A 56,234-nucleotide genomic window follows, 5' to 3' on the forward strand; every position below is an offset into this window, starting at 1 on the left:
CGGTGCCCATCAGGCGCGGGATGGCCCAGGCGTGCGGATCGCCCTCTTTGAGGTGATACAGCGAGCGGTGCACGAAGTATTCGCACATCTGCTGCCACGTCCCGGTGTCACGCAGGTAGTACGACGGGCCGGTGCCGTCGACGGGTTCGATCGAAATCGCTTCCATCTCAGCCGCGGCCGTCTGCTCGGGTTCGATCGGCCCGACGTCGCGGCGCACACCGGCCAAGAACACGCGCTCCAGCTCGGCGCGCAGCGCCAGCAGCGCCGGGTTCCACTCCCACGCGGGGTCGACACCGGCGAAACCGCGGTAGTGCAGCTCGTAGCAGACGGACAGCGCCAGCTGCAGATCCAGACCGTACGGGTCGGAATCGCGCACGGATGCGCCGATGCGCGCGAAATGGTCAACCGACGGCGGGCCCGCCAGCGCGCAACGAACGGCTGTCGACAGGGGCCCGTGTGCCTCGGGCAGGACGGGTTCAGTCATGGTCGATGAGCGGGTCACGCCGGTGACTACCCGTAACCGGGGCCCGGCAAACGGCGCCGCAACACTTTTCGACGCCCACTAGCCGGATTCAGCCGGCAGTCTGAAGGTGATGTCGAGGGTGGTGCCGGTGGCCGCGGTGTCGAGCTGCGTCGCATCGCTGAGCGCCCTGATCAGGGGCAAGCCGCGCCCACCGTTGACCGGGTTGGCGGCCGGCGCCTTCCACGAACCGTAATCGGTGATCCGGGTGCGCACTTCGCCGTCGCCGAGGCTGGCCTCGACCACCATCGTCCCCGCGACGAATCCGCGGTAGGCGTGTTCGACGCAATTGGTGCAGGCCTCGTTGACCACCAGCACGATGTCGGCGGCCAGGTCCCCCGTGATGTGAGCGGCGCGCAGCCAGTCCGCGAGGCGGTGCCGGATGCGAACCAATTGGTCTGCGGTGGCGTCCCTTTCGATGCGTAGCGGCGTCTGGTGGTGGCGGTAGATCACCATCGCGACGTCGTCGTCATAGCCGCCCGCCGGCGCCAGTTCACGAAGCATCTCGTCGGCGACGGTGTCCAGCGGTAGTGTCATCGTCTGCGCCAGAACGTCTGCCGCGCGGGCGATTCCGTCGTCGATCGACTCGTGTTTGCGTTCCACCAGCCCGTCGGTGAACAACATCAGGGTCGAGCCGGGCGGCAGCACCCGGGTGGCCTGCGGGCGCGGTTCATCGCGGCGGACCGCGAGCGGCACCGAAGCGGCGTCGGTCAACAGGGTCGTCGTGCCCGGCTCGGGGCCGATGAGCACGGCTGGCATGTGCCCGGCGTTGCTGTATTGCAACAGCCCGGTTTCGGTGTCCAGGATCGCGAGAAACACGGTGGTGCAGTAGGCGTTCGGGATGAGCGACGCCGCCGAGTCCAGCTGATCGAGCAGCACCGCCGGCTCGGCGCCGTTGATCAACAACGCTCGCGCGGAACTGCGCAGCTGGCCCATGATGGCGGCGGCGGGCAGGCCGCGTCCCACGCAGTCGCCGACGACGATGCCGATGCGGTGCTCGCCGATCGGCAGCACGTCGTACCAGTCACCGCCGATCTCCAAGGGCAGCACCGCGGGTTCGTAGCGCACCGTGAAACCCGGCGGGGGCTGGATGGGCGGGAGCATGGCACGCTGCAGCGTCAGCGACGTCTCGCGGGCGCTCTCGAACTGACGAACGTGCTGCATCGCCAGACTGAGGTGGCTGATCAGCACGGTGACCAGCAGGCGGTCTTCGCCACTGACCCAGCGGGGTGTGCGCAGCTCCAGCCACAACGCCAGGTCCCCGGTGCCGGAGAGCACCGCGACCAATCCCTGGGCCTTACCGGGATGATCAGGTGACTCAACGGTTTTCGCGGTCAGCGGTAGTTGCTGGCGCGCGTCGGAGAAGGTGTGACGCAACCACGGATCCAGCTTGCGCCACGACGTCGCCGCGGGCTCGCCCGCGGTGTGGACGGTCGGGTCGCCCTCGCCGCTGGGCCACATGACCGCGACCACCCGCTGCACGTCGATCGCCGCGCGGCACTCGTCGAGTGTGATCGACAGCAACTCGTCCACGCTCCTGGCCACCGCCACCGCCGTGGCCAGGCGCAACACCGCGCTCTCCCGCGCCGCGAATGCGCGTTCCGCGGTGATATCTCGAACGGTCCCGACGTAGGCGTCGCGATCGCTGCCGGATTCCTTGACCGCGTTGATGCTCACCTTCACCCAGGCGAGATGCCCGTCGCCGTGGCGGATCGGCGTTTCGTAGTCGGCCCTGCCGTGGTTCAGCACCAGGCCGATCTGCTCGGCCGCCGTCTTGGTGTCGACCAGCCACGGGTGCGGCCACCGATAGGGCAAACCCTCGCTGGGAAAGCCGATGATGTCGATGAAGGCGCTGTTCATCTCGATCACGGAGCCCTCGTGGTCGGCGACGAAGAACCCCTCCTGCAGCGAATTCACCAGCGCGTTGCGGAATTTGTCGCGATCTGCCAGCCAATCCGCGCGATCCCGCTGTTCCGCGTAGCGCCTGTTGCCGTCGATGAAGCCGCGCATGGCCACGTCGAGGGGAGCCAGCAGTTGCAGCAGGAACTCCAGCGCGATCGGCCCGTCGATGCGCACGTCCTTCGCGATCTCGAAAACCAGGCGGACGTGGTTCTCGACGATTTCGAGCAGGCTGATCTGATTCTGTAGGGCCGTGCGGCCGAGCTCATTTCCGATCGACAAGTTGGCGTCATCGGGTGAGTCCAGATAGTTGCGCAACGCGGCGGCGTAGCGATCGTGGAAGTCTTCGTTGCCGCTCATGTCGAGGTCCCCCTGTGCCGCGCCGTCAGCACCATCGCGTCATCGGTTTCCTTGGCGCCCTTACCGAGAATCTCTTCCGCGATGGCGACAGCGTGCGCCGAGAAGTCGACGTGACCCAGGTAATCTTCCCCGATCCCGTCGGTGCTCATCACGAGAAGATCACCGGGGCGGATCGAAATAGCCTGTGCCGGACGGATTTCCGGTATCCGGTAGCCGACGATGCCCCCGGTGAGACGGGCACTGGACCGGACATGGACACCGCTGGGCGCTTTGGCCACCAGATCGGCGGTGACGTTGCCGACTCCCGTCCACGTCAGCGTGTTCGCGGCGAAATCCACCCGCGCCAACGTCATTGCCACCCCTCTGGTTCCGGTGAGCAGCCGGTGGCAAAGCTGGATCAGGACTTCGAGCCGCTCGGAACTGTTGTTCTTGACCGCATCGATCGCGCGCAGCGCAGCCTCCGCGGCGGCCGGCCCGTGACCGAGGCCATCCACCAGACCGAACAGCGCGGCCTCGCCGCCGATGGCGACCGAGATGCCCCGGTCGCCGGAGGTGTACTCGCTGGGCAAGGGCCGGCCCGCCCTGGCCCATTCGATGGGTCCGAACCGGCCGCTTTCATGCACGGGGCGGGACCCATTTCCACATCTCGATGACGGTCCCCTGACCGACCGTGGACTCGACGACCAACCGGTCCATCAGGCGGCGCGCGCCCGGCAATCCCATCCCGAGCCCGCGGCCGGTCGAATATCCGTCTTCCATCGCGCGTTCGATGTCGGCGATCCCGGGCCCCTGATCCTCCGCGCGCACCACCAGGGCCTTGCGCCCCTCCCGGTCGGCCACCCCGACCCGGACGGAGCCGCGGCCGGCGTAGCTGGTGATGTTGCGCGCGATTTCGGAGATCGCCGTCGCGATCATGGTGACGTCCGTCAGCGAGAATCCCAGATCGAGGGCGAGCTGGTGTCCCGCCTTGCGGGCGTCGACGATGTCGTCGGGATGGTCGATGGCGACGACGATATCAGCCGCCACCATCGCGCCCGATCGTCGGTTTCCGCTGCGCCAGTTGACGATTCAGAAGGGACAGGCCCTCTTCCAGGTCCAGCGCGGTGTTCATGTCGTCGAACGCCAGGCCAAGCTGGACCATCGCGAACGCCACCTCGGGCTGCAGGCCGACGATCACCGTGTCCGCGCCACGCAGCCGGGTCATGTGCGCGATCGTGCGCAGCGAGCGGGCCGCGAAGGAATCCATGACGTCGATGGCGGTGACGTCGACGATGATGCCCTGCGCGCGGAACCGGCTGACGCGCTCCATGAGGTCGTAGCGCAGCCGTTCGGCGTCGGAGTCTGAGAGCGCGGCCTGCACCGAGGCGATGAGGATCGAACCCTGTTTCAGGATCGGTACTGGCATGCGGCGCTCGCGTTCCTAACCGTCACCCGGTCTGCTCGCCGGTGCGAGTCACCTCGTAACCCAGCAGCCGCTCGGCTTCCTCGATGCCGCCCTGCAGGTCGCCGACCGCGTTCATCTTCGACAGGTCCAGGCCGATCGTCACCAGCGTCAGCGCGATCTCCGAGGACAGGCCGGTGATGATCACGCTGGCACCCATCAGCCCCGACGCGTCGACGGTCTGCACCAGGTGGTTGGCCACGGTCGAGTCGATGGTCGGCACACCGGTGATGTCGATGACCACCACTTTCGCGCGGTTGGCCCGGATGGCACGCAAGAGCTGCTCGGTGACCTGGCGGGCGCGCTGGCTGTCCAGCACACCGATGATCGGCAGGATCAGCAACTGCTCACGCACCTGCAGCACCGGCGTCGAGAGCTCCCGGATCGCCTCCTGCTGCTGGCGGATGATGCGCTCACGTTCCTGGACGAAGCTGACCGCCACGGTGTTGGCGATCCGGTTGGCCGCCGGCTCGTAGGCGTCCAGCACCCGGTTGAGCATCTCGAACTCGGTCTGGTACTTCTCGAACAGCGAGCGGGCCAGCACGTCGCGGAGCAGCAGGACGATGCCGACGACCTCGTCGGTTTCCACGCCCCGTGGAATGATGCGTTCGGACAGGTCGCGGGCGTAGGCCTGCAGCGCCTCGACGCTACCGGTCTCGAGCACCTCGACATAGTTGTCGTAGACGGCCGTGGCCTCGGAGAAGAGCTCTTCGGGCGTCATCGCGGTGAGCAGCTCGGCCTCGGTGATGCGGCGGGCCCATTCCTCCCGCAAAACGGTCCGATTCTGCCGCAGGTGCTGAACGAGCTGAGGCAACAGCCCCTCGCTGGAAATGCCGACGACTTGCGCTGCGGTGCCGGTACTGGTGAAATCCGACGTCGAATCTGACATATGGCCTCCCCAGGCCTCCCGAGTACACGTCACGCACTGCGGTCTGCAGTTCCTTTTTGCGAGACTAGCCTGGGTTGTCGCGGGCCACGTGTAGAGGGCATATTCTTCTCGCAGTTCATAACGCAGGCTAGGGTTGAACCACGCTCGAGGCATTCAAGGCCCAGGACAAAGGATTGCCATTGTCAGCTCCTGATTCGATTACCACGTTGGTTGAGGACCACGACGGCGTTTCCGTGGTCAGTGTCAGCGGCGAAATCGATTTGGTCACGGCTCCTGCCCTGGAACAGGCCATCGGCGCGGTCGTCGCGGAGAGTCCCACCGCACTGGTCATCGATCTCTCGGCGGTGGAGTTCCTGGGCTCGGTGGGGCTGAAGATCCTGGCCGCGACGTACGAGAAGCTGGGCAAGGACACCGGGTTCGGCGTGGTCGCGCGCGGCCCGGCCACCAGGCGGCCGATTCATCTGACCGGTCTGGACAAGACCTTCCCGCTGTATCCGACGCTCGACGACGCGCTGACCGCGGTGCGGGACGGCAAACTCAACGGCTAGCAACCGGGGCGCCGGCAGCCATGGGTGTCGATCATCCGGAAGACGACCAGCAATGGGACCGCAGCCAGCGCGGTGAAACCGAAATCGAACGGCTGGACCGCAATTGGAACAGCCTGCTGCAGGAGTTGCGCGTGGTGCAGACCGGCGTGCAGCTGCTCACCGGGTTCTTGTTGACGCTGCCGTTCCAGCAGCGCTTCGACGTGCTCAGCGGACCGATGCGGATCGTGTACCTGGTGACGGTGGGGTGTTCGGTGGGCGCAACCGTGCTGCTGATCGCCCCGGTCGCCATTCACCGGCTGCTGTTCCGGCGGCACCGCCTCCAGGCGCTGGTGTCGGCCGCGCACCGGTGTGCCTACGCCGGGCTGGCGTTGCTGGGCACGGCGCTGACCGGGGTCACGGCAATCGTCTTTGTCGCGGTGGCCGGGGCGACGGTGGGGTTCATCGCCGGAGCCTGCGCCCTGGCGCTGTTTGCCATCTTCTGGTGGGCGTTACCCCTGACGCTGCGCACGCACGGAATGTAGTCAGCGGCCGGGCGACAACTCCGCGATCCGGGTGGTTTCCAGATGGTCGAGCAGGTCCTGCGGATCGGCGAAGATCGGGGCGGCCCCGGCCTCCTGCAACTCCGCGCGGGAGATGCCGCCGCTGAGCAGCCCGATGCAGGGCACTCCCGCGGCCGCCGCGGCGTGCGCGTCCCAGACGGCGTCCCCGACGAAGACGGCGTGCCGGGCATCCACCCGGGCCCGGTCCAGCGCCACGTGCACGATGCCCGGTTCGGGTTTGGCGGTGTCGACGTCACGGGACGAGGTCGTCTCGGAGATGACGTCATCGCAATCGAGCACCTTGCGCAAGATCGCCAATTCGTCCTCGGGCGCCGAGCTGGCGAGCACGACCTGCAGTCCCAGGTCCGCGACGCGGCGCAGCAGGGCGCGGGCCCCGGGCAGCGGTTCTGACAACGCGGTGATCTCGCGGTAGTAGTGGCTGTGCTTGTCGCTGAGCCGCTCCTGCACGTCGTCGGGCGCGTCGTCGGACAGCGTCCGCACCAGCGTTGAGCCGTCCATGCCGATGCGGCGGTGGATCTGCCACGACGCCACCACGATGCCTTCGGCGTCGAACGCGCGCCGCCACGCGTGGACGTGCAGGTAGTTGGAATCCACCAGGGTGCCGTCGACGTCGAACAGGACGGCGGGGGCGCCCGCATCGGGTCGCAACGTCATGTGGTGGGCATACCCACGCCGGGCCGGGCTGACACCGGCCGGCGGCTGAGCGGCGTGGCGGCGGCGACCCGAGCCGCCGCTCCGTTGCGAATAACGCTGGCATTCAACGGATCTCGCGAGCGACCGCGTTGGGTTGCCCCGGCGGCGTCCGGTCGGCGACGCCGGGACGCCGGGGGGACCCGCTGGCGCGTAAGCGGATGCGTGCGGCGGCCGAAATTCTTGCCCCAGATCGGTGTAGGGCGCGCGTGAACGGGGTACTGCCTGCGCCACGGGTGAGTACAGCAAAGTGCGTCAGCCCGTCTGAGAGCAGGGAGGAACTCCGATGGCGACCACCACTGACTACGACGCACGCCGTGTATCCGACAACGACACCCAGGACAAGTCCTCGCTGCGCGAGCTGGCACCGACCCTGCGCGGGGCCGGCACCACCGTGGCCGACGAGGATCCCAACGATGTCCACTTCTTCGAGCTGCCCGGCGCCGACCTGTCCGGGGAGGAGCTGACGGTGACCGTGATCCCCCAGCGGGCCGACGAGTTCACCTGCTCGAGTTGCTTTTTGGTGCAGCACCGCAGCCGGTTGCGTCGCTCCAGCTCCGGCCTGCCGGTCTGCGCCGACTGCGCGTAACGCGCCGATAGCGCCCCGGCCGCGGCGTGGCGCCGTCTCGCGCCTGCGCCGAAATGTCACAGGCTTGAACTAGGTTCATCGGACAAGTCTGCGTCGGCGCGAACGGCACGTTGAGGAGTCATGGAGAAGGTTCTCGGGTTGCTCCTCCTGCTGGGGTTAGCTCTCCCTTGGTATTTCACGCAGCAGGCCACCGGCAGCCCGCCGGCGGGGTTTTTGGCCGGCCTCGGCGGGCTCGCGCTCGCGGTCGCCGTGCTGTGGTGGCTTTCGGTGCAGCGGGACCGCCGTCAGGCCGACGCCCACCGCCGCCGCGACCTCAAACACGCGAAATCCCGGCTGCGGGCCATCGACCGCATGTCCGGTACCGAATTCGAGGAATTCGTCGCCGCCCAGCTGCGCGTCGCGGGTTACACCGTCACGCCGACCGCGAGCACCGGCGACTACGGGGTGGACCTCATCGCCAAAAGGGGCGGCGTCCGCATGGCGGTGCAGTGCAAAAGGCTGGCCAAGGCCGTCGGCGTCGCCGCGGTGCAACAGGTCGTTTCCGGGTCGCGCCACCACGGCTGCAATCGGGCGGTCGTGGTGACCAACCAGACGTTCACGAAGGCGGCCCGCCAATTGGCCGGCACCCATCAATGCCGGCTGGTCGGGCGCACCCAGCTGCAGAACTGGACGCGGGTGGCGCCCCTTCCCGTGCGGGGGAACTAACGGCCGCGAGATGCCCTGGGCCGCAGCGCGTTCGGACGGCGCGCCTCAGCGCCGGGTGGTGTCCTCGATGACCCGGCGCGCGATCTCGCGCAGCGGGGTGTTCGTGCTCTGCGACAGTTTGATCAGCGTGTTGAACGCCGTGTGGTCATCGAGGTCGTAGCGCTCCATCAGAATGCCTTTGGCCTGCCCGATGGTGTCGCGGGTGCTCAGGGCCTCCCTGAACTGTTGGGTGCGGACGACGTTGCTCCACGCCAGGGCGCCCAGCGCGGCGAAGACGGCGGCCACCCGGCGGGAATCGTCGGAAAAGGCGTGCGGGCGTTCGGCATAGAAGTTCAGCGCCCCCATGCTGAGCTCGTCGGCGTACATCGGCAGTGACAGGACGCTGCGCACCGGCGTGTACGCGAGGGCGTCGGCCTGATACTTCGGCCAGCGCGAGTCGCTCCCGAGGTCGTCGATGACGACGACTTTCCGGGTCCACGCGGCGTGCACGCACGGCCCCTCGAGGTGGCGTTGCTGGAACTCGTCGAGCAACCTGGCGCAGTCGTCGGTGACCGAGGGGGTGCTGACCTCGTTCTGCCGGCTGGTGACCGTGATCCCCGCCTCCTGCGCCCCGGGCACCCAGCGCGCCGCCGCCCTGGTCAGCTCGTCCAGCACCCGAGGGAAGTCGGCCGCGTCCGCCGAATAGATGGCCCGCAGAACGTCGGTGAGCAGGGTGAGATCGTCGAAATTGGTCACTGAATGTCGCCTTCGTGCGTCGAGACCGGTTCCAGGCAAAACCCGCGCCGTTTTCTCCCAGCCTGCGGTCTCGCGAGGCGATCATTTGTCAGTTATGACGGCGACGAATGTCAATGCTGTCTGCTCAGCATTACGGTGAGATCCACTATATCGGCCGGGTTTTGGGTGATTGCGACCGACACCGGACGAGCAAAACCTAAGTGGTCGGGGTGGCGGGATTCGAACCCACGGCCTCTTCGTCCCGAACGAAGCGCGCTACCAAGCTGCGCCACACCCCGCCTGAAGCTCCGACAGCCTATCGCACCGGGCCAGCGGCTCGCCAAACCGCGGTGCGCCACGTCACTCCCACGAGCAAGAACGCTCGAACTCGACCAGCGCCCGGGCCGGGCCCGTTGGGTCCAGTCCCTGCGCCGCGACCCACTCGTCGCTGAAGTAGGTGTCGCGGTAGCGGTCGCCGCTGTCGGCGAGCAGCGTCACCACCGAACCGCTGCGGCCTTCGGCGACCATCTCGGCGAGCAGGCCGAACGCGCCCCACACGTTGGTGCCCGTGGACGGTCCCACCCGGCGCCCCAACACGGCGCTGACGTGGCGCGCGGCGGCGATCGACGCCGCGTCCGGGACGGCCACCATGCGGTCGACCACGCCGGGGAGAAACGACGGCTCCACCCGCGGGCGGCCGATGCCCTCGATGCGCGACGAGGTGGGCATCAGAACGTCGTCGCGGTCCTCGGCGTAGGCGGGAAAGAAGGCGGAGTTCTCCGGGTCGACGACGCACAACCGGGTGGCGTGGCGGCGATAGCGGATGTAGCGCCCGATCGTGGCGCTGGTCCCGCCGGTGCCGGCGCCGACCACGATCCATTCCGGGACGGGGAAGCGCTCCTCGCGCATCTGCTCGAAGATCGACTCGGCGATGTTGTTGTTGCCCCGCCAGTCGGTGGCGCGTTCGGCGTTGGTGAACTGGTCCAGGTAGTGCCCGCCGGTTTCGCGGGCGACGCGCTCGGCTTCGGCATACACCTCGCTGGAACTCTGCACGAAATGGCAACGGCCGCCGTGGGCTTCGATCAGCGCGACCTTCGATGCGCTCGTCGCCGCCGGCATCACCGCGACGAACGGTAGCCCCAGCAGGGCCGCGAAATAGGCCTCCGACACCGCCGTCGAACCCGACGACGCCTCGACCACCGTGGTGCCCTCGTCGATCCAGCCGTTGCACAGGGCGTAGAGGAACAACGAGCGGGCCAGCCGGTGCTTGAGGCTGCCGGTGATGTGGGTGGTCTCGTCCTTGAGGTACAGCGCGACGTCGACGTCGGTGCTCCACGCCGACGGCAGCGGATAGCGCAGCAGGTGGGTGTCGGCGCTGCGGCGGGCGTCGGCGTGGATCAACCGGATCGCGTTGTCGGTCCAGCACCGTGAGCGGCTGCGGACCGCGATCCGGGTCCGGTCGGTCAACGCACCGAAGCTGTTGGCTGCGAACGGCTCAGGTCGCTGGCCGCGTCGCGGTCGCCCATCGGGGTGGAGATCAGCGTCAGCATGGTCGCCTCGGGCCGGCAGCAGAATCGCACCGGCGCGAACGGCGAGGTGCCCATCCCCGCGGAGACGTGCAACTGCATGTGCGCGCCCCACCGCGACGGCCCCTTCGCGCGCGAGCGGTCCAGGCCGCAGTTGGTCACCAGGGCGCCGTAGAACGGCAGGCAGACCTGTCCGCCGTGGGTGTGCCCGGCCATCACCAGTTGATAGCCGTCGGCGGCGAAGCGGTCCAGCACCCTGGGCTCCGGGGAGTGGGTCAGTCCCAGCCGCAGGTTCGCCGCGGGGCTGGCCGGGCCCGCGATGGTGTCGTAGCGGTCCCGGTCGAGGTGCGGGTCGTCCACGCCCGCGGCGGCGACGTGCAGACCCGCCACCTCGAACTCGCGCCGGGTGTGGGTGAGGTCGAGCCAGCCGCGCTCGGTGAACGCCGCCCGCAGGTCCTGCCAGGGCAGCGGCTCGCCGCGGACCCGGTGCGACGGGTTGGTCACGTAGTTCAGCGGGTTCTTCAGGCGCGGCCCGAAGTAGTCGTTGCTGCCGAACACGAAGACACCCGGCCGCGACAGCAGGTCGCCCAGGGCCTGGACGACCGCCGGGACGGCCTTCGGGTGGGCCAGGTTGTCGCCGGTGTTGACCACCAGGTCCGGCTCCCAGCCGGCCAGCTCCCGCAGCCACGCCTGCTTGCGCCGCTGGCCGGGCGTCATGTGGAGATCGCTGATGTGGAGCACGCGCAACGGTGTGGAACCCGGGCTCAACACGGGCATGGTGATCTCGCGCAGGACGAAGGCGTTGCGCTCGATGATCGCGGCATAGCCGAGGCCGGCGACGCTCGAACCGAGCGCCGCGGCACCGGCACGTATCAGGACGGGCATAACGTTCGCCATGATGGCAGCCTACTGCCGGTCGCGGACGGGCAGCGTATCTCGTGCGTCACGACGCAATCAGATTTACGGGGGCGGCGCACCGGGCGGGGCCGGCGGTGGCGGCGCCATCAACGGGATGGTGATCGGCGGCAGCCCCGGAATCTCGACGACCTGCGAGCCGACCGGCACCGGCGCCCCTTCGGGCGGCGGCGGCGGGGCGGGCGGGATGCCGTTGCTGACCTGAATGGTGATGATCGAGCCCGGAATCGTCGCGCCGCTCGGTGTCGTGCCGACCACCTCGCCCTGCTTCGCGCTGCTGTTGACGAAGTTGTTCTGGTCGGCGACCTGGAAGCCGGCCTCCTTGATGCGCGCGCGTGCCGCGTCGATGTCCAGGCCCGCCACGCTCGGCACCCGCGACCCGGGGGAGCCGTCGACGTAGCGCGGGTCGGTGGGCGGCAGTTGCACCGGGCCGAAGTTGGTGGCGATCGGTTTCATCGCGGTGAACCACGTGCGCGCGGGCTCGTTACCGCCGTAGAGGTCGCCCTCGCCGCAGTGCCGCAACGGGGACGAACACAAGTCCGTGGGGTTGGTGGAGTCATCGTAGATGTAGTTGGCCGCCGCGTAGTGGTTGGTGAATCCGACGAAGCCCGAGGAGCGGTGGGCTTCGGTGGTGCCCGTCTTACCGGACATCGGCAGGTCCCAGCCCGCCGCGCCGGCCGAACCGGACGCCGTGCCGCCGCCCAACGCGTCCTTGCTCATCGCGTTGGCCAGTGTGTTGGCCAGCCCCTCGGGGACCACCTGATCGCAGGTCTCGGTCGTCACCGCGACTTCGTTGCCCTTGCGGTCGACCACCTTGTCGATCGGGTTCGGCGGGCACCAGGTGCCCCCCGAGGCGAGCGTGGCCGCGACGTTGGACAGCTCCAGCGCGTTCACCTCGATCGGGCCCAGGGTGAACGATCCGATGTTCTGCCGTTTGACGAAGTCGGCGAGGCTCTCGTTGCTGTCGGGGTTGTAGTCGCGGGCGGTGCCGGGGTCGGCGTAGGACCGCAGCCCGAGTTTGATCGCCATGTCCACCGTGCGCGTCACCCCGACCTGCTGGATCAGCTTGGCGAACGCGGTGTTGGGTGAGGTGGCCAACGCGTCGGTCACGTTCATCGACCCGCGGTAGTTACCGGCGTTGACCACGCACCAGTTGTCCTTCGGGCAGCCCTTGGCCCCGCCGCTACCCATGCCCTTGGCCTGGAACCGGCCGGGCACCTCGAGGGTGGCGTTGATGCCCATCCCCATGTCCAGGGCCGCGGCCGTGGTGAAGATCTTGAAGACGGATCCCGCGCCGTCGCCGACCAGGGAGAAGGGTTGCGGGCGCATGGTCTGACCGGCGTCGACGTCCAGCCCGTAGGTGCGGTTGCTGGCCATCGCCATCACCTTGTGCGACGTCTTGCCGGGCTGGATCACGCTCATCACGCTCGAGATGCCCGGCAGCGTCGGGCTGGCGAACTTGTCGATCGCCGCCTTGACCGGCAGCTGCACGTCCGGGTCCAACGTCGTCTTGATCAGGTAGCCGCCCCGGGCCACCTGTTCCTTGCTGATCCCGGCCCGGGAGAGGTACTCCTGCACGTAGTCGCAGAAGAACGCCCGATCGCCCGCCGCGATGCAGCCGCGGGGCAACTCGTTGGGCTGCGGCAGGATGCCCAGCGGCGCGGCCTTGGCGGCCTGCAGCGCCTCGGCCTCCTGCGGGATGTTCTCGATCATGGTGTCCAGCACCAGGTTCCGCCGCGCGAGAGCGCCCTCGGGGTTGGTGTACGGGTTGAGCGCGCTGGTCGATTGCACCATGCCCGCCAGCAGCGCCGCCTGCTGCCAGTTCAGGTCGGAGGCGTTGATGCCGAAGTAGGTCTGGGCGGCGTCCTGCACGCCGAACGAGTTGTTGCCGAACGAGACCAGGTTCAAATACCGCGTCAGGATCTCGGGCTTGGTGAAGGTCTTGTCCAGCGTCAGCGCCATCCGGATCTCGCGCAGCTTGCGCGCCGGGGTGGTTTCCACCGCCGCGCGCTTCTCCGCGTCGGTCTTCGCGGTGACCAGCAGCTGGTAGTTCTTGATGTACTGCTGCTCGATGGTCGACCCGCCGCGCGTGTCCACGTCACCGCGCGCGTAGCCCGCCAGCCCGGTCAGGGTGCCCTTCCAGTCCACCCCGTTGTGGTCGGCGAACCGCTTGTCCTCGATGGAGACGATCGCCAGCTTCATCGTGTTGGCGATCTTGTCGCTGGGCACCTCGAACCGGCGTTGCGAATACAGCCACGCGATGGTGTTGCCCTTGGCGTCGACCATCGTCGTCACCGCCGGCACCTCGCCCTCGAGCAGCTGCGCGGAGCCGTTGGCGACCACTTCGGAGGCCCGATTGGACACCAGCCCTATGCCGCCGGCGACGGGAAACAGGAGTGCGGTGGCGACGACGCTGGCCAACAAACAGAACCCCGCGAGCTTCAAGATCGTGAGCGCGGCCGGGGGGCGGTCTGACATGGCTACTACAGTAGCGGCCCCCAGTCACGCCGCCACGCTGCAACTTCGCCCAAAAATTTCGGCGCCCGGGCCCCTCGGGTGCGCACCCAGAATTTGCGATTGCGTCACAGGTCAGACGGGTAGCCCAGTGTGCAAGATCACTTTCCCGCCGGATTTTTTGGACGAGACGGCACGCTCGTCCCAAAAAAAGCGTTATCGGACTGTTGCGCAATTGGCACCTGACCACCTAACTTAGACACACGGTGAGATTCAGGTAACACCGATGTACATGGTGAGGCGTAGATCGCAGGGTTGGATCTGCACCCAAGGAGGGCGGCCGTGACGGGCGGCCGGTAGGGAAAGGGAACGATTCGTGTCACCAATACGGCCGGCGGCGCGTAGGACAAACATCGCAGCCGCACAAGGTGTACTCCGCAGCGTCGATGCTGAAGAACGGATCGCTTGGGTCTCGAAGGCGCTCTGCCGCACGACCGATCCCGACGAACTGTTTGTCCGTGGCGCGGCCCAGCGCAAGGCGGCAGTGATCTGCCGGCACTGCCCGGTGATGCAGGAATGCGCGGCAGACGCGCTGGACAACAAGGTCGAGTTCGGGGTGTGGGGCGGCATGACCGAGCGGCAACGCCGCGCGCTGCTCAAGCAGCACCCCGAGGTGGTGTCCTGGGCGGACTTCTTCGACAAGAGCAGAAGCCGCACCGCGGGCTGACCGAGTGGGGCCCTAGGCGACCGACGTGATCTGGTCGGCGAGGGCCCGCAGCGCTTCCAGATCCGACACGTCAAACGGCAGCGAAGGAACGCCGATGACCGGCACGTGCGGATTGGCTCCGGTGAATCGGGAGAGCAATCTGACTTCCCGCTTGGCGGTCTGCGCGCGGTCGGCATGAATCCGCAGCACGGCCGCGGCCAGCGACGCGGCTTCGGAATCGGTGTCGTGCTCCAGCATCTCGGTGGCGTCGATCGCCCGCTCGGCCGGTAGCGAGCACAACGTCGGATGCGTGCGGTTCAAGACCAGCCCGGCGAGCGGCATGCCTTCCTGCGACAGCCGGTCGACGAAGAAGGACGCCTCGCGCAACGCGTCGGGCTCGGCCGCCGACACCACGACGAATTGCGTGCCACGCCTTTTCAGCAGCGCGTACGTGCGGTCCGCCTTTTCCCGGAAGCCGCCGAAGGTGGCGTCCAGCGATTGCACGAACGCGGCGGCGTCGCCGAGCATCTGTGAGCCCAGGATGGTCGACATTGCCTTCATGGCCAAACCCATTGCGCCGGTGACCAACCGGCCGATGCCGCGGCCCGGCGCCAGCAGCAGCCGCCACAACCGGCTGTCCATGAAGCTGCCCAGCCGCTTCGGCGCGTCCAGGAAGTCCAGCGCGTTGCGCGACGGCGGGGTGTCGACGACCACCAGGTCCCAGCGATCCTCGGCCAGCAGCTGGCCCAGCTTCTCCATCGCCATGTATTCCTGCGTGCCCGCAAGCGAACTGGCGACGGTCTGATAGAACTGGTTGTCCAGAATCGCTTGTGCGCGACCGGGTCCGGAGTATTGGACCACCATTTCGTCGAAGGTGCGACGCATGTCGAGCATCATCGCGTGCAGCTCGCCTTCAACCTCCGCCGCCAGCGGGACGCGCTGCGGCGTGTTGCCGAGGTCGTTGACCCCCAGCGCCTGGGCCAGCCGCTTGGCCGGATCGATCGTCAAGACGCAGACGTTGCGGCCGTATTCGGCGGCGCGCAGGGCGATCGCGGCCGCGGTGGTCGTCTTGCCCACGCCGCCCGCGCCGCAGCACACCACCACCCGGTTCGACGTGTCGGCCAGGATAGCGGCCATATCAAGCGGTTTCGGCGTGGTGCTCATCGAACTCCTTGCTGTGCAAGCGATTCCGACAGTTCGTAAAGGCTGCCCAAATCGACCCCGTCGGAGATCGCCGGAAGTTGTAGCCGCGGGACTTTCAGCGCGTCGAGCTGTTGCGCGATCTCGGAGCGGGTGGCGATCACGGTCGCGTGCTCGATGGTCTCGGTCAACAGGCCGGCGAAGTCGTTGTCGTTCAACGTGATTCCGGACTTTTCCAGCCCGGCCCGCACCGAGTCGGCGTCGACGTCCCCCTCGGCGGCCTTCGCCAGATCGGCCGGTTGCAGGTAGGAGGGGATGTTGCGGTTGACGATCACGCTGCCGATCGGCAGCTGCATGTCGGCGAGCTCCTCGATGGCCTCGAGCGTTTCCTGGACGGGCAGCGCCTCCAGCAGGGTGACCAGGTGAATGGCGGTCTGCTCGGAGTGCAGCAGCTTCACGACGCCGTCGGCCTGCGAGTGCACGGGGCCGCCCTTGGCCAGATCGGAGACGGCCTTGGTGACATCGAGAAACCGCGCGATCCGTCCCGTCGGGGGCGCGTCGACGACGATCGCGTCATACACCGGGAGCCGGTTCTTGTCGACGCGGATCACCGTCTCTTTGATCTTCCCGGTGAGCAGCACGTCGCGCAGGCCGGGCGCGATGGTCGTCGCGAACTCGATCGCACCGATGCGGCGCATCGCGCGGCCGGCGATGCCCAAGTTGTAGAACATGTCGAGGTATTCCAGGAATGCGGCCTCGATGTCGATCGCCAGGGCGTTGACCTGGCCGCCGCGTTCGGCGGTCGCGATCTTCACCTCCTGATAGGGCAGGGGTGGGACGTCGAAGAGTTGCGCAATCCCTTGGCGGCCCTCGACTTCCACGAGGAGGACTTTGCGGCCGCCGGCCGCCAGCGTGAGCGCCAGCGCCGCCGCGATCGTCGACTTGCCGGTACCGCCTTTGCCGGTCACAAAATGCAAGCGGGCCTTGGTCAGGCGCGCCGGCCAGCCGACGGCGCTGCCGCCGCTCGAAGTGGTTGCCACCTTCGCATGCTAGCCCGGCCGGGCTGGCCGGAGCGGTTCACCTCCGACCGATAAGCTCGCCGCATGAGCCAACCGACCGCCTGGGAGTACGTCACCGTCCCGTTGCTGACGCACGCCACCAAACAGATCCTCGACCAGTGGGGCGCCGACGGCTGGGAGCTGGTGTCCGTGCTGAACGGCCCGACCGGCGAACAGCACGTCGCCTACCTCAAGCGCCCCAAGTAGAGATGAGCGCCCAGCCTTCCTGGAAGGCCCGACTGGCCGAGCTCGATCTCGCGCTGCCGGAGGTGGTCGCGCCCCTGGCCTCTTATGTGCCGGCGGTGCGCACGGGCGACCTGGTCTACACCGCCGGCCAGCTGCCGATGCGGGCCGGGAAGCTGGCGGGCACCGGCAAGCTCGGCGCGGAGGTCACCCCGGACGAGGGCAAGGCGCTGGCGCGGATCTGCGCGCTCAACGCGTTGGCGGCGGTCGATTCCCTGGTGGGCATCGACTCGGTGACCCGAGTGGTGAAGGTGGTCGGCTTCGTCGCATCGGCTCCCGGGTTCAACGGCCAGCCCAGCGTCATCAACGGCGCCTCCGACCTGCTCGGCGAGGTCTTCGGCGACCGGGGCGCGCACGCGCGCTCGGCGGTCGGCGTCTCCGAGCTGCCACTGGACGCGCCGGTGGAAGTGGAGCTGATCGTCGAGGTCGGCTGACGGTCGTGACCGAGGTTGCCGAGCCGCCGACTCACCCCGCATACGGCAGGTTGCGGGCAGTCACCGACACGGTCTCGGTCCTGTTGGCCGACAACCCGGGCCTGATGACGCTGGAGGGCACCAACACCTGGGTGCTGCGCGGGCCGCGGAGCGACGAGCTGGTCATCGTGGATCCCGGCCCCGACGACGACGAGCACATCGCGCGGGTCGCCGCGCTGGGGCGCATCGGTTTGGTGCTGATCAGCCACCGGCACGGCGACCACACCGACGGCATCGACAAGCTCGTCGAGCGCACCGGCGCGACGGTCCGGTCGGCGGGCAGTGGCTTTCTGCGTGGGCTGGGCGGCGAGCTGGTCGACGGCGAGGTCATCGATGCGGCCGGACTCAGGATCAAGGTCATGGCCACCCCCGGCCACACCGCCGATTCGCTGTCCTTCGTCCTCGACGATGCCGTGCTGACCGCCGATACGATCCTGGGCCGCGGCACCACGGTGATGGACTCCGAAGACGGCAGTCTCACCGACTATTTGGAATCGCTGCACCGGTTGCGGGGGCTGGGCCGCCGCGCCGTGCTGCCCGGGCACGGGCCGGAGCTGTCCGACCTGGAGGCCGTCGCGCGCGGATACATTGCGCACCGGCATGAGCGGCTGGAGCAGGTGCGATCCGCGCTGCGCGAGCTCGGCGAGGACGCGGGGGCCCGCCAGATCGTCGAGCACGTCTACGTCGACGTCGACGAGAAGCTGTGGGATGCCGCCGAATGGTCGGTGCAGGTGCAGCTGAACCACCTGCGCGGCTAGCGCGGAGTCGCCCCGGCGAGCGTTCGCGAGCGTAACGCCATTGCGAAATTGAGCGCCGCAAATTGCAGCCACGAAGCGCTCGCAGACCAGGATTGCGCGCGCGCTTCGCGCGCGCTTACCTCGCTCGGGGTGGGATTCTCGCTCGGTTGCGCCCGCGCTTCGCGCGCGCTTACCTCGCTCGGCGCGCGAGCCTCTCGGAGTCGGAGATCAGCACGCTCTTGCCCTCGAGGCGGATCCAGCCGCGGTGGGCGAAGTCGGCCAGCGCCTTGTTCACCGTCTCCCGCGAAGCCCCCACCAGCTGGGCGATCTCCTCCTGCGTCAGGTCGTGGGTGACCCGCATGGCGCCACCTTCCTGGGTGCCGAAACGCTGGGCGAGCTGCAGCAGCTGCTTGGCCACCCGGCCGGGCACGTCGGTGAAGATGAGGTCGGCCAGGTTGTTGTTGGTGCGGCGCAGCCGTCGGGCCAGCACCCGCAACAACTGCTCGGCGATCTCGGGGCGATCGGCGATCCACGCCCGCAGCGCGTCGCGGTCCATCGACACCGCACGCACCTCGGTGATGGTGGTGGCGCTGGAAGTCCGCGGACCCGGGTCGAAGATCGACAATTCGCCGAACATGTCCGACGGGCCCATGATCGTCAGCAGGTTCTCGCGTCCATCGGGCGAGCGGCGACCGATCTTCACCTTCCCCGCGACGATGATGTAGAGCCGATCCCCCGGTTCCCCCTCAGCGAAGACTGTGTGTCCGCGGGGGAAGTCGACGGGTTGCAGCTGCTTGGTCAGCGCCGTGACCGCGCCGGGCTCAACCCCTTGGAAGATTCCTGCCCTTGCCAGGATCTCGTCCACGTTGCCTCTTCAACTTTCCCAGAAAATTAATGTATACGGGCAGGCTGATCCCTTGCTCGCGTGACGAGTCTAGAGGAACGCCATTGTGTCTAACGTGCCAACGCTACACACGATTGGCGTGTCGAGGTGCCCTAAATTGCGGATTGACGTGCGAATGGCCGTGGATTCGCGTCGGCAGGGTCATCTCGTCGCGGTCGACGAAGCCGACGGCGAATGACGGCGCGGCGTGCCGCGGCCCGTCGTTGCGCCCCGTCAACGCGGGGCCGGGCAGCTGCCGGGCCTCGCGTCGATGCAGGTATTCAAGCGCCTCGGGCATGCCCTCGGAGGCCAGCGTGCGCATGTCGACACCGCCGGCGCGTTCGAGAAATTCGTCGACATCGGCCACCGCAAGGGGGGCACGGGTGAGCTCGGATTCGAGCCGCCCCAGACCCAGCGCCGCCAGCATCAGCAGCACCGGAACCCCGGCCACCAGCAACCATGACACACGAAGAGTAAACATGGCCTCCCGTCAACACGAGGTCTCGGCGAGATCACGAAATCAGTACTCTGTCGTAGGTGACAGTGGCAAAGTCGTCCGGGCGTTCGAAGTCGACGCCGGCCCAGCCCGATGGCGTCGACGCGGGGCGCTGGTCGCAGGAATCCCGAGTGGCCCTGGTGCGACGGGCGCGGCGGATGAATCGTGCGCTGGCACAAGCGTTTCCGGATGCGCACTGCGAGCTTGACTTCACCACGCCGCTGGAACTGACCGTCGCCACCATCCTGTCCGCGCAGAGCACCGACAAGCGGGTCAATCTGACGACGCCGGCGCTGTTCAAGCGGTATCCGTCGGCGCTGGATTACGCCCAGGCCGACCGCGCCGAACTGGAAAACCTGATCCGCCCGACCGGGTTCTTCCGCAATAAGGCGTCCTCGCTGATCGGCCTGGGGCAGGCCCTGGTCGAACGGTTCGACGGCGAGGTGCCGCCGACGATGGCCGAACTGGTCACCCTGCCCGGCGTGGGCCGCAAGACCGCCAACGTCATCCTGGGCAACGCCTTCGGGATCCCCGGCATCACCGTCGACACCCACTTCGCGCGGCTCGTGCACCGGTGGCGCTGGACCACGGACAAGGACCCGGTCAAAATCGAGCACTCGGTCGGCGAGCTCATCGAGCGCAGCGAGTGGACGATGCTGAGCCACCGGGTGATCTTCCACGGCCGCCGGGTGTGCCACGCGCGCAAACCCGCATGCGGCGTCTGCCTGATCGCCAAGGATTGCCCCTCCTTCGGGCTGGGTCCCACCGAGGCGCCGCTGGCCGCGTCGCTGGTGAAGGGCCCGGAAACCGAGCACCTGCTGGCGCTGGCCGGGCTCTAAGCACCCGGGGTAGGAGACGTTGAGCCGGACGACCCGCTGGACCATCGCGATTCTGGCGGTGGTGGTGGCGCTGATCGCGGCGCTGGTGGCCCAGCTGCGAGACCACTCCGCCACGCCGGGGACGCCGGCGACCGATCGTGCGGCGGCGGAGCGGGAACACCGCGACGCCGATACCCCCGCCGCGCTGGCGGGTCCGCGGCAACGCGCCGGCCTGGCGCCCTGTCCCGCCGGCGCAAGCGGTCCCGGTCCCGAGGCGCTGCGCGGTGTGACCGCCGAATGCGCCGCCGACGGTTCGGTGGTCGACGTCGCGCGCGCGGTCGCCGGGCGCCGGGTGGTCCTCAACTTGTGGGCATATTGGTGCGCGCCGTGCGCCGCCGAACTGCCCGCGATGGCCGAGTATCAACGACGGGCCGGTTCGGACGTGACGGTGGTGACGGTGCATCAAGACGAGAACGAGACCGCCGCGTTGCTGCGGCTGGCCGAGCTCGGCGTTCGGCTGCCGACCCTGCAGGACGGCCGGCGCCGGGTCGCGGCCGCGCTGCGGGTGGTAAATGTGATGCCCGCGACGGTGGTCCTGCGGCCGGACGGTAGCGTTGCGCAGACGCTGCCGCGCGCTTTCACCACTGCCGACGAGATCGCCGCGGCGATCGGAACCGACAGGGGATAAGCGGAAAAATTGAACCGACTGGAGGGGCCGTGAGTGCTGGGGGTTCGCCCCTGCGGAATGGGGACCCCGCCCCCGCGCGCGGGACCGTTCCGCTGACACCTGACGCCTGCCCGTCCTGGCTGCGTCCACTGGTCGACCACGTCGACGACGTCCCCGACGCGGCCCGGCGCCGCCTGCCGGCCGACGTGCTGGCGATGATCACCACCAAGGCCGCGTCGGCGGTCACCACCCTGCGCGGAGCCGCCCGCGACGCCGCGGTCCTGGTGTTGTTCTCCGGCCCGCAATCCGGCCCGCCCGGTGGCGGCCCGCCCGACGACGCCGACCTGTTGCTCACCGTGCGGGCGTCGACCTTGCGCCACCACGCCGGCCAGGCGGCATTCCCCGGCGGCGCCGCCGATCCCACCGACGACGGCCCCGTGGCCACCGCCCTGCGCGAGGCCCATGAGGAAACCGGAATCGACGTCAGCAGGCTTCATCCCCTGGCCACCATGGAGCGGATGTTCATCGCGCCCTCGCAGTTTCACGTCGTGCCGGTGTTGGCGTACTCGCCGGACCCCGGTTCGGTGGCCGTCGTCAACGAGGCCGAGACGGCGATCGTCGCGCGAGTTCCGGTGCGCGCCTTCATCAATCCGGAAAACCGGTTGATGGTGTACCGCGGCGACCTCGGCCGCCGGTGGGCCGGCCCGGCGTTTCTGCTGAACGAGATGCTGGTATGGGGATTCACTGGCCAGGTGATCTCCGCACTGCTCGACGTCGCCGGCTGGGCGCAGCCATGGGACACCGCCGACGAGCGGGAGTTGGACGCGGCGATGGCGCTGGTCGGTGACCGGGGTGAGCCCCGCCGATGAACATGAATTCGATGACCCCGTCGCAGTGGCTGGATATCGCCGTGCTGGCGGTCGCCTTCATCGCGGCGGTCTCGGGCTGGCGGTCCGGGGCGTTGGGGTCGCTGCTGTCGTTCGTGGGGGTGTTGCTCGGTGCCATCGCGGGGGTGTTGCTTGCGCCCCACCTCGTCAGCCACATCGCTGCGCCGCGCGCCAAATTGTTTGCGGCACTGTTCTTGATCCTCGCGCTCGTCGTCATCGGCGAGGTCGCCGGCGTGGTGTTGGGACGCGCCGTCCGGGGCGCGATCCGCAGCCGCTCGATCCGAACCCTCGACTCGGTGATCGGGGTTGGGGTGCAGCTCGTCGTGGTGCTGACGGCCGCGTGGCTGTTGGCGACGCCGCTGACCCAGTCGAAGGACCAGCCCGAGCTGGCCGCAGCGGTCCGGGGTTCGCGAGTGTTGGCTCAGGTCAACGAGGTAGCGCCGCCGTGGCTCAAGACGGTGCCCAAGCGGCTGTCCGCGCTGCTGAACACCTCCGGGTTGCCCGCGGTGTTGGAGCCGTTCAGCCGCACTCCGGTCATTCCGGTCGCCTCGCCCGACCCCGAGCTGGCCCGCAACCCGGTGGTGCAGGCCACCGCTCCGAGCGTGGTCAAGGTGCGCAGCCTGGCCCCCAGCTGCCAGAAGGTGTTGGAGGGCAGCGGATTCGTGATCGCGCCCGACCGGGTGATGACCAATGCGCACGTGGTGGCCGGCTCCAACAGCGTGCAGATCTACGCCAGCGGCAATCCCCTCGACGCCACCGTGGTGTCCTACGATCCGTCGGTCGACGTCGCGATCCTGGCGGTCCCCAACCTGCCGCCGCCACCGTTGCCGTTCGCGCAGACCGAGGCGAAGACGGGTGCCAGCGTCGTCGTGCTGGGGTATCCGGGCGGGGGCAACTTCACCGCGACCCCGGCCAGGATCCGGGAGCTGATCAAGTTGAGCGGGCCCGACATCTACCGGGACCCGGCGCCGGTCACCCGCGACGTATACACGATCAGAGCCGGTGTGGAGCAAGGCAATTCGGGCGGACCGTTGATCGACCTCGACGGCCACGTGCTCGGGGTGGTGTTCGGCGCGGCCGTCGACGACCCCGACACCGGCTTTGTGCTGACCGCCGACGAGGTGGCGGGTCAGCTCGCCAAAATCGGTGACACGCAGACGGTGGGCACCGGGTCCTGCGTCAGTTGAGGCCGGCCCGGGAGCCGTGCACCTGGTCGAGGAATCTCATCAGGTGCCTGTTGACTTCCTCGGGGGCCTCTTCGTGGCTGAAATGCCCTGCGCCCGCGATGGATACGTAGCGTCCCTGCGGCGCGTAACGTCGCGTCCGATCGACCGGGTCGGCAAGCACATAGGGATCCGCCTCACCGCGTAGGTGCAACAGCGGCACACTGAGCCGCTGGCACATCGACCTCATGAACCGCCTGCCCTCGTCGCGCAGCTGGCTGCGCGCCGCCCAGCGCTGGTATTCCAGCGCGCAGTGCGCGGCGCCCGGGATCTGTATCACCGTCCGCAGGTGGCCGATGGTCTCGGAAAAGTCCTCGGATGCAAGCCATTTCGCGCAGCTGCGGCTTCGGACCAAGCGTTCGATCTCGGCCGCGTCGTCGCGGGTCAGCAGGCGCTCGGGCCACAACGGCACCTGGTAGGGGAGCAGGGTCTGCAACAGCGCATAACCCTGGTCGCGGCGCGTCAGCGTTGAGCGCCGCAACGCCGCGGGGTGCGGCGAGCTGATCAGCGCGATGGCCGACACCAGCCGCGAATGCAGCAGCGCGGTGGCCCAGCAGGCCAACCCACCGTCGGCGTGGCCGACCAACGTCGCCGAGGAGTGCCCCAGCGCCCGGATGAGCCCGGCCGTGTCCCCGGCCAGCGTCCACCCGTCGTAGCCACGGGGCGGCTTGTCGCTGCCGCCGTAGCCGCGCAGGTCGACGGCGACCATGCGGGCGCCGGTCAGGCCGCGCAGCTGATGACGCCAGGACCACCAGAACGAGCCGAATCCGTGCAACAGCATTACCAACGGCCGCGCCGTCGGCGGCAGTCCACCGGCGTCGCGGGCGCTGACGGCCTCGACGACGTGAAAGCGGATGCCGTTGGCGTGCACATCCAGGTGGCGCCACGGCCCGTCGATGCGGGTTACCGACGGATCGGGCGGCGGCATCTACCCACCCGAGGGGTCGCCGGCGGCGTCGCGCTTCGCGTGCCTGCCGTGGCTCCCGGTGAGTTGCTTGTCATGGCCCGGGGTGAGCGCGGTGCGGGTCTCCTTGACCGATTCGATCGTCTCGCGCGGCCCTCGAATCCGGCGCACCTTGAGGAAGCCCAGCAGGGCCAGCACGGCGCCGACCACCACCATGATCCCGAAGACGATCAGGTACGCCACCCAGCGCCACAGCCAGGTGTCGAGCAGTTCGGCGACGAAGAAGAAGAAAAAGAAGGTGGAGTAGAACAGCACCACCAGCGCGGCGATGAAGAAGACGCTACCGGTGAGGCCCTTTTTGACGTCGCGGGTAATTTCGGCGCGGGCCAGTTCGACTTCGGCGCGCACCAGCGTGGAGACCTGGGTCGTCGCGTCCTTGATCAGGTCGCCGATCGACGACTCGGCGGGCTTGGCGTGCGGGTCGGTCAACGGGATCGTGGTCAGCGTGCTGGGCACGCCGTTCTTGCCATCGGCTTTGCTCACAGACCGTCCTCTTTCGTCGTCGCCAGGCTCGCTGTCGTCGCGGTTTATGTTGCCATGTGGCGCCTGGACAGGAGAAGGCAGACGAGACCAGCCGAACCCGCGACCGCCCGGTGGCCAGTTGGGTTCGGCCAGAACGCGGTCCGCACAGGCGCGCGGCAGGAGCGAACCTGGCTGCCTGGCCGATTACACTCGTCCACGCCGGTCGCGATGTCCGGCCGACCGATGGGAGTGAGGCTGTGCGGAGGGCGCACCGGTGCTTCTTGGTGGCGATGGTTTCCCTGCTGGTGGCCGTGCTCGGTTCGCATGCCCACGCCGCCGCCGCTGATGTCAGGATCCCGCTGGGGGGCGGCGCGGGCATCGTCGTCAACGGCGACACCATGTGCACGCTGACCACCATCGGCGGGGACGCCGCGGGTGAGCTCATCGGTTTCACCTCCGCGCACTGCGGGGGCCCGGGCGCGCAGGTCGCCGCCGAGGGCGCGGAAAACGCGGGCGTCTTGGGCACCATGGTCGCCGGCAACGACAACCTCGACTATGCGGTGATCAAGTTCGATCCGGCCAAGGTGACGCCGGTGGCGAACTTCAACGGCTTTTTGATCAGCGGCATCGGTCCGGACCCGGCCTTCGGCGAGATCGCCTGCAAACAGGGCCGCACCACCGGCAATTCGTGCGGCGTCACCTGGGGCGCGGGCCAGACGCCGGGCACCATCGTGATGCAGGTCTGCGGCCAGCCCGGTGATTCCGGCGCGCCGGTGACCGTGAACAACGAGCTGGTCGGGATGATCCACGGCGCGTTCAGCGACAACCTGCCGACGTGCATCGTCAAGTACATCCCGTTGCACACCCCGGCGGTGGTCCAGTCCTTCAACGCGATCCTGGGCGACATCAACGCCAAGCACCGCCCCGGTGCGGGGTTCAGCCCGCTGCCGGCCTGACCGTCACCGGCTACTTCGCCGCCCTGATCGCGTCGAACACGCCGGGATCGAGCAGCGTTGACGTGTCGCCCAATTCGCGGTTTTCGGCGATGTCCCGCAACAGCCTGCGCATGATCTTGCCGCTGCGGGTCTTGGGTAGCTCGGGCACCACGTGTACCTCGCGCGGGCGTGCGATGGGGGAGATCTCCCGGGCCACCTCGACGCGCAGGTCGTCGACGATCCCGTCATGCACCTCGAAATCCGCGCACAAGACGACGAACGCGCAGATGGCCTGGCCGGTCGTCTCGTCGGTCGCGCCGACCACCGCCGCCTCGGCCACCGCGGCGTGGCCGACCAGCGCCGACTCCACCTCGGCCGTGGAGAGCCGATGCCCCGACACGTTCATCACGTCGTCGATGCGGCCGACCACCCAGATGTCGCCGTCGCTGTCGTAATAGGCGCTGTCACCGGCGAAATACCAGCCTTGCTCGGCGAATCGGGACCAATAGGTCTCGACATAACGTTGCGGATCTCCCCAAATGCCGCGCAGCATCGACGGCCACGGCTGGTCCAGCACCAGGTAGCCGGTGACGTGCTCGCCCTTGTCCTCGCCCGGCGGCGGCAGCTCCTCGCCGTGGTCGTCGACGATCTTCGCCGAGACACCCGGCAGCGGCCGCATCGCCGAACCCGGTTTGGCCGCAACGACTCCGGGCAACGGGGAGATCATCGTGGCGCCGGTCTCGGTCTGCCACCAGGTGTCGACGATCGGAAGGCTGTCGGCGCCGATGACCTTGCGGTACCAGCGCCACGCTTCGGGGTTGATCGGCTCGCCGACCGACCCCAGCAGCCGCAGGCTGGACAGGTCGTGGGCGTCGGGAATCTCGCGGCCCCACTTCATGAACGTGCGAATCAGCGTGGGCGCGGTGTAATAGATTGTCACGCCGTACTTTTCGATGATCTCGAAATGCCGGTGCTGCGACGGGCTGTCGGGTGTGCCCTCGTAGAGAACCTCGGTCACGCCGTTGGCCAGCGGGCCGTAGACACCGTAGGTGTGTCCGGTGACCCAGCCGATGTCGGCGGTGCACCAGAACACGTCGCTGTCGGCCTTGATGTCGAAGACGTAGTAGTGCGTGTAGGCGGCGTGGGTCAGGTAGCCGCCGCTGGTGTGCACGATGCCCTTGGGCTTGCCGGTGGTTCCCGAGGTGTACAGCAGGAACAATGGTTGTTCGGCGTCGAACGGTTGCGGGGTGTGTTCGGGGGAGGCTGCGTCGATGACGTCGTGCCACCACAGATCGCGGTCGTCGTTCCAGGACACGTCAATTCCGGTGCGCCGCACCACAACAACGTGCTCGATGGGGCTGTCCGGGTCCGAGACCGCCTCGTCGGCGGCGTCCTTGAGGGGCGCGGGCTTGCCGCGGCGGAACTGCCCGTCGCTGGTGATCAGCAGCTTGGCATCGGCGTCGGCGATGCGGGCCTGCAGCGCTTTGGCGGTGAAGCCGGCGAACACGACGCTGTGCATGATGCCGAGGCGCGCGCAGGCCAGCATCGCGATCACGGCCTCCGGGATCAGCGGCAGGTAGATCGCGACGCGGTCACCGGCCACCAGGCCGAGATCGGTCAGCGCGTTGGCGGCCCTGCAGACCTCGGTTTGCAGCTGCGAGTAGGTCAGGCTGCGGTGGTCACCGACGGGCTCGCCCTCCCAATGGATGGCGACCCGATCCCCGTGGCCGGCCTCCACGTGGCGGTCCACGCAGTTGTATGCGACGTTGATCTTGCCGTCGGCGAACCATTTGGCGAACGGCGCGTCGGACCAGTCCAGCACCTCGGTGAACGGCGTCGCCCAGGACAACCGGTTGGCCTGCTCGGCCCAAAAGGCCAGCCGGTCCCGCTCGGCGTCGCGGTACAGCTCCTCGCCCGCGTTGGCCTGTTCGGCGAATTGCGCCGACGGGGGATACGACGAGGGGCCCGCAGAGTTGGTGGCGGTCACTGGCTTCTCTCCTGTGTCGAGGCTGCGCCGTTCGGTGGCGAGCCTAGCCCGGCGACGGCGAGCGCCGCATGGCGCGAGTGAGGAGCCGGGCAATCGGGGCTAGCGGTGTGCGGCCCGGCCGTCTGCGGCGTAGCTGTGCGAGCGGGAATTGCGCGGCCGAATCCGGGGTCAAAGGATGCCCTCGGGGCGGATAATCACCGTGTGTCGGGTCATGGGCGGAGCATCCGCCGACTAGCCTCCAGCATTGCCGCGGCCGCAACGACTTACGCCGCCGCCACAGTGCTGGGGTGGCCCGCATCGGCCATGCCGGCCGACACCGTCGACGCGCCGACACCGTGCTGGTCGGACCAGATCGCCGTATCCGCCTCCCCGACGCAGGGTGCGGTGGGGCACCGCGGGGTGACCCTGATCTTCACCCTCGCCGGCGGCGCGGAGCCCTGCACCATCGCCGGATACGCCGGGGTCGACTCCGGCGCCGGCGGCCCATTGGTGCACGCCCGGCCCACCCCGCGCGGATATCTGGGCGGCCTTCCGGCCGGCGTCAACGTCGCGCCCGCCGTCATCCTGTCCATCTCGACCCAGGGCCAGGCGATCGTCGAGGGCATCGCCGTCGACGGCGAGGGAAAGCCGTGCCCCACCTACACGGACCTGCTCGTCAATCCGCCCGGCACCACCAACGTCGTCACGGTGTCGGCCACCATCGAGGCCTGCGAGTTGCAGGTGCATCCCGTCACCGCGGTCTGAGCGACTCAGCCGGCCCTGGCCAGGCAGTAGACCCGCGCGGGGCTGGGGTAGGAATTCGCCTTAGTCCCTGCAGGGCACTGGGTTTCGTCCACGCTGCCGTCGATGCGCTTGAAAACCTTGAACGTGGCTAAGCGCGGGTTGTCACAGTCGGCCGGCGTCCAGGTGGCCGTAGTGGTGGGATCTGTCTGCAGGTAACACTGCCCTTCGATGAGGTTGGCGATGAAACACAAAGTGTGGGCGTTGTTGGCGAGGCGTGAATAGACGGAGCCATCGCGCTTGTCGTCCGGGCAGGTCGCCGTCGGTCCCTCGTCGGCGGCGAGCTCGAACGTCGCCACGGGGTTGGCGCAGTCAGACGGTGACTTCAACGAACCCATGCGCACCTCGAACTCCGAGAAGCACTGGCCGACCTTGGGCACCGCGGCCGAGCCCGACGTTGATGCCTGGCCGATGGTGTGCGATCCCCGCCGGTCGTCGTGCGACGCGACCCGCGCGATTTTCCCCAGCATGGCCAGGCCGCTCAGCGCCAGCAGGACGGCGCCGACGGCGATCAGCGTGGTGCCCGACTTCCCCGGCGCCGGCCGTGGCGGGTAGCCGGGATACGGCGGCGGGGTCGGGTACGGACCCGGATATCCGGGCGGGGGCGGCGGATAGGGATAGCCGGGGTGATAGGGCGGCGGGGTCTGCCGACGGGCGCGGGAGCGCCGCCCAAGTCCGATGATGAGAAGCGTCAACCCCGTCGCCGGAAGCCCGAGCAAGAACATCAGCCGGCCGACCAGCACGGCGGGGGATTCGTCGAGGGCCAGGTACGCGACGACCACCCGAGGATTCTAGGTCGTAGACGCGGCCACGGCACTTCACCGCCCGCACGACTTCAGGCCCTAGGGTCGGGTGTCATGCGTGCGATGCGGACCCCGCCGGCCTTGCTGGCCCCGGTCGTCGCCGCGATGCTCGTGGTCGCTTCGCTGGCCGGATGCGGCGGCGGTGTGCTGAGCCCGGATCTGGTGGTGGTCAACGGCGGCGAACCGCCCAACCCGCTGATCCCCACCGGCACCAATGACAGCCAAGGCGGGCGGATCCTCGACCGGCTCTTCGCCGGGCTGATGTCCTACGATGCCGCCGGCCATCCGTCGCCCGAGGTCGCCCAGTCGATCGACACCACCGACAACGTCAACTACCGCGTCGTCCTCAAACCCGGCTGGACGTTCACCGACGGATCGCCGGTGACGGCCCATTCGTTCGTCGACGCCTGGAACTATGGGGCGCTGAGCACCAATGGCCAACTGCAGCAAAGCTTCTTCAGCCCGATCGACGGCTTCGACGCGGTCGCCGGCCTCACCGGCGACGGCAAGCCGACCGCCACCACGATGTCCGGGCTGCGGGTGATCAACGACGGGGAGTTCACCGTCCGGCTCAAGGCGCCGACCATCGACTTCAGGATGCGGTTGGGACACAGCGCCTTCTATCCGCTGCCGCGGGCCGCCTTTCGGGACATGAACGCGTTCGGGCAGCACCCGATCGGCAACGGACCGTACCAGCTCGCCGAGGGCCCCGACGGGCCGGCGTGGGAGCACAACGTCCGAATCGACTTGCGGCCCAACCCCGGATATCGCGGCAACCGCCGACCACACAACAAGGGCTTGAGGTTTGAGTTCTACGCCAACCTGGACACCGCCTACGCCGACCTGCTGTCGGGCAACCTCGACGTGCTGGACACCATCCCGCCCAGCGCCCTTCCGGTCTACAAACGCGACCTCGGCGACAAGGTCACCAGCGGTCCGGCCGCGATAAACCTGAGCCTGGACACCCCGTTGCGGCTACCGCACTTCGGCGGTGAGGAAGGACGGCTGCGCCGTCTGGCGCTATCGGCCGCCATCAACAGGGCGCAGATCTCGCGGCAGATCTTCGTCGACACCCGCAGTCCCGCACGCGATTTCACCGCCCGATCGCTCCCGGGTTTCGACCCGAACATCGCCGGTAACGAGGCGTTGGACTTCAATCCCGGGCGGGCGCGGCAGCTCTGGGCGCAAGCCGATGCGATCTCGGCGTGGAGCGGACGCTACGCGATCGCCTACAACGCCGATGCGGGACACCAGGACTGGGTGGACGCGGTGGCCAACAGCATCAAGAACGTGCTGGGCATCGACGCGGCCGGAGCGCCGCAGCCCACCTTCGCGGGCTTTCGCACCCAGATCACCAACCGCAGCATCGCCACCGCCTTCCGCGCCGGATGGCAGGGGGACTACCCGTCGATGATCGAATTCCTCGCGCCGCTGTTCGCCACCGGCGCGGGATCCAACGACGTCGGCTACTCCAGCCGGGAGTTCGACGCCGCGCTGGCGACCGCCGAAGCCGCGCCCGACATGGCACAGGCCACCAGGCTGGCCAACGACGCCCAGCGAATCCTGTTCCACGACATGCCCGTTGTTCCGCTGTGGAACTACATCAGTGTCCTCGGATGGTCGGCTGAGGTCAGCAACGTCACGGTCACCTGGAACGGGTTGCCCGACTACGAGAACATCGTGAAGGCTTGAGATGGGTTGGTATATCGCGCGCCGGATCGCCGTCATGGTGCCCGTGTTCCTGGGCGCCACGTTGCTGATCTACGGCATGGTCTTCCTGCTGCCCGGCGACCCGCTGGCCGCGATCGCCGGCGATCGCCCGTTGACGCCGGCGGTCGCCGCGCAGCTGCGGGTCCGCTATCACCTCGACGACCCGTTCATCGTGCAGTATCTGCGCTACCTCGGCGGCGTTCTGCACGGCGACCTGGGCCGCGCCTATTCCGGGCTACCCGTCAGCGACGTTCTCGCACATGCGTTTCCGGTCACCCTGCGGTTGTCGTTGATCGCGCTCGCGGTCGAGGCGGTGCTGGGCATCGGATTCGGGCTGATCGCGGGCCTGCGCGCGGGTGGCCTCTTCGATTCCACGGTGTTGATCACCGGCCTGGTCATCATCGCGATCCCCATCTTCGTGCTGGGATTCCTGGCGCAGTTCGTGTTCGGGGTCCGGCTGGGCATCGCCCCGGTGACCGTGGGGCAAAGAGCCACCTTCACCCGCCTCCTGTTACCCGGAATCGTGCTGGGCTCGGTGTCTTTCGCCTACGTGGTGCGGCTGACCCGGTCGGCGGTGGCCGCCAACGCGCATGCCGACTACGTGCGCACCGCCACCGCTAAGGGATTGTCGCGACCCCGCGTCGTGACGGTGCACATCCTGCGCAACTCGCTCATCCCGGTGGTGACGTTTCTGGGAGCGGACCTGGGTGCGCTGATGGGCGGGGCCATCGTGACCGAAGGCATCTTCAACATTCACGGGATCGGCGGTGTGCTCTATCAAGCCGTCACCCGGCAAGAGGCTCCCACCGTGGTCTCGATCGTGACCGTCCTGGTGCTGATCTACCTGCTCACCAATCTGATGGTGGACCTGCTGTACGCCGCGTTGGATCCCCGGATCCGTTATGGCTGAGCGGATCCCCGCACGGGGCGGATTCTGGCGCGACACCTGGCGGCGGCTGCACCGGCGCCCGAAGTTCATCGGTGCGGCCCTGCTGATCGCGTTCATCGTCGCCGTCGCGATGTTTCCGGCGCTGTTCACCACCGTCGACCCGACCTACGCCGACCCCGGCCAGAGCCTGCTGCCCGCGTCGCGCGCGCACTGGTTCGGCACCGACTTGCAGGGCCACGACGTGTACGCCCGCACCGTGTACGGCGCGCGCGCCTCGGTCACGGTGGGCCTGGGGGCCGCCGCGATCGTGTTCGTCGTGGGCGGTGCGCTGGGTGCGCTGGCCGGCTTCTACGGCGGCTGGATCGACGCGGTGGTCTCCCGCGTCACCGACGTGTTCTTCGGGCTGCCGTTGCTGCTGGCCGCCATCGTCCTCATGCAGGTCCTGCACCATCGCACCGTCTGGACGGTCATCGCGATCGTCGCGTTGTTCGGGTGGCCGCAGGTGGCCAGGATCGCGCGTGGTGCGGTGCTCGCGGTGCGCGCCAGCGACTACGTGCTCGCCGCTAAAGCGTTGGGGATGAGCAGGTTTCAGATCCTCCTGCGGCACGCGCTGCCCAACGCCTTGGGACCGGTCATCGCGGTGGCCACCATCGCCCTCGGCCTCTTCATCGTCACCGAGGCCACGTTGTCGTACCTCGGTGTGGGATTGCCGACGTCGGTGGTGTCGTGGGGCGGCGACATCAATCTCGCCCAGACGCGGCTGCGGGCGGGCTCACCCATCCTGTTCTATCCCGCCGGCGCCCTGGCCATGACCGTGCTGGCCTTCATGATGATGGGCGACGCGCTTCGCGATGCGCTGGATCCGGCGTCGAGGGCGTGGCGGGCATGAGCGCGGACGCCTCGCCACTGTTGTCGGTGGACGGCCTGGACGTCAGTTTCGGCGGCCAGGCCGCGGTGCGCGGCCTGGACCTGTCGGTGTTGCCGGGGCAGACCGTCGCCGTCGTGGGCGAATCGGGATCGGGGAAATCCACCACCGCCGCCGCGATCCTCGGACTCCTTCCCCCCGGCGGGCGAATAACCGGCGGGCGCATCGTGTTCGACGGCGTCGACATCTCGGCCGCCGACCGCCGAGCGATGCGTGCGATCCGGGGCCGGCAGATCGGCTACATTCCGCAGGACCCGATGACCAACCTGAACCCGGTGTGGAAGGTCGGCTTTCAGATCCGGGAAGCGTTGCGGGCCAACACGTCCGACTCGCGCACCCGGCAGCGCGCGGTGGAACTGCTCGCCGCGGCGGGGATGCCGGACCCGGCGAAACAAGCCGGGCGCTACCCGCATCAGCTGTCCGGCGGCATGTGCCAGCGTGCGCTGATCGCGATCGGGTTGGCGGGCCGGCCGCGGTTGTTGATCGCCGACGAGCCGACCTCCGCGCTGGATGTCACGGTGCAGCGGCAGGTGCTCGATCACTTGCAGCGGCTCACCGCCGAACTGGGCACCGCGCTGCTGCTCATCACGCACGATCTGGCGCTGGCCGCCGAGCGCGCCGAGTCCGTCGTCGTCGTCCACCGGGGGACCGTCGTGGAATCCGGTGCGGCACGGGCGATCTTGCGGAGCCCGCAACACGAATACACGCGGCGGCTGGTCGCCGCGGCGCCGGCGCTGACGGTCCGGGGTGGCGCGCGGTCGCGTCCCGCAGCGGTGCGGCCGGACGAGGCGGCCGACGACATCCTCGTCGCCTCCGGGTTGACCAAGATCTACCGCGAGCCCCGCGGTGTTCCGTGGCGGCGCAGCGAATTTCGCGCGGTCGACGCGGTGTCGTTCCGGCTGCGCCGGGGAAGCACACTGGCGATCGCCGGAGAGTCGGGGTCGGGTAAGTCCACCCTGGCACGGATGGTGCTCGGCCTCCTGCCGCCCACGGCGGGCACGGTGGTGTTCGACGGCACCCGGATCGACGAAGCGATGCCCCGGGACGCGCGGCTGGCTTTCCGCCGGCGAGTGCAGCCGGTGTTTCAAAACCCTTACAGCAGCCTGGATCCCATGTATTCGGTGTTTCGCGCCATCGAGGAGCCGTTGCGGATTCATCGGGTCGGCGACCGCAGGCAGCGCGCACAAGCGGTGCACCGCCTGGTCGACCAGGTGGCGCTGCCGTCGTCGGTGTTGGACCGCCTGCCCCGCGAACTGTCCGGCGGTCAACGCCAGCGCGTGGCGATCGCTCGAGCGCTGGCGTTGCGTCCCGCGGTGCTGGTCTGCGACGAGGCGGTCTCAGCGCTCGACGTCCTGGTCCAGGCGCAGATCCTCGATCTGCTGGCCGACCTGCAGACCGAACTGGGTCTGGCCTACCTGTTCATCAGCCACGACCTCGCGGTGATCCGGCAGATCGCGGACGACGTCTTGGTCATGCGCGCGGGCCGCGTGGTGGAGCAGGCGCCCACCGAGGAACTGTTCACTCGCCCCGGCCACGAGTACACGCGGCAGCTGTTGGATGCCATCCCGCACGCGCGGTGAATCCGGCGGAGATAGGTTGTCAAGCTGTGACGGCTGATCCCCTGGCGCCCCTGATGGAACTGCCCGGCGTCGCCGAGGCAAGCGACCGCGCCCGCGAGGCGCTGGGGCGCGCCCATCGCCACCGGGCCAACTTGCGCGGCTGGCCCGTGACCGCCGCCGAGGCGGCGCTGCGGGCGGCGCGCGCGTCGTCGGTCCTCGACGGTGGTCCCATCCGGCTCGAGGACCTCGCCGACGCCGGCAAGGTCAGCGATCCGGTGTTCGCGGGCGCGCTTCGGGTGGCGCAGGCGCTCGAGGGCGGCGAAGGCCCCGTCGTCGGCATCTGGCGGCGAGCACCCCTGCAGGCGCTTGCCCGACTGCACATGCTGGCCGCGGCCGACCAGGTCGACGCCGAGCATCTGGGTCGCCCGCGCGGCGATTCCGGCGTAGGTCCGCGGCTGGAGTTGTTGGCGGAGCTGGTGAACGGCCGCACCCAGGCGCCGGCCCCGGTGATCGCCGCGGTCGCGCACGGTGAGTTGTTGACGCTGAAGCCATTCGGCAGTTCCGACGGCGTGGTCGCGCGCGCGGTGTCGAGATTGGTGACCATCGCCAGCGGGCTCGACCCGCACGGGTTGGGCGTGCCCGAGGTCAGCTGGATGCGTCAACCCGCGGCGTATCGCGACGCGGCACAGGGTTTCGCCGAGGGCACGCGCGAGGGCGTGGGCGCGTGGCTGGTACTGTGTTGCCGGGCGATGCAAGCCGGGGCGAAAGAGGCCTTGGCGATCGCCGACTCGATGTCGAATCGGTAGCTGGCGCAGTAGCCCGAACGCGGGGAAATCGGGCCCGGAAACGTGTAGAGCGGGCGGCGTTCCGAATGATCGGTCCGCCGCCCGCTAGCACGGGACTCGGTTACCAAGCGTGCATTTCTGGGCTGCGTGGGTTGGCCTCGGCGATCTCGCGACGCTTCTGGCTGCAGCCCCACCCAAAGGGCCGTCGACGCTTCCGCTCTTCGCAATTACGCAGGCCCGCAACACTTCTGCCATTTTCGCGGCTATGACTCCGCGTGGGTGCCGGGCACCGTGCTGGGCGCCCGGATCGGGAGATCGAACCTTCTCTTCCGGATCGACCTAGGCCTCACCGGGCTTCCGTGGTTCCTTTGTACTACTAGACCCCTAGCACAGCAAGAGCCAATTCGCGAAATGGCGCCGAATACGTTTTGTATTGCGGGTGTAACGCGTTTGCTGCCGCCGCCGGCTCAGAACGCGTAGCGGCGCAGCAGCGAATAGGTGACGGCGCCGGCGGCCAGCGCGCTGATGCCCACCGCCGCGGTGGTGGCGATCGCCGCGCCCGACGGGGCCGGGATGCGGTCGCGCAAGGACACCGGGCGGGAGAACGACATGACCGGCCAGCCACGCTCGAGGGCTTCCCTGCGCAACCCGCGGTCGGGATTGACGACGCTGGGGTGGCCGACCGACTCGAGCATTGGCAGGTCGGTGATCGAGTCGGAGTAGGCGTAGCAGTGTTCCAACGGATAGCCCTCGCGAGCGGCGAGCTCGCGGATCGCTTGGACCTTGCCCTCGCCGTAGCAGTAGAACGCGATCTCGCCGGTGTACCGGCCGTCCTCGACGACCATGCGGGTCGCCATCGCGTGGGTGGCGCCCAGGGCGCGGGCGATCGGCGCGACGATCTCCTCGCCGGAGGCCGACACGACCACGACGTCGCGCCCGCACAATTTGTGGGCGGCGATCAGATCGGCGGCCTCGGCGAACACCAACGGGGTCACGATGTCGTGCAGCGTCTCGTTGACGATCGACTTGACCTGTTCCACGTCCCAGCCGGTGCACATGTTGGTCATGTGCGCCCGCATCCGATCCATCTGGTCATGATCGGCGCCGGAGAGCAGGTAGATGAACTGGGCGTAGCTGGACTTGAGCACGGCGCGGCGATTGAGCAGGCCCTGGGCGAAAAACGGTTTGCTGAAAGCCAGCGTGCTGGACTTGGCAATGATCGTCTTGTCCAGATCGAAGAAGGCCGCCGTGCGGGCGTGGGTAGTGGTGCCTGCCGCTGATTGCCCCGCGGCTGACTGCTCCGCAGCCGGGTCGAAGACGGTCACGGACCCAGCATAGGTCGGCGGTGCCGCCGGGCCGCGATCCCGCACCGGAAATGGCCGCTCAGGGCCTTGCGGGGGTCGGGTGACGCCGTGTTTTCGCGGCTCAAGGTCATTTTTCAGTAAATGATCTATTGCGTTATTGCGGACTGTCATGTGTATAGTAAGCATTACTCGGCCTGAGCCGAGGGTGTATCAGCCCGACCCCCCGGGGCTGATGCACGACGACCCTCGCCTCCTCCCCCCCTGGCGGGGGTCGTCCCTTTTCTCGGGTCTTTTTGGGCGGTTTCCCCCCGGTTTCGGGCGCGTGGGCCGGGCCGCTGACGCGTTGCGGGGAATCCGTCCGTCGTCGCTGGCGCACCACCGCCGCGCGTGGTTTGTGCACACTCGCGTCTCTATCCCCAAATCCGCGTTTGGGACTGGTGTGCCAGGCTGGGGCGCTGCACAGTGGGCGGATGACTGGCACCTCCGGAGCACAAGGCGCCCACCACGCGGGTGTGTTGGCGATGCTGGCGGAGCCCGAACTGCGCGCCGAGGTGGAGCGGGTGGCGGCCGCGGCCGGGGTGCGATTGGTGCATGCCGGCGAGGCGGCGCCGGTGAGTCGCAAGACCTGGACGGCGGCGGCGGCCGTCGTGCTGGACGCGCGGGCGGCCGCGCGGTGCGAGCGCTGGGCGCTGCCCCGCCGCGATCACGTGACCGTGCTGACGGTGGGCGAGCCCGAGTCGACGACGTGGGCGGCCGCCGTCGGCGTCGGCGCCGAGCACGTGCTGCGACTGCCCGGGCAAGCGGCCGACCTAGTTGGTGCGTTCGCCGAAGCCGCCGAGTCGTCGCGCGACGACGGGTCGCGCGGCCACGCCGTGGCCGTCATCGGAGGCTGCGGCGGGGCCGGCGCCTCGTCGCTCGCGGTCGCCCTTGCTCAGGCCGCCGCCGACGCGCTGCTCGTGGACCTCGACCCGTGGGGTGGCGGCATCGAATTGTTGCTCGGCGGCGAAAACGCGCCGGGCTTGCGCTGGCCGGACCTGGCTCTGCAGGCTGGGCGGCTCACCTGGTCGGCGGTGCGCGATGCGTTGCCGCGACACCGCGGCATCAGCGTGCTGTCCGGAACGCGCCGCGGGTACGAGGTGGACGCCGGGCCGGTGCACGCCATCGTCGAGGCCGGCCGTCGCGGGGCGGTCACCGTGATCTGCGACCTGCCCCGCCGGTTGACCGACGCGACCCAGGCCGCCCTGAGCGCCGCCGATCTGGTCGTGGTCGTCAGCCGCTGTGACGTGCGTGCGTGCGCGGCGACCACCGCGATGGCGCCGGTCCTGGCCGCCAGCAATCCCAACGTCGGCCTGGTGGTGCGGGGCCCGTCGCCGGGCGGACTGCGCGCGGTCGAGATCGCCGAGATCGCGGGCCTGCCGCTGCTGGCGGCGATCAAGGCGCAGCCGCAACTCGGCGAACAGGTCGAACGCGGCGGCCTGCGGTATCGGCGTCGGTCCGCGCTGGCGGTGGCGGCCCGCGAGGTGCTCGGGGTGCTGCCGCCCGCGCGGGCGGCGCGGAACGGGCGGGCGGCGTGAGCGGTTCGCTGATCGAACGCGTCCGCGAGCGGCTGGCCGGCGAAGTCGGCCCGCTGGGTCCGTCGGTGGTGGCCGCCGCGATCCGGGCCGAGTCCGGCGGGATGCTCGGCGACACCGAGGTGCTGGCCAATCTCCGCGTGCTGCAGACCGAACTCACCGGCGCGGGCATTCTCGAACCGCTGCTCTGCGCGGACGGTACGACCGACGTCTTGGTGACGGCACCGGACGCGGTATGGGTCGACGACGGCAACGGTTTGCGGCGTACCGGGATTCGCTTCCCCGACGAGGCCGCGGTGCGGCGCTTGGCGCAGCGGCTGGCGCTGGCCGCCGGCCGGCGGCTGGACGACGCGCAGCCCTGGGTCGACGGCGAGCTGTCCGGCATCGGAGCCGGGGGATTCGCGGTGCGGTTACACGCGGTGCTGCCGCCGGTGGCCGCCGCGGGCACCTGTTTGTCGCTGCGGGTGCTGCGGCCGGCCAGCCAGGACTTGGCGGCCCTGACCGCCGCGGGCGCGATCGACCCCGTGGCCGCCGCGCTGGTCGCCGACATCATCGCCGCCCGGCTGGCGTTTCTGGTGAGCGGCGGAACCGGCGCGGGCAAGACGACTTTGCTGGCCGCGATGTTGGGCGCCGTGCCGCCGGCCGAACGGATCGTCTGCGTCGAGGACGCCGCCGAATTGGCGCCGCGGCACCCGCATCTGGTGAAGCTCGTCGCGCGGTGCGCCAACGTCGAGGGCGTCGGCGAAGTCCCGGTGCGCCAACTTGTCCGGCAGGCGCTACGGATGCGGCCCGACCGCATCGTGGTCGGCGAGGTCAGGGGCGCCGAAGTGGTGGACCTGCTGGCCGCGCTGAACACCGGGCACGACGGCGGCGCGGGCACCGTGCACGCCAACAGCCCCGGCGAGGTTCCCGCCCGCCTGGAGGCGCTGGGCGCGCTCGGCGGCCTCGATCGTGCGGCGCTGCACAGCCAGCTCGCCGCGGCCGTGCAGGTGCTGCTGCATGTCGAACGCGATCGCACCGGCCGGCGGCGACTCGGCGAGATCGCCGTGCTGCAACCGGTTCAGGAGCGGGTCCGGGCGGTCACGGTGTGGCACGCGGATCGGGGGATGACGGACGACGCGCCCCAGCTGCGGCGCGTCCTGCAAAGCCGGATGCCGGCGTGAACGGCCCGCAGGCCGGCGCGCTGCTGTTGGCGCTCGCGCTGGTCATCGGCCGGCCCTCGCCGCGGCGCCGGCTCCGCGCGACGGCGTCACCGAGGTGGCGGCTCCCCTCGCATGGGATTCGCGGGGTGGTTTGGGTGGCCGTCGGCCTCGGCTGCGCGGCCGTGGCCCTACTGCCGCTGACGACCGTTCTGTGCGGCGCGGTCGTGGGCGCGACAGTGAGCGTGCGTTACCTCCGTCGGCGCCGCATCCGGCGCGCGACCCGCGAGGGCCACGCGCTGGAAACCGCGCTCGATGTGCTCGTCGGTGAACTGCGGGCGGGCGCCCATCCGGTGCGCGCGTTCGGCGTGGCCGCCGACGAGACCGCCGGCGCGGTCGCGGCGTCGCTGCGATCGGTGGCGGCGCGGGCCCGGCTGGGAGCCGATGTCGCCGCCGGGCTGGCCGCCGCGTCGCGCTCCTCGGCACTGCCCGCGCAGTGGGAGCGGCTCGCGCTGTGCTGGCGGCTGGCCAGTGACAACGGGTTGGGGATTGCGACCCTGATGCGCGCGGCCCAGCGCGATATCGCTGAGCGGCAACGGTTCTCGGCGCGCGTCGCGTCGAGCCTGGCGGGGGCGCGCGCGACCGCGACGATACTGGCCGCCCTGCCGGCGCTGGGCGTGCTACTGGGCCAACTGGTCGGGGCCCGCCCGCTGACCTTCCTGCTGGGCGGGCAGGTGGGCGGGTGGCTCTTGCTGATCGGGTCAACGCTGGCCTGCGGCGGGCTGCTGTGGTCAGACCGCATCGCCGATCGGGTGGCGTGAGGGGGAGACGCGAAATGGGTGTAGCGGCAGTGTTGCTGGCCGCGGCGCTGTGGATGGCTCCGGGCCCGTCGCTGACGCGACGGCGTGCCGGCATGCCGTCGCGTGGCGGCCGGGCGCTCGCGACGGCCCGGCGAACGGATGGCCCGGATCCGTTGGCGGTCGCGTCCTGTCTCGACGTGCTGGCCGTGTGCCTGAGGGCCGGGATGGCGGTGTCGGCCGCCGCGGCGGCCGCTGCGCCATCCGCCCCGCCGCAGCTGGCCCGCGTCCTGCGCCGCGCCGCCGACCTGCTGGCGCTGGGCGCCGATCCCGCTGTGGCATGGGCGATTCCGTCGGACCAATCCGCGCGGCCGGACGACACGCACATCGAAGCGCTGCTGCGGTTGGCCCGGCGTTCGGCGTCCTCGGGCGCGGCGCTGGCCGATGGCGTCGCCGAGTTGGCCGACCAGTCCCGTCACGACGCCGCACACGCGGCCACGGCCGCCGCCGAGCGGGCGGGGGTGCTCATCGCCGGGCCGCTGGGAATGTGCTTCTTGCCGGCTTTCGTCTGCCTGGGCATCGTCCCGGTGGTGGCCGGCTTGGCCGGTGACGTGCTGCAGTCGGGTCTGCTGTGAAACGAAAGGAAGTCCTTGATGATGAACAAGTTTCGCGAATTCGCCGCGCGCGCGGCCGTGCTGGCGGCCGACGAGTCGGGCATGTCGACGGTCGAGTACGCCATCGGCACCATCGCGGCGGCGGCGTTCGGCGCGGTGCTGTACGCGGTGGTCACCGGCGATTCCATCGTGTCGGCGCTGACCAACATCATCGGCCGTGCGCTCAACACCAAGGTGTAGCCGGCAGTGCCGGCGCGAGCACCGTTGAGGCGGCGCTGGGCATCGCCTCGCTCGTCGTCGTGCTGGTGCTGTGCCTGGCCGGTGTCAGCGCCGTTTCGATGCAGGTGCGCTGCATCGACGCCGCCCGCGAGGCCGCCCGGCTGGCCGCCCGCGGCGACGAACGCTCCGCGGTGGCCGCCGCGGTCCGGCTCGCCCCCGCCGGCGCCCGGATCGACCTGCACCGCGACGGCGACTTCCTGGTCGCCACCGTCGCCGCGCATTCGAAGTTCCTGCCCGCCTTGGACATCGGCGCGAAGGCGGTCGCCGCGGCCGAGCGGCCATGACGATCGGGGGTCGGCCACGGTGGTCGCCGCCTGGATGGTCGTGGTGCTGCTCTGGGCGACCGGCGTCGCCGGCTACCTGGGCTCGGCGGTGGTGGCGCGTCACCGCGCACAGGCGGTGGCCGACCTGGCCGCCCTGGCCGCCGCGGCTCGGCTGACATCGGGATCCGCCGCGGCCTGCGCCCGGGCCGCGGCCGTCGCCCGCGCGATGCGGGTCGACGACGTCGGCTGCGTGGTCGATGGTCTCGATGTCGTCATCACGGCGCGGGTGCCGGTCGTCGTCGCCGGTACGGCACGGGCCACCGCGCGGGCGGGGCCCGCCGCCGGGCGAAATGGCTAGCGCGTCTGCGGCAGCCCCGCGGCCGCCAGCTCGTCGTCGGTGGGCAATCGCAGGGAGACCAGCCCCGCGTATGTCTCCGGTTCCAGTTCGACCCGGTTGACGGTGACGTGCACGGGCACCCAATCCCCGTCGTGGCCGGGCAACCGCAACACCCGACTGGTGGCACCCCCGCCGAATTCCCTTGTCATGGTGGACATCACGTCCTGATCGTCGGGATGGACCCGCGGTTTTCCGGTCTCGCTGCTGCGCCAGTCATAAAACGTGCAGGGCTCGTCGAGCCATTTCAACAGGGTCCAGTTGTTGAGGTCGATCAGCGCGCGGTGCACCCCGGCCTGGGCGAGGCCGCTGAGGATCCGTTGGGCCAGATCATCGGTCGACACCGCCGGGCCCTTGAGTTCGGATTGCCAATTGATCGCCCGCGCCACCAGGTGCTCCCGGCCGTCGGGCCCCGGCTCCAAGATCGTGCGCGCGACGAAACCTATCCGGATGGCCTTGCCCCGCCAGTCGGTGAGATCCCAGGTGCTGCACAGCGTTTGGTCGGGCTTAGCCTTGACCGCCATGGCGAGCACCTTGGTTTCGTTCGGGTTGAGCTCGCGGGACGGCAGGTCCTCGGCGAAAGCCCTGCCGAAGGTGACTTCGACTTCGGGATTCTTGCCGCTGTTGATCAGCGATTCGCGGGTGTCGGTCGCCACCCCCATGGTCAGGTCCCACTTCAGCGGCCCCGGAATCGGGCGCTCGGGTGGGTCGATGTCCGACGGCCCGGTCCACACGTGCACGCCGTGGATGAGCCCGTCGGACATCACCACGGGTTCGGTGCGAATGATGCGATCGCGCTTGGGCGCGATGCTGGTCAGGGCCTGTCCGGTCTGGACCGATTCGGCGATCGCCGTTCGCACCGCGGCGAGATAGGGGCTGCGGCGCAGGAAGGTGGTGATCGGGACGAGATTCTTCAGTTGGCGCCCCTGCGCCACGACGGTGGGATCACCCCCGAGTGTCTCCACGAGCAACCAGTCGTGGGCCATGCGGCTGAGTTTACGGCGACGGGACGGATCCGGGGGAGCGGGTGAACCGGCGGGCGACCTCGCCGCTGTGCTCAGCGTGACTCCCGCGGCAGCTCCGCGAGTACCAGCCGCAGCACCTGCACCGCGCCGGCCTTGTCGAGCGGGTCGTTGCCGTTGCCGCACTTGGGGGACTGCACGCACGACGGGCACCCGCGGGGGCATTCGCACGCCTCGATGGCGGCGGCCGTCGCGGCGAGCCACGTGCGGGCCCGGCGGAAGCCCCGTTCGGCGAATCCCGCGCCGCCCGGATACCCGTCGTAGACGAAGACGCTGGGCAGCCCGTCGGGACCCGGTCCCACCGCGGTGGACAAGCCGCCGATGTCGCCGCGGTCGCAGCTGGCGACCAACGGCAGCAGCCCGATGGCGGCATGCTCGGCCGCATGCAATGACCCGGGAATCCGCGTGCCGTCAATACCCTTGCGCAGCAACGCATCCTCGGTGATGGTGTACATCACCGAGGTGGTGGCCAACGTGTGCTCCGGCATGTCCAACTCGATGAAGTCGATCACCTCCCCGGAGAGCAGGCGGCGCAGGTAGCCCACCACCCGGTGGGTGACCCGGACCGGGACCAGCCCGAGCGTGACCGGCCCGAAGGCCAGACGCTCACCGCTGCCGGTGACGACGATGTCGGTGATCTCCCGCGCGAACGTCGCATAACCGGGGTCCTCGGCGTGGACGAAGGCGATGCCCTCCTCGGTGTCCAGCGAATCCACCACGTAGCTCTCGCCCTGATGCAGGTACACCGCGCCCGGGTGCACCGAAGCCGGTGCCCGGCCGACGTCGGCGCTGCCCAACAGCCGCCCGGTGTCGGCCTCGACGATGACGATCTGCCCGCCCGTCGAGCCCCGGATGTCCACCGCGGCATGCGGTTCCAGGCCGGGCGCCGGAAAGTACTTTCCGCTTCGCCGCCGCAGCAGCCCGTCATCGACCAGGCCGTCCGCCACGTCGGTGGCGCCGAGTTCGCGCACCTCCGCGTCGTCCAGCGGCAGTTCGGTTGCCGCGCAGAGCAGTTGCGGCCCCAGGATGTACGGGTTCGTCGGGTCGATGACGACCCGCTCGACCGGCTTGTCCAGCAGCGCGGCCGGATTGTGCACCAGATACGTGTCCAGCGGATCGTCCCGGGCGATCAACACCACCAGCGCGCCCTGCCCGCGCCGACCGGAGCGGCCGGCCTGCTGCCAGAACGAGGCGACGGTGCCCGGAAAACCGGCGAGCACCACCGCGTCCAGCCCGGCGATGTCGACGCCCAACTCCAGCGCATTGGTGGTGGCCAACCCGCGCAACCGGCCCTCGGCCAGGGCGCGCTCCAGCGCGGTGCGGTCCTCGGCGAGATACCCGGCCCGATACGACGCCACCGTCCGGGACAGCTCGGGGGCGATGTCCTCCAGCCGCGCCTGGGCGCCCAGCGCGGTCAATTCCGCGGCGCGGCGCGACCGCACGAAGGTCAGGGTCTGCGCTCCCTCGGCGATCAGGTCGGCCATGACGCGCGCCGCCTCCGCGCCCGCCGAGCGGCGCACCGGTGCACCGTTCTCGCCGACCAGGTCGGTCCGCAGCGCGGGTTCCCACAGGGCCACGGTCCGCGCCCCCTGGGGTGAACCGTCTTTGGTGACCTCCTGCACCGGCAGCCCGATGAGCTCGGTGGCCGTCGCACCCGGGGAATCCGTTGTCGCGCTGGCGAAGATCACCGTCGGCGCACTCGAATAGCGGGCGCACAACCGCAACAAGCGGCGCAGCACCATCGCCACATTGGAGCCGAACACCCCACGGTAGTAATGACATTCGTCGACAACCACGAAGCGAAGACCCCGCAACAGCACCGCCCAGCGGGCGTGGTTGCGCAGGATCGACAAGTGGATCATGTCGGGGTTGGAGAACAACCAGCGGGAGCGTTCCCGCGCGAAGCGGCGCACCTCGGCGGGACTGTCGCCGTCGTAGGCGGTGGGAGCCACCGCAAAACCGGGTTCATGCAGCCGCGGAATCGCCGCGGTCAGGGCGTGCGCGGCCCGCAGCTGGTCATGCCCCAGCGCCTTGGTCGGCGACAGGTAGAGCACCCGGGCCCGCGGATCGGTCGCCAGCGCGTTGAGGACGGGAAGCTGATAGGCCAGCGACTTGCCCGAGGCGGTGCCGGTGCTCACCACCACGTGGCGGCCCGCGTAGGCCAAATCCGCGGCCGCGAACTGATGCGACCAGGGCGCGGCGATCCCGCGGTCGGCGAACGCCTTGACCACGTCGGGCTCGGCCCACGCCGGCCAATCGTGCGGCCGGCCACTGCGCGGTGGCAATTCGGCGACGTGGCGCAGCGGCCGTTCGTCCGTCGCGGTTCCGGCCAGCGCGGCGGCAAGCAGCTCACTGCCGAAGCTCGCCATCTCACCCCACACGGAATCGCTCTTCGAATCGGGCAAACACACAAGTCTGTCGCCGACGCGATGAACATGGTTGACTAATTGCGGTCGCAGCTTCTGTGTTCGTGTCAAACTTTCGCAGGATCGACGTTGCGGCCGCGGTTCCTGCGAGGTTAATCGGTCGGGTGAAGTTCCGGCGACTCAGCGAGGTATGGCGGTCGTACCAGGCCCGGGGCATCGAAAGGCGATGCCCCGCACCCAGAAGAAAAGGAAAGATCGAGAGATGCCACAGGGAACTGTGAAGTGGTTCAACGCGGAGAAGGGCTTCGGGTTCATTGCCCCCGAAGACGGCTCCGCGGATGTGTTTGTCCACTACACGGAGATCCAGGGTTCGGGCTTCCGCACCCTCGAAGAGAACCAGAAGGTCGAGTTCGAAATCGGCCACAGCCCGAAGGGCCCCCAGGCCACCGGAGTCCGCTCCCTGTAGGGAAGAGCAGACCTGAACGGACACCCCCCGTGCAGCCCCGCCCAGCGGGCCCAGCCGGGGGGTTTCCTTTTTCTATCGGTTCTATCGGTTTCTATCGGCACGGCGCCGCCGCGCCGATTGCCTCAAGACGCGGATGGGCGAGAGGGCCTACTGTCGGATGGCGTGAGCCAGCTTTCCTTCTTTACCGCGGAGTCGGTGCCGCCCGCGGTCGCCGATCTTTCGGGGGTGCTGGCGGCGTCCGGGCAGATCGTCACCGTCGGCGGTGCGGAGGCCCAGGGCGCTCGGCTTTCGGTGGTCGTGGACGCGCCCTGGCGGGCCTCCGCGCTGGCGGACATGATCCGCGAGGCCGGTCTGGCCGCCGAGATCGGCCGGACCGACGAAGACACCCCGCTGGTGCGGACGGCGGTGGACCCGTCGTTGAGCACGCTGGCGGCCGAATGGACGCGCGGCGCGGTCAAGACCGTGCCGCCGCGCTGGCTGCCCGGACCGCGCGAGCTGCGGGCCTGGACGCTGGCGGCCGGCAACCCCGAGGGCGAGCACTACCTGCTGGCGCTGGACCCCCACGCGCCCGACACCCACTCGCCGCTGGCGTCGGCGTTGATGCGCGTCGGGATCGCGCCCACGCTGATCGGCACCCGCGGCGGCCGGCCGGCGCTGCGCATCAGCGGCCGCCGCAGGCTATCGCGCCTGGTAGAGAACGTGGGGGAGCCGCCCGACGGTGCGGAGGCGCTGTCCCGGTGGCCGCGGGTCTAGCCACCGGACGACGCGCGATTTCGCGCCGCGTTCTCGAGCGTCGGTTTGCGTAGGCCCGCCCGAGGGTGCGAAATTGTCAGGTGCCGCAGGGCGAAGGAACGGTCGCGTACCTGAATTTCACCGGAATTTTCGAAGCCGACCTGTCATTCTTCCTGCAGGTGGTCTCGCAGGGGGGACCAATCAGGGATGGAGCGTAAGGGCAGTTGGCTGACCCGAAACTGAAGGACAGCGCCGGCGGCGGCAACGGAAGCCGCCGGCGACTCGTGATTGTCGAGTCGCCCACTAAGGCGCGCAAACTGGCCGGGTACCTGGGCTCCAGCTACATCGTCGAGTCGTCGCGCGGCCACATCCGCGACCTGCCCCGGGCCGCCGCCGACGTGCCCGCCAAGTACAAGTCGGAGCCGTGGGCCAGGCTGGGCGTGAACGTCGATCACGACTTCGAACCGCTCTACATCATCAGCCCGGAGAAGAAGAGCACCGTCACCGAGCTCAAGGGCCTGCTCAAGGACGTCGACGAGCTCTATCTCGCCACGGATGGCGACCGCGAGGGCGAAGCCATCGCCTGGCACCTGCTGGAGACCCTCAAGCCCAACATCCCGGTCAAGCGGATGGTGTTCCACGAGATCACCGAGCCGGCGATCCTGGAGGCCGCCGAAAACCCCCGCGACCTCGACATCGATCTCGTCGACGCGCAGGAGACCCGCCGCATCCTGGACCGCCTGTACGGCTACGAGGTCAGCCCGGTGCTGTGGAAGAAGGTCGCGCCCAAGCTGTCGGCGGGCCGGGTCCAGTCGGTGGCCACCCGGATCATCGTGCAGCGCGAGCGCGACCGCATGGCGTTTCGCAGCGCGTCCTACTGGGACATCGTGGCCCAGCTCGACGCCAGCGTGTCCGACCCGCAGGCGTCGCCGCCCACCTTCTCCGCCCGGCTGACCAATGTCGACGGCCTGCGCGTCGCCACCGGACGCGACTTCGACTCGCTGGGACAGCTGCGCAAGGCCGACGAGGTCACCATCCTCGACGAAGCAAGCGCGACCGAGTTGGCCGCCGGGCTGCGCGGCGCCCAGCTGTCCGTCGCCTCGGTCGAGGAGAAGCCCTACACGCGCCGGCCGTACGCGCCGTTCATGACGTCGACGCTGCAGCAGGAGGCCGGCCGCAAGCTGCGGTTCTCCTCCGAGCGCACCATGAGCATCGCCCAGCGGCTCTACGAAAACGGCTACATCACCTATATGCGTACCGACTCGACCACGTTGTCGCAGTCGGCGATCAACGCCGCCCGCAACCAGGCGCGTCAGCTCTACGGCGAGGAGTACGTCTCGCCGTCCCCACGCCAGTACACCCGCAAGGTGAAGAACGCCCAGGAGGCGCACGAGGCGATCCGGCCCGCCGGCGAGACGTTCGCCACCCCGGACGCGGTGCGACGCGAACTCGACGGCGACGAATTCCGGCTCTACGAGCTGATCTGGCAACGCACGGTGGCCTCGCAGATGGCCGACGCGCGCGGCACCACGCTGAGCCTGCGGATCGGGGGCCGCTCCGGCGAGCGTCAAGTGGTGTTCTCCGCCAGCGGTCGGACCATCACGTTCCCCGGCTTCCTGAAGGCCTACGTGGAGACGGTGGACGAGTTGGCTGGCGGCGAGGCCGACGACGCCGAGAGCCGGCTGCCGCAGCTCACCCAGGGCCAGCGGCTGGACGCCATCGAACTCACGCCCGACGGCCACGCCACCAACCCGCCGGCCCGCTATACCGAGGCGTCGTTGGTCAAGGCGCTCGAGGAACTGGGCATCGGCCGCCCGTCGACGTATTCGTCCATCATCAAGACCATCCAGGACCGTGGCTACGTGCACAAGAAGGGCAGCGCCCTGGTGCCCTCCTGGGTCGCGTTCGCCGTAACCGGTTTGCTGGAGCAGCATTTCGGCCGGCTGGTCGACTACGACTTCACCGCCGCGATGGAGGACGAGCTCGACGCGATCGCCTCGGGCCAGGAGCGGCGCACCGACTGGCTCAACAACTTCTACTTCGGCGGCGAGCACGGGGTGGCCGATTCGGTGGCCCGGTCCGGCGGCCTGAAGAAGCTCGTCGGCGTCAACTTGGAAGGCATCGACGCCCGAGAAGTCAACTCCATCAAGCTCTTTGACGACGAGCAGGGCCGTCCCGTCTACGTCCGGGTGGGCAAGAACGGGCCGTACCTGGAGCGCATGGTGACCGGCGACGACGGCGAGCGCACGCCGCAGCGGGCCAACCTCAACGACTCGCTGACCCCCGACGAATTGACCCTCGAGCTGGCCGAGCAGCTGTTCGCCACGCCGCAGGAGGGACGGGTGCTGGGCGTGGACCCGGCGACGGGCCACGAAATCGTCGCCAAGGACGGCAGATACGGCCCGTACGTGGCCGAGGTCCTGCCGGAGCCGCCACCCGGCGACGACGACGGCGGCGCCGCACCCGCGAAGAAGGGCAAGAAGCCCACCGGTCCCAAACCCCGCACCGGGTCGCTGCTGCGCACCATGGATTTGCAGACGGTCACGCTCGAGGACGCGCTGCGGCTGCTGTCGCTGCCCCGGGTGGTCGGTGTCGACCCCGAATCCGGCGAGGAGATCACCGCGCAGAACGGCCGCTACGGCCCATACCTGAAGCGCGGCACCGATTCTCGCTCGCTGGCCACCGAGGAGCAGATGTTCGACATCACCCTCGAGGAAGCGTTGAAGATCTACGCCGAGCCCAAACGCCGCGGCCGCCAGGGCGCCGCCGCGCCGCCGCTGCGTGAGCTGGGCGCCGACCCCGCGACCGGCAAGCCGATGGTGATCAAGGACGGCCGGTTCGGGCCGTACGTCACCGACGGCGAGACCAACGCGAGCCTGCGCAAGGGCGACGACGTGCTGTCGATCACCGACGAGCGGGCCGCCGACCTGCTGGCCGACCGCCGGGCCCGCGGCCCGGCGAAGCGTCCCGCCAAGAAGGCCGCCCGCAAGTCACCGGCCAAGAAGTCGGCTGCCAAGAAGACCGCCAAGCGCAGCTAGCCGCGCGCGTCGCTGGAAACCTCTTGCGGCGCAACCTCTTCCGGGGCGGCCAGCTTCACCGGCCGGGCCAGCTGGGTGGGCGCCCTGCGGCCGCGCAGCTCGACCACCTCGCCGACATCCCAGCACAGGGCCTCGGCATCCAGCGCGCCGCTGACGGCGATCGCCGACGCGAGCACGTGGCCGGGCTCGAGCTTGGCCAGCTCGGTCAGCCGGGCGGCCTCGTTGACCGGGTCGCCGATCACGGTGTACTCGAAGCGGGCCTGCGCGCCGATGTGGCCGGCGATGGCCCGCCCGGACGACACCCCGATGCCGAACTCCGCCGAACCGATCACCGGGAGCAGCTCGTCGTGCAATTCCCGGGCGGCGGCCAGCGCCCCGCCCGGTGAGTCGGGGTGCTCGATCGGCGCGCCGAAGATGGCCAGCGCGGCGTCGCCCTGGAACTTGTTGACGAAACCGCCGTGGCGGCCAACGGTTTCCACCACTACCCGGAAGAACTCGTTGAGCAGGTGGACCACCTCGGCGGGCGGGCGGGTCGAGGCCAGCTGGGTGGAGCCGACCAGGTCCACGAACAGCACCGCGACGTCGCGCTCCTGCCCGCCCAGCTCGGTGCCACGCTCCAGCGCGCGGCGGGCGACGTCCTCCCCGACGTAGCGGCCGAACAGGTCGCGCAGCCGCTGCCGCTCGGACAGGTCGCGCACCATGTCGTTGAAGCCCGCCTGCAGCAGGCCGAGCTCGCTGGCGTCGTAGATCTGCATGTGCGCGTTGTAGTTTCCGCGCTGCACCTCGCTCAACGCCCAGCGCAGCTGGCGCAGCGGGTCGGCGATCGACATGGCCACCAGCAGGGTGCTGATCAGCCCGACGCCCAGCGCGGTCAGCGCCAGCAACAGGATGGGGTTGAACAGGCTCTCCGGCGCGGCGTGCAGCAGCGAGGCCTTGTCCGCCACCACGGCCAGCACGATCGCCATCAGCGGCACCGCCGTGGACAGCATCCAGGTCAGGATCTGGCGCAGGATGACGCCGGGCGCCTTGACGTTCTCCGGCACCCCACTGCGCAGGGCGGCGACCGCCACCGGCCGCAACACCCGTTCGGATTGCAGGTAGCCGATGATCGCCGTGGCGGCGGCGCCCAGCGCGGTCGCGACCGAGACGACCGGCGCCGCGAACTTGGCCACCGACCAGCTGGCCACGATGAACACCACGCCGCCGATGCACCAGTACGCGACCGTGCTCAGGGTGCGGTAGTACGGCATGCGCAGCGCGCGGCTGCGGGCGAGTTCGGTGGCGACCGGATCGGTCTCCGCGAGCATGTTGTCGCGGCGCTGCCAGCGGAAGACCGGCATCAGCAGCTTGAGGTTGACCACGACGCCGACGAGGAACAGGACGACCAACGAGCTCGAGAAGATCGCCAGGTTGAGCGTCGGCAGGTCCTGCAATTCGATGCGATCCTGCGGCGGCAACCCGTAGCGCAGGAAGCCGAGCACGAACAGCGCGCCGATGATGTCGGCCTGCAACATGCTCAGCGCGAACAGCGGCCACGGGGTGCGCACCACCCACCGGACGAATGCGCTGATCCGCCCCGGTAGTGCCGCCGCCGTAGTCACCAACCCACCGTATCGGGCGGCGGCGACGTCCCGGAAACTTAATAACGATCTCGGCAGGTCGCGCGGGGGGCCCCGACGACCGCAGAGATCACGGAATGGTCGCGGTACGGTAGCCGATCGGTATCTGTCGGCCTCGCTGTCTACTGTTACCGATGATGTCCGGGGTGTTTGCGCGGCTGGTAGGCCAAGACGCGGTGACGGCCGAGCTGCTCGCCGCCGCCAGAGCCTCCCGCGGTGACCCAGCCCACAGCGAGGCGGGCGCCGGGACTATGACACATGCCTGGCTGATCACCGGTCCGCCGGGCTCGGGGCGCTCGGTGGCCGCGCTGTGCTTCGCGGCCGCGCTGCAGTGCACCGCCACCGTCGAAGACGGGGGCCCGGGCTGCGGGCGCTGCCACGCGTGCACGACGACCATGGCCGGCACGCACGCCGACGTGCGCCGGGTGATCCCCGAGGGCCTGTCCATCGGCGTCGACGAGATGCGCGCGATCGTGCAGATCGCGTCGCGGCGCCCGGCCACCGGGCATCGCCAGATCGTGGTGATCGAAGACGCCGACCGGTTGACCGAGGGCGCCGCCAACGCGCTGCTGAAGGTCGTCGAGGAGCCGCCGCCGTCGACGGTGTTCCTGCTGTGCGCGCCGTCGGTGGATCCCGAGGACATCGCCATCACGCTGCGGTCGCGGTGCCGGCACGTGGCGCTGGTGACACCGTCGACCGAGGCGATCGCCCGCGTGCTGGTGGACAGCGACGGCCTGAGTCCCGAAACCGCGGACTGGGCGGCGTCGGTCAGCGGCGGCCACGTGGGCCGGGCGCGCCGGCTGGCCACCGACCCGGAGGCCCGCGCGCGCCGGGAGCGGGCGCTGGGACTGGTGCGCGACGCCGCGACCCCGTCGCGGGCCTACGCCGCCGCCGAGGAGTTGGTGGCCGCGGCCGAGGCCGAGGCGGTGGTGCTGACCGCGGACCGCGCCGAGGCCGAGACCGAGGAGCTGCGCACGGCCCTCGGCGCCGGCGGCACCGGCAAGGGCACCGCGGGCGCGATGCGCGGCGCGGCCGGGGCGATCAAAGACCTTGAGCGGCGGCAGAAGTCGCGCCAGACGCGGGCCTCGCGCGACGCGCTGGACCGGGCGCTGATCGACCTGGCGACCTATTTCCGGGATGCGCTCCTGGCCGCCGCGAACGGCGGGGCGGTGCGGGCCAACCATCCGGACATGGCCGAGAAGGTCGCGGCGCTGGCCGCGCATGCCCCGCCCGACCGGCTGCTGCGCTGCATCGAGGCGGTCCTCGAGTGCCGGGAGGCGCTGGCGATCAACGTCAAGCCGAAGTTCGCCGTCGACGCCATGGTCGCCACGATCGGCCAGCAACTGCGCGCCCAGGAACCGCGCGACTGATTTCGTGGTGCCCGCCCGCCTGCCGTAGACTCGTGCCGCCCGGCGTGTGGGCACCAGCCGCCTTAGCTCAGTCGGTAGAGCGATTCACTCGTAATGAATAGGTCAGGAGTTCGATTCTCCTAGGCGGCTCCATTTCTTCCCGGGTCAGGCCGGGGCCAGAAAACCCACCGGGCCCGACGCGATGCACAACGCCAGCGCGGCGGTGTTGGCCCGCACGGTGATCGCGTCCCCGGCGCCCGGCAGGCGCGCGAAGACCCGGTTGAGCCCGGGATGCACCGGCACTTTGACCTCGGGCCCCTGCGTCATCGACAGCGTCATCGACCCGTCGCTGTTGGCCAGGTAGTTCAGCTCGACGGTCCAGTCGGCGGGCAACAGCGGCCCGTCGAGGGCCAGGCGCGCGGGTTTGTCCGGTTGCGCGAAATAGCCGCATCGCGGCATCGGCCCCGGCGCGATGGTACGGACCCAGGTCACCCGCGCCTTGACCAGACGGCCGGAGCTATCCAGCATGCGCAATTGCGTTGTCGCCGGCGCGAATTCGGGCCTGTCGCGCAGCAGGGCGAACATGTGGCTGGCCAGATTCTCCGGTGCGGCCACCCGTTGCAGCACCAGCGGATCGACCTCGGAGTCCAGCAGCGGCGCGTCCGAGGCGGCATGGGCCGCGGCCAGCGACGCCTGGGCGTTGCGCAGATAGGGCTGGGCCGGGTTGTCGCGCCAGCTGGTCAAGAACGTGGCCGTCGAGTACAGGCTGCTGACCGCGAACAACACCGCAAAACCCGCGGTTACCACGGCGCGTTTCGGCGACGCGTCGAGCCAGCCCGGGCCGGCCGGGCGGTTCGGGGCGCACAGCGCGACGGCGGCCAGCAGCGCCAGCATGACGACTAGATCCGGGAAATACCGCAGCGTCTGGGCGAGTTCCAGCGCGGTCTGCTTCGACGAGCGCATCAGATAGATCGGCACCTGGCAGGCCACGGCGTAGCCCGCGGCGGTCAGCCACACCGGCCCGATGCGCCGCTTGCGCGCCAGCGACACCGCCAGCGCGCCGCCCAGCACCAGCCAGCCCAGCGCCATCACCGACGGCGGGGGCGTGGCCCAGGGCGAGGCCGGCGCCCACCGGTCCCAGTGCCAGGGGCCGCCGGCCAGCCCCGGCACGATGCCGTGCGTGATCGATCGCGCCAGCAGCCGCCCCGTCATTGACAGGTCGGAACTCCACCGCCGCTGATTGACCACGGCCAGATAGAGCACCACCCAGGCCGCGGTGAGCGCCAGCGCCGCGACCCACAACCGCGCGCCGGCCCGCCACACCGCCGCGAGCGCCGATCCCAGCCCCCCGTCACCGGTCACGTGGCGCAGCAGCGCGGCGACCGCGAACGCGACGAACGGGATCACCGCGGCCTTCTCGAAGAACAGCAGCCCGCCGAAGTAGACCAGCACCCCGGTCACCGCGTAGCGCCGGTTGCCGGTGCGCACCAGCAGGACGGCGTCGGCGCACACCCAGGCCAGCGCCGCCAGCATCGGCAGCGAGTTCAGCGCCGCCGCCCACCAGGCGAACCCGGGCACGGCGAGCGGGGTGAACAACGCGAACGTCAACGGGATCAGCAACACCGGCCGCCAGCCCAAGATGACGTGCAGCGCGCGCAGCAACGCCAGCGACGCCAGCAGCTGCAGCACCACCAGGCTGACCGCCGGCCACGTCCAGTCCAGCGGCGCCAGCCGGATGATGGTGCCCGCGAGCAGGAATGCCGCCGGCATGACGTGGCCGTCGTGATCGTGGAACAGGTACGACGGCGCGAGCAGGTTATGCGTGCCGGCCTTGCCGATCAGAATCAGGTCGTCCCAATAGAAATAGCCCCCGAACGCCAGCGCCGCGCGGACCGCCAGCTGCACCGCGATGAGCGCCGCGGCCGCCGCCGCTATGTATGGTGGGCCGGTGCGTGCACTGGTTACCGGGGCAGCCGGATTCATCGGCTCGACGCTAGTCGACCGCCTGTTGGCCGACGGCCACACGGTCGTGGGGCTGGACAACTTCGCGTCCGGCCGCGCGAGCAACCTCGAGCACCTGGCCGACAACCCGGCACACGTCTTCGTCGAGGCCGACATCGTGACCGCGGACCTGGAGGCCATCCTCGACGAGCACCGCCCGGAGGTGGTGTTTCACCTCGCCGCCCAGATCGACGTGCGGCACTCGGTGGCCGACCCGCAGTTCGACGCCTCGGTCAACGTGATCGGCACGGTGCGCCTGGCCGAGGCCGCGCGCCGGGCCGGGGTGCGCAAGGTCGTGCACACCTCCTCGGGCGGCTCGATCTACGGCGTCCCGCCGCGGTACCCGACGCCCGAGACGGTGCCGACCGATCCGGCTTCGCCGTATGCCGCCGGGAAGGTGGCCGGCGAGATCTACCTGAACACCTTCCGCCACCTCTACGGTCTGGACTGCTCACACATCGCGCCGGCCAACGTCTACGGCCCCCGCCAGGACCCGCACGGGGAGGCCGGCGTGGTGGCGATCTTCGCCCAGGCGCTGCTATCGGGTAAGTCCACCAAGGTTTTCGGTGACGGCGGCAACACTCGCGACTACGTTTTCGTCGACGACGTGGTGGACGCGTTCGTCAAGGCGTCCGGGGACGCCGGCGGCGGGCAGCGTTTCAACATCGGCACCGGCGTCGAAACCTCGGACCGGCAACTGCATACGGCGGTGGCCGCGGCCGTCGGGGGGCCCGACGACCCGGAGTTCGCGCCGCCCAGGCTCGGTGACCTCAAGCGATCCTGCCTCGACATCGGTTCGGCCGCAGAGGTTTTGGGTTGGCGACCGAAGGTCGAGCTGACCGAGGGGGTGCGCCGCACGGTGGATTACTTCCGGCGGACGCACGCCGGCTAGCTAGCCTCGGGCGCCTGCGCGGAATCCAACGCGATCGCCCGGGCCAGCCGCGCGTAGCGCAGCTCCAAGTCCTTGAACCGCATGTAGGTGCTGAGCGTGGTGAAACAGAAGGCCATGACCAGCGCGTAGAGCATCAGGTCGGTGCCGCGGCGCACCCCGAACCACTGCGCCACGACGGTGGTGTCGTCGGGCCGCAGCACGGCGTAGATGCCGGCCAGCACGAACACCACATAGCCGACCTTGACCCAGGCCCGGGACCGCGCGTTGCGGCGCGACCGCAGCAGATAGACCAGCAGCGCGACGATCGATCCGATCAGCAGCACCTGGATCCAGTTCATGGTGTCCTCCCTCGCAGGAACCCGTCGAAGATGATGTTGACGCCGTTGAGCAGCGGCTGCCCCTTCGACTTCGAGTATTCGGTGTAGAGCACCTCGACCGGTTCTTCGGCGACGCGCCAATGGTTTTCGTCGATCAGCATGATGAACTCGTTGGCGTGGCTCATGCCGCTCATCGTGATGTCCAGCCCGTCGGCGACCTTCTTGTTGAACACCCGCAGGCCGTTGTTGGTGTCGGTCAGCCCGAGCCGGCGACCGCGCCGGCTCAACCGCGCTGCCGTCTGCAGCACGATCCGTTTCAGCAGCGGCGGCCGCGCGACCTGCTGGGTGCCGAACCGGGTCCCGATGACCACGTCGACGTCCCCGACGCGCAGCCGGTCCACCATGGCGGCGAGGTCCTTGACGCGATGCTGGCCGTCGGCGTCGAACGTGGCGAAAACCTCGGCGCCGGGCTGCTTGCGGGCGTACTCGACGCCGGTCTGGATGGCCGCGCCCTGCCCGAGGTTGATGGGATGGCGAACCAGGTGAGCGCCCGCGCGCCGGGCGATCTCACCGGTGCCGTCGGCGCTGCCGTCGTCCACGCAGACGACGTGGTCGAATACCGAGCGCACGTCGGCTATCACCTCGGCGATGACAGCTGCTTCGTTGAAGGCGGGAATGACGACCCAGACGACCGAATATTGCGTTTCCGTACCCATCTAAGCCCACAAGGTACACGCTGGTGCAGGCCAGATCAGCCCGTTGCGCGTCCGGCGCGCGACAGCGCCACCAGATGGACTCCGATGCCCACCAGTGGCCCGCACAGCAATCCGACCACGGTGCGGGTCTGCAGGGACAGCGGCAGCAACAGCAGCAAACCCGACGCGACCGTGGCGCCAACCCAGCCCACCGAGTAGGCGCGGTGCAGCGCGGCGGCCACCGCGGCGGCGCCGGTCAGCGTCAGCATGGCGATCGCCACCGCGGCCGCGGTCAGCCAGGCCAGCAGGGCGCTGCTGGCGTGGTACTGCGGCCCGAAGGCGAATCGCAACAGCCAGGGGCCCACGGCGCCCGCGGCCAGCACCCCGACCGCGCCGATGCCCGCGACGATGCCGGCCGGGGCGATCAGCGCGCGCA

At 69.5% G+C, this 56,234-nt stretch carries 58 protein-coding genes and 2 tRNA genes (2 of these 60 running past the window's edge); 32 read left to right on the forward strand and 28 right to left on the reverse strand.

The window, feature by feature from the left end:
* From K883_RS10915 to K883_RS10940, 6 genes are all read right to left on the reverse strand, one after another.
* Window positions 1-484 carry the 5' portion of an iron-containing redox enzyme family protein gene (locus K883_RS10915; protein ID WP_008263299.1) on the reverse strand. 518 nt of this gene lie to the left of the window's left edge, so 484 of the gene's 1,002 nt are visible here — the first part of the coding sequence; it begins with the start codon at window positions 482-484; its stop codon lies beyond the left edge, outside the window.
* A 78-nt stretch (window positions 485-562) separates the two neighbouring features.
* Entirely contained in the window at window positions 563-2,779 is a 2,217-nt protein-coding gene (locus tag K883_RS10920) for a SpoIIE family protein phosphatase (RefSeq protein ID WP_014710830.1), read from the reverse strand.
* On the reverse strand, window positions 2,776-3,348 hold the full coding sequence (locus K883_RS10925; RefSeq protein WP_020821438.1) for a SpoIIE family protein phosphatase: 573 nt from the start codon (window positions 3,346-3,348) through the stop codon (window positions 2,776-2,778). Before K883_RS10925 ends, K883_RS10920 begins: the two co-directional genes overlap by 4 nt.
* A 46-nt stretch (window positions 3,349-3,394) precedes the next feature.
* Complete coding sequence (locus K883_RS10930) at window positions 3,395-3,805, reverse strand: anti-sigma regulatory factor (protein ID WP_014378935.1); 411 nt, start codon at window positions 3,803-3,805, stop codon at window positions 3,395-3,397.
* Window positions 3,795-4,184: an STAS domain-containing protein gene (locus K883_RS10935; protein ID WP_008263312.1), complete on the reverse strand. Its 390-nt coding sequence runs from the start codon at window positions 4,182-4,184 to the stop codon at window positions 3,795-3,797. The genes K883_RS10930 and K883_RS10935 overlap by 11 nt, the downstream gene beginning before the upstream one ends.
* 22 nt (window positions 4,185-4,206) lie before the next feature.
* Window positions 4,207-5,109, reverse strand: coding sequence for an STAS domain-containing protein (locus tag K883_RS10940; protein ID WP_009954780.1), 903 nt, complete (start codon window positions 5,107-5,109; stop codon window positions 4,207-4,209).
* 179 nt (window positions 5,110-5,288) lie between these two features.
* Here K883_RS10940 and K883_RS10945 point away from each other — a divergent pair, with 179 nt between their 5' ends.
* Entirely contained in the window at window positions 5,289-5,657 is a 369-nt protein-coding gene (locus K883_RS10945) for an STAS domain-containing protein (RefSeq protein WP_008263316.1), read from the forward strand.
* 20 nt (window positions 5,658-5,677) lie between these two features.
* A complete protein-coding gene (locus tag K883_RS10950) occupies window positions 5,678-6,178 on the forward strand; it encodes a DUF6328 family protein (protein ID WP_009954783.1) in 501 nt (166 codons plus the stop codon).
* Here K883_RS10950 and K883_RS10955 read toward each other — a convergent pair whose 3' ends face one another.
* Complete coding sequence (locus K883_RS10955) at window positions 6,179-6,871, reverse strand: HAD family hydrolase (RefSeq protein WP_014378937.1); 693 nt, start codon at window positions 6,869-6,871, stop codon at window positions 6,179-6,181.
* Between the two features lie 322 nt (window positions 6,872-7,193).
* Between K883_RS10955 and K883_RS10960 the strand changes: the two genes are divergently transcribed.
* On the forward strand, window positions 7,194-7,496 hold the full coding sequence (locus tag K883_RS10960; protein WP_008263321.1) for a DUF4193 domain-containing protein: 303 nt from the start codon (window positions 7,194-7,196) through the stop codon (window positions 7,494-7,496).
* A gap of 120 nt (window positions 7,497-7,616) precedes the next feature.
* The gene (locus K883_RS10965; RefSeq protein ID WP_008263324.1) at window positions 7,617-8,201 is read left to right on the forward strand and encodes a restriction endonuclease; all 585 of its coding nucleotides are present in this window, start codon (window positions 7,617-7,619) and stop codon (window positions 8,199-8,201) included.
* 45 nt (window positions 8,202-8,246) lie between these two features.
* On the opposite strand, the gene K883_RS10970 is transcribed toward K883_RS10965, so the two are convergent.
* From K883_RS10970 to ponA2, 5 genes are all read right to left on the reverse strand, one after another.
* Window positions 8,247-8,936 (reverse strand): GAF and ANTAR domain-containing protein, encoded by a 690-nt coding sequence (locus tag K883_RS10970; RefSeq protein ID WP_009954787.1) that lies wholly within the window; start codon window positions 8,934-8,936, stop codon window positions 8,247-8,249.
* Between the two features lie 201 nt (window positions 8,937-9,137).
* A tRNA-Pro gene (locus K883_RS10975) sits at window positions 9,138-9,214 on the reverse strand.
* Window positions 9,215-9,275: 61 nt separating this feature from the next.
* On the reverse strand, window positions 9,276-10,382 hold the full coding sequence (locus K883_RS10980; RefSeq protein ID WP_014381696.1) for an L-cysteine desulfhydrase Cds1: 1,107 nt from the start codon (window positions 10,380-10,382) through the stop codon (window positions 9,276-9,278).
* On the reverse strand, window positions 10,379-11,338 hold the full coding sequence (locus K883_RS10985) for a metallophosphoesterase (protein ID WP_008263336.1): 960 nt from the start codon (window positions 11,336-11,338) through the stop codon (window positions 10,379-10,381). The genes K883_RS10980 and K883_RS10985 overlap by 4 nt, the downstream gene beginning before the upstream one ends.
* 63 nt (window positions 11,339-11,401) lie before the next feature.
* Entirely contained in the window at window positions 11,402-13,834 is a 2,433-nt protein-coding gene (gene ponA2, locus K883_RS10990; RefSeq protein WP_008263338.1) for a transglycosylase/D,D-transpeptidase PonA2, read from the reverse strand.
* Between the two features lie 352 nt (window positions 13,835-14,186).
* Here ponA2 and K883_RS10995 point away from each other — a divergent pair, with 352 nt between their 5' ends.
* Window positions 14,187-14,537: a WhiB family transcriptional regulator gene (locus tag K883_RS10995; protein ID WP_008263340.1), complete on the forward strand. Its 351-nt coding sequence runs from the start codon at window positions 14,187-14,189 to the stop codon at window positions 14,535-14,537.
* A gap of 12 nt (window positions 14,538-14,549) precedes the next feature.
* Here the strand turns inward: K883_RS10995 and K883_RS11000 are convergent, their stop codons facing one another.
* Both K883_RS11000 and K883_RS11005 read right to left on the reverse strand, forming a co-directional pair.
* On the reverse strand, window positions 14,550-15,680 hold the full coding sequence (locus K883_RS11000; RefSeq protein ID WP_008263342.1) for an ArsA family ATPase: 1,131 nt from the start codon (window positions 15,678-15,680) through the stop codon (window positions 14,550-14,552).
* Window positions 15,677-16,696, reverse strand: a complete 1,020-nt coding sequence (locus tag K883_RS11005) for an ArsA-related P-loop ATPase (protein ID WP_008263344.1) — start codon at window positions 16,694-16,696, stop codon at window positions 15,677-15,679. Before K883_RS11005 ends, K883_RS11000 begins: the two co-directional genes overlap by 4 nt.
* A 63-nt stretch (window positions 16,697-16,759) precedes the next feature.
* Here K883_RS11005 and K883_RS27505 point away from each other — a divergent pair, with 63 nt between their 5' ends.
* From K883_RS27505 to K883_RS11015, 3 genes are read left to right on the forward strand one after another with little or no spacing between them, the layout of a single operon-like run.
* A complete protein-coding gene (locus K883_RS27505) occupies window positions 16,760-16,921 on the forward strand; it encodes a DUF4177 domain-containing protein (protein ID WP_008263345.1) in 162 nt (53 codons plus the stop codon).
* A gap of 2 nt (window positions 16,922-16,923) precedes the next feature.
* Window positions 16,924-17,391: a RidA family protein gene (locus K883_RS11010; protein ID WP_008263347.1), complete on the forward strand. Its 468-nt coding sequence runs from the start codon at window positions 16,924-16,926 to the stop codon at window positions 17,389-17,391.
* Between the two features lie 5 nt (window positions 17,392-17,396).
* Complete coding sequence (locus K883_RS11015) at window positions 17,397-18,188, forward strand: MBL fold metallo-hydrolase (RefSeq protein WP_008263349.1); 792 nt, start codon at window positions 17,397-17,399, stop codon at window positions 18,186-18,188.
* Between the two features lie 169 nt (window positions 18,189-18,357).
* On the opposite strand, the gene crp is transcribed toward K883_RS11015, so the two are convergent.
* Complete coding sequence (crp, locus tag K883_RS11020; protein ID WP_007772229.1) at window positions 18,358-19,032, reverse strand: cAMP-activated global transcriptional regulator CRP; 675 nt, start codon at window positions 19,030-19,032, stop codon at window positions 18,358-18,360.
* Window positions 19,033-19,135: 103 nt separating this feature from the next.
* Window positions 19,136-19,531: a hypothetical protein gene (locus tag K883_RS11025; RefSeq protein ID WP_225323758.1), complete on the reverse strand. Its 396-nt coding sequence runs from the start codon at window positions 19,529-19,531 to the stop codon at window positions 19,136-19,138.
* A 173-nt stretch (window positions 19,532-19,704) separates the two neighbouring features.
* Here K883_RS11025 and nth point away from each other — a divergent pair, with 173 nt between their 5' ends.
* The 4 genes from nth to marP are packed head-to-tail and all read left to right on the forward strand — an operon-like array spanning window position 19,705 to window position 23,105.
* Window positions 19,705-20,385, forward strand: a complete 681-nt coding sequence (gene nth / locus K883_RS11030) for an endonuclease III (protein WP_036455416.1) — start codon at window positions 19,705-19,707, stop codon at window positions 20,383-20,385.
* Between the two features lie 19 nt (window positions 20,386-20,404).
* The gene (locus tag K883_RS11035) at window positions 20,405-21,052 is read left to right on the forward strand and encodes a TlpA family protein disulfide reductase (protein ID WP_020821444.1); all 648 of its coding nucleotides are present in this window, start codon (window positions 20,405-20,407) and stop codon (window positions 21,050-21,052) included.
* 29 nt (window positions 21,053-21,081) lie between these two features.
* The gene (locus K883_RS11040; RefSeq protein WP_008263366.1) at window positions 21,082-21,900 is read left to right on the forward strand and encodes an NUDIX hydrolase; all 819 of its coding nucleotides are present in this window, start codon (window positions 21,082-21,084) and stop codon (window positions 21,898-21,900) included.
* A gap of 11 nt (window positions 21,901-21,911) precedes the next feature.
* A complete protein-coding gene (marP, locus tag K883_RS11045) occupies window positions 21,912-23,105 on the forward strand; it encodes an acid resistance serine protease MarP (protein ID WP_008263368.1) in 1,194 nt (397 codons plus the stop codon).
* On the opposite strand, the gene K883_RS11050 is transcribed toward marP, so the two are convergent.
* Window positions 23,098-24,069, reverse strand: a complete 972-nt coding sequence (locus tag K883_RS11050; RefSeq protein WP_020821445.1) for an alpha/beta fold hydrolase — start codon at window positions 24,067-24,069, stop codon at window positions 23,098-23,100. The genes marP and K883_RS11050 overlap by 8 nt on opposite strands.
* A complete protein-coding gene (locus K883_RS11055; RefSeq protein ID WP_014381700.1) occupies window positions 24,070-24,588 on the reverse strand; it encodes a phage holin family protein in 519 nt (172 codons plus the stop codon).
* A 236-nt stretch (window positions 24,589-24,824) separates the two neighbouring features.
* Between K883_RS11055 and K883_RS11060 the strand changes: the two genes are divergently transcribed.
* Window positions 24,825-25,523: a chymotrypsin family serine protease gene (locus tag K883_RS11060; RefSeq protein WP_020188338.1), complete on the forward strand. Its 699-nt coding sequence runs from the start codon at window positions 24,825-24,827 to the stop codon at window positions 25,521-25,523.
* Window positions 25,524-25,533: 10 nt separating this feature from the next.
* On the opposite strand, the gene acs is transcribed toward K883_RS11060, so the two are convergent.
* The gene (gene acs, locus K883_RS11065) at window positions 25,534-27,489 is read right to left on the reverse strand and encodes an acetate--CoA ligase (RefSeq protein ID WP_020821446.1); all 1,956 of its coding nucleotides are present in this window, start codon (window positions 27,487-27,489) and stop codon (window positions 25,534-25,536) included.
* A gap of 201 nt (window positions 27,490-27,690) precedes the next feature.
* Between acs and K883_RS11070 the strand changes: the two genes are divergently transcribed.
* Window positions 27,691-28,233 carry a DUF4232 domain-containing protein gene (locus tag K883_RS11070; protein WP_179945059.1) on the forward strand — a complete coding sequence of 181 codons (543 nt, stop codon included), beginning with the start codon at window positions 27,691-27,693 and terminating at the stop codon, window positions 28,231-28,233.
* Between the two features lie 5 nt (window positions 28,234-28,238).
* On the opposite strand, the gene K883_RS11075 is transcribed toward K883_RS11070, so the two are convergent.
* Complete coding sequence (locus K883_RS11075; protein WP_020821448.1) at window positions 28,239-29,051, reverse strand: LppU/SCO3897 family protein; 813 nt, start codon at window positions 29,049-29,051, stop codon at window positions 28,239-28,241.
* Window positions 29,052-29,135: 84 nt separating this feature from the next.
* On the opposite strand from K883_RS11075, the gene K883_RS11080 reads away from it, so the two are divergent.
* The 5 genes from K883_RS11080 to K883_RS11100 are packed head-to-tail and all read left to right on the forward strand — an operon-like array spanning window position 29,136 to window position 34,961.
* Complete coding sequence (locus tag K883_RS11080; RefSeq protein WP_020821449.1) at window positions 29,136-30,764, forward strand: peptide ABC transporter substrate-binding protein; 1,629 nt, start codon at window positions 29,136-29,138, stop codon at window positions 30,762-30,764.
* A gap of 1 nt (window position 30,765) precedes the next feature.
* On the forward strand, window positions 30,766-31,692 hold the full coding sequence (locus tag K883_RS11085) for an ABC transporter permease (RefSeq protein ID WP_020821450.1): 927 nt from the start codon (window positions 30,766-30,768) through the stop codon (window positions 31,690-31,692).
* Entirely contained in the window at window positions 31,685-32,560 is an 876-nt protein-coding gene (locus tag K883_RS11090; RefSeq protein ID WP_020821451.1) for an ABC transporter permease, read from the forward strand. The genes K883_RS11085 and K883_RS11090 overlap by 8 nt, the downstream gene beginning before the upstream one ends.
* Complete coding sequence (locus K883_RS11095; protein ID WP_036455418.1) at window positions 32,557-34,176, forward strand: dipeptide ABC transporter ATP-binding protein; 1,620 nt, start codon at window positions 32,557-32,559, stop codon at window positions 34,174-34,176. Before K883_RS11090 ends, K883_RS11095 begins: the two co-directional genes overlap by 4 nt.
* Window positions 34,177-34,202: 26 nt before the next feature.
* Entirely contained in the window at window positions 34,203-34,961 is a 759-nt protein-coding gene (locus K883_RS11100) for a hypothetical protein (RefSeq protein WP_008263395.1), read from the forward strand.
* A gap of 446 nt (window positions 34,962-35,407) precedes the next feature.
* On the opposite strand, the gene K883_RS11105 is transcribed toward K883_RS11100, so the two are convergent.
* On the reverse strand, window positions 35,408-36,265 hold the full coding sequence (locus K883_RS11105; protein ID WP_008263396.1) for an HAD-IB family hydrolase: 858 nt from the start codon (window positions 36,263-36,265) through the stop codon (window positions 35,408-35,410).
* Window positions 36,266-36,765: 500 nt separating this feature from the next.
* Here K883_RS11105 and ssd point away from each other — a divergent pair, with 500 nt between their 5' ends.
* From ssd to K883_RS11140, 7 genes are read left to right on the forward strand one after another with little or no spacing between them, the layout of a single operon-like run.
* Window positions 36,766-37,818, forward strand: coding sequence for a septum site-determining protein Ssd (gene ssd / locus K883_RS11110; protein ID WP_036455420.1), 1,053 nt, complete (start codon window positions 36,766-36,768; stop codon window positions 37,816-37,818).
* On the forward strand, window positions 37,815-38,978 hold the full coding sequence (locus K883_RS11115; RefSeq protein ID WP_020821454.1) for a TadA family conjugal transfer-associated ATPase: 1,164 nt from the start codon (window positions 37,815-37,817) through the stop codon (window positions 38,976-38,978). The genes ssd and K883_RS11115 overlap by 4 nt, the downstream gene beginning before the upstream one ends.
* Window positions 38,975-39,775, forward strand: coding sequence for a type II secretion system F family protein (locus tag K883_RS11120; RefSeq protein WP_020821455.1), 801 nt, complete (start codon window positions 38,975-38,977; stop codon window positions 39,773-39,775). Before K883_RS11115 ends, K883_RS11120 begins: the two co-directional genes overlap by 4 nt.
* Before the next feature lie 14 nt (window positions 39,776-39,789).
* Window positions 39,790-40,386, forward strand: a complete 597-nt coding sequence (locus K883_RS11125; protein WP_179945060.1) for a type II secretion system F family protein — start codon at window positions 39,790-39,792, stop codon at window positions 40,384-40,386.
* Window positions 40,387-40,404: 18 nt separating this feature from the next.
* Window positions 40,405-40,605, forward strand: coding sequence for a DUF4244 domain-containing protein (locus K883_RS11130; protein WP_020821457.1), 201 nt, complete (start codon window positions 40,405-40,407; stop codon window positions 40,603-40,605).
* 35 nt (window positions 40,606-40,640) lie between these two features.
* Window positions 40,641-40,928 (forward strand): TadE family type IV pilus minor pilin, encoded by a 288-nt coding sequence (locus tag K883_RS11135; protein ID WP_179945093.1) that lies wholly within the window; start codon window positions 40,641-40,643, stop codon window positions 40,926-40,928.
* Window positions 40,929-40,947: 19 nt separating this feature from the next.
* Window positions 40,948-41,265, forward strand: a complete 318-nt coding sequence (locus K883_RS11140; RefSeq protein ID WP_020821459.1) for an Rv3654c family TadE-like protein — start codon at window positions 40,948-40,950, stop codon at window positions 41,263-41,265.
* On the opposite strand, the gene K883_RS11145 is transcribed toward K883_RS11140, so the two are convergent.
* Window positions 41,262-42,287 (reverse strand): PAS domain-containing protein, encoded by a 1,026-nt coding sequence (locus K883_RS11145; protein WP_020821460.1) that lies wholly within the window; start codon window positions 42,285-42,287, stop codon window positions 41,262-41,264. The genes K883_RS11140 and K883_RS11145 overlap by 4 nt on opposite strands.
* 71 nt (window positions 42,288-42,358) lie before the next feature.
* On the reverse strand, window positions 42,359-44,692 hold the full coding sequence (locus K883_RS11150; protein WP_008263427.1) for a DEAD/DEAH box helicase: 2,334 nt from the start codon (window positions 44,690-44,692) through the stop codon (window positions 42,359-42,361).
* 259 nt (window positions 44,693-44,951) lie between these two features.
* On the opposite strand from K883_RS11150, the gene cspA reads away from it, so the two are divergent.
* The 3 genes from cspA (at window position 44,952) to topA (ending at window position 48,925) form a co-directional block, all read left to right on the forward strand.
* Window positions 44,952-45,155, forward strand: coding sequence for a cold shock protein CspA (cspA, locus tag K883_RS11155; RefSeq protein ID WP_007772268.1), 204 nt, complete (start codon window positions 44,952-44,954; stop codon window positions 45,153-45,155).
* A 162-nt stretch (window positions 45,156-45,317) separates the two neighbouring features.
* Window positions 45,318-45,908, forward strand: coding sequence for a hypothetical protein (locus K883_RS11160; RefSeq protein WP_014710834.1), 591 nt, complete (start codon window positions 45,318-45,320; stop codon window positions 45,906-45,908).
* A 203-nt stretch (window positions 45,909-46,111) separates the two neighbouring features.
* A complete protein-coding gene (topA, locus tag K883_RS11165) occupies window positions 46,112-48,925 on the forward strand; it encodes a type I DNA topoisomerase (RefSeq protein WP_014710835.1) in 2,814 nt (937 codons plus the stop codon).
* Here the strand turns inward: topA and K883_RS11170 are convergent.
* Window positions 48,922-50,583: an adenylate/guanylate cyclase domain-containing protein gene (locus K883_RS11170; RefSeq protein ID WP_085976420.1), complete on the reverse strand. Its 1,662-nt coding sequence runs from the start codon at window positions 50,581-50,583 to the stop codon at window positions 48,922-48,924. The two genes, topA and K883_RS11170, sit on opposite strands and share 4 nt — an antisense overlap.
* Before the next feature lie 98 nt (window positions 50,584-50,681).
* Here K883_RS11170 and K883_RS11175 point away from each other — a divergent pair, with 98 nt between their 5' ends.
* Both K883_RS11175 and K883_RS11180 read left to right on the forward strand, forming a co-directional pair.
* Window positions 50,682-51,914, forward strand: a complete 1,233-nt coding sequence (locus K883_RS11175; protein ID WP_085976472.1) for a DNA polymerase III subunit delta' — start codon at window positions 50,682-50,684, stop codon at window positions 51,912-51,914.
* A gap of 56 nt (window positions 51,915-51,970) precedes the next feature.
* Window positions 51,971-52,046 (forward strand) — tRNA-Thr (locus tag K883_RS11180).
* A gap of 12 nt (window positions 52,047-52,058) precedes the next feature.
* On the opposite strand, the gene K883_RS11185 is transcribed toward K883_RS11180, so the two are convergent.
* Window positions 52,059-53,876 carry a hypothetical protein gene (locus K883_RS11185; RefSeq protein ID WP_020821462.1) on the reverse strand — a complete coding sequence of 606 codons (1,818 nt, stop codon included), beginning with the start codon at window positions 53,874-53,876 and terminating at the stop codon, window positions 52,059-52,061.
* On the opposite strand from K883_RS11185, the gene K883_RS11190 reads away from it, so the two are divergent.
* Complete coding sequence (locus K883_RS11190) at window positions 53,842-54,786, forward strand: NAD-dependent epimerase/dehydratase family protein (protein ID WP_014710838.1); 945 nt, start codon at window positions 53,842-53,844, stop codon at window positions 54,784-54,786. The genes K883_RS11185 and K883_RS11190 overlap by 35 nt on opposite strands.
* Here the strand turns inward: K883_RS11190 and K883_RS11195 are convergent.
* The 3 genes in view from K883_RS11195 to K883_RS11205 are tightly spaced (at most 35 nt apart) and all read right to left on the reverse strand, a layout consistent with a single transcriptional unit that may run on beyond the window.
* A complete protein-coding gene (locus K883_RS11195; protein ID WP_009953616.1) occupies window positions 54,783-55,124 on the reverse strand; it encodes a DUF2304 domain-containing protein in 342 nt (113 codons plus the stop codon). The two genes, K883_RS11190 and K883_RS11195, sit on opposite strands and share 4 nt — an antisense overlap.
* Window positions 55,121-55,819, reverse strand: coding sequence for a glycosyltransferase family 2 protein (locus K883_RS11200; RefSeq protein WP_009953617.1), 699 nt, complete (start codon window positions 55,817-55,819; stop codon window positions 55,121-55,123). Before K883_RS11200 ends, K883_RS11195 begins: the two co-directional genes overlap by 4 nt.
* 35 nt (window positions 55,820-55,854) lie before the next feature.
* A protein-coding gene (locus tag K883_RS11205; RefSeq protein WP_020821464.1) for a hypothetical protein crosses the window boundary here: on the reverse strand, window positions 55,855-56,234 show its final stretch. It continues 871 nt past the right edge of the window; only the last 380 of its 1,251 coding nucleotides appear in the window; the start codon falls outside the window, past its right edge — the gene reads right to left on this strand; its stop codon occupies window positions 55,855-55,857.

The organism is Mycobacterium sp. TKK-01-0059 (genome assembly GCF_000709305.1).
Lineage (GTDB): Bacteria > Actinomycetota > Actinomycetes > Mycobacteriales > Mycobacteriaceae > Mycobacterium > Mycobacterium intracellulare.

Excerpts from the sequence above, each read along its gene's own strand:
- K883_RS11095 (WP_036455418.1), top strand. The coding sequence starts at position 32,557 with ATGAGCGCGGACGCCTCGCCACTGTTGTCGGTGGACGGCCTGGACGTC.
- K883_RS11050 (WP_020821445.1), bottom strand. The coding sequence starts at position 24,069 with ATGCCGCCGCCCGATCCGTCGGTAACCCGCATCGACGGGCCGTGGCGC.
- K883_RS27505 (WP_008263345.1), top strand. The coding sequence starts at position 16,760 with ATGAGCCAACCGACCGCCTGGGAGTACGTCACCGTCCCGTTGCTGACG.
- K883_RS11185 (WP_020821462.1), bottom strand. The coding sequence starts at position 53,876 with ATGAATCCGGCTGCCCCGGTAACCAGTGCACGCACCGGCCCACCATAC.
- K883_RS10985 (WP_008263336.1), bottom strand. The coding sequence starts at position 11,338 with ATGGCGAACGTTATGCCCGTCCTGATACGTGCCGGTGCCGCGGCGCTC.
- K883_RS10935 (WP_008263312.1), bottom strand. The coding sequence starts at position 4,184 with ATGCCAGTACCGATCCTGAAACAGGGTTCGATCCTCATCGCCTCGGTG.
- K883_RS10960 (WP_008263321.1), top strand. The coding sequence starts at position 7,194 with ATGGCGACCACCACTGACTACGACGCACGCCGTGTATCCGACAACGAC.
- K883_RS10940 (WP_009954780.1), bottom strand. The coding sequence starts at position 5,109 with ATGTCAGATTCGACGTCGGATTTCACCAGTACCGGCACCGCAGCGCAA.
- K883_RS10950 (WP_009954783.1), top strand. The coding sequence starts at position 5,678 with ATGGGTGTCGATCATCCGGAAGACGACCAGCAATGGGACCGCAGCCAG.
- marP (WP_008263368.1), top strand. The coding sequence starts at position 21,912 with ATGACCCCGTCGCAGTGGCTGGATATCGCCGTGCTGGCGGTCGCCTTC.
- K883_RS11080 (WP_020821449.1), top strand. The coding sequence starts at position 29,136 with ATGCGGACCCCGCCGGCCTTGCTGGCCCCGGTCGTCGCCGCGATGCTC.
- K883_RS11085 (WP_020821450.1), top strand. The coding sequence starts at position 30,766 with ATGGGTTGGTATATCGCGCGCCGGATCGCCGTCATGGTGCCCGTGTTC.
- nth (WP_036455416.1), top strand. The coding sequence starts at position 19,705 with ATGAATCGTGCGCTGGCACAAGCGTTTCCGGATGCGCACTGCGAGCTT.
- K883_RS11025 (WP_225323758.1), bottom strand. The coding sequence starts at position 19,531 with ATGTTTACTCTTCGTGTGTCATGGTTGCTGGTGGCCGGGGTTCCGGTG.
- K883_RS11010 (WP_008263347.1), top strand. The coding sequence starts at position 16,924 with ATGAGCGCCCAGCCTTCCTGGAAGGCCCGACTGGCCGAGCTCGATCTC.
- cspA (WP_007772268.1), top strand. The coding sequence starts at position 44,952 with ATGCCACAGGGAACTGTGAAGTGGTTCAACGCGGAGAAGGGCTTCGGG.
- K883_RS11130 (WP_020821457.1), top strand. The coding sequence starts at position 40,405 with ATGATGAACAAGTTTCGCGAATTCGCCGCGCGCGCGGCCGTGCTGGCG.
- K883_RS11090 (WP_020821451.1), top strand. The coding sequence starts at position 31,685 with ATGGCTGAGCGGATCCCCGCACGGGGCGGATTCTGGCGCGACACCTGG.
- ssd (WP_036455420.1), top strand. The coding sequence starts at position 36,766 with ATGCTGGCGGAGCCCGAACTGCGCGCCGAGGTGGAGCGGGTGGCGGCC.
- K883_RS11145 (WP_020821460.1), bottom strand. The coding sequence starts at position 42,287 with ATGGCCCACGACTGGTTGCTCGTGGAGACACTCGGGGGTGATCCCACC.
- ponA2 (WP_008263338.1), bottom strand. The coding sequence starts at position 13,834 with ATGTCAGACCGCCCCCCGGCCGCGCTCACGATCTTGAAGCTCGCGGGG.
- K883_RS10955 (WP_014378937.1), bottom strand. The coding sequence starts at position 6,871 with ATGACGTTGCGACCCGATGCGGGCGCCCCCGCCGTCCTGTTCGACGTC.
- K883_RS11200 (WP_009953617.1), bottom strand. The coding sequence starts at position 55,819 with ATGGGTACGGAAACGCAATATTCGGTCGTCTGGGTCGTCATTCCCGCC.
- K883_RS11195 (WP_009953616.1), bottom strand. The coding sequence starts at position 55,124 with ATGAACTGGATCCAGGTGCTGCTGATCGGATCGATCGTCGCGCTGCTG.
- K883_RS11175 (WP_085976472.1), top strand. The coding sequence starts at position 50,682 with ATGTCCGGGGTGTTTGCGCGGCTGGTAGGCCAAGACGCGGTGACGGCC.
- K883_RS11000 (WP_008263342.1), bottom strand. The coding sequence starts at position 15,680 with ATGAGCACCACGCCGAAACCGCTTGATATGGCCGCTATCCTGGCCGAC.
- K883_RS11150 (WP_008263427.1), bottom strand. The coding sequence starts at position 44,692 with ATGGCGAGCTTCGGCAGTGAGCTGCTTGCCGCCGCGCTGGCCGGAACC.
- K883_RS10965 (WP_008263324.1), top strand. The coding sequence starts at position 7,617 with ATGGAGAAGGTTCTCGGGTTGCTCCTCCTGCTGGGGTTAGCTCTCCCT.
- K883_RS11125 (WP_179945060.1), top strand. The coding sequence starts at position 39,790 with ATGGGTGTAGCGGCAGTGTTGCTGGCCGCGGCGCTGTGGATGGCTCCG.
- K883_RS10920 (WP_014710830.1), bottom strand. The coding sequence starts at position 2,779 with ATGAGCGGCAACGAAGACTTCCACGATCGCTACGCCGCCGCGTTGCGC.